This window comes from Streptomyces monashensis, from assembly GCF_001866665.1.
Lineage (GTDB): Bacteria > Actinomycetota > Actinomycetes > Streptomycetales > Streptomycetaceae > Streptomyces > Streptomyces monashensis.
Window position 1 is genome coordinate 57,672 of the sequence record NZ_MLYO01000013.1, and the last position, 57,387, is coordinate 115,058.

Annotated in this window: 48 protein-coding genes and 3 pseudogenes (2 of these 51 running past the window's edge); 30 read left to right on the plus strand and 21 right to left on the minus strand. The window is 71.7% G+C overall.

Annotated elements, in window-relative coordinates:
• Together BIV23_RS06725 and BIV23_RS06730 are read right to left on the minus strand one after the other, a co-directional pair.
• Window positions 1-1,100 carry the 5' portion of a peptide-N4-asparagine amidase gene (locus BIV23_RS06725; RefSeq protein WP_177239751.1) on the minus strand. Its footprint begins 511 nt before the window's first position, so only the first 1,100 of its 1,611 coding nucleotides appear in the window; it begins with the start codon at window positions 1,098-1,100; its stop codon lies beyond the left edge, outside the window.
• 51 nt (window positions 1,101-1,151) lie between these two features.
• Complete coding sequence (locus BIV23_RS06730; protein WP_245790400.1) at window positions 1,152-1,895, minus strand: hypothetical protein; 744 nt, start codon at window positions 1,893-1,895, stop codon at window positions 1,152-1,154.
• Window positions 1,896-2,200: 305 nt separating this feature from the next.
• Here BIV23_RS06730 and BIV23_RS06735 point away from each other — a divergent pair, with 305 nt between their 5' ends.
• The 4 genes from BIV23_RS06735 (at window position 2,201) to BIV23_RS06750 (ending at window position 7,056) form a co-directional block, all read left to right on the plus strand.
• Window positions 2,201-4,006 carry an ABC transporter ATP-binding protein gene (locus tag BIV23_RS06735; protein WP_071379817.1) on the plus strand — a complete coding sequence of 602 codons (1,806 nt, stop codon included), beginning with the start codon at window positions 2,201-2,203 and terminating at the stop codon, window positions 4,004-4,006.
• A complete protein-coding gene (locus BIV23_RS06740) occupies window positions 4,003-5,784 on the plus strand; it encodes an ABC transporter ATP-binding protein (protein ID WP_071379818.1) in 1,782 nt (593 codons plus the stop codon). Before BIV23_RS06735 ends, BIV23_RS06740 begins: the two co-directional genes overlap by 4 nt.
• A gap of 519 nt (window positions 5,785-6,303) precedes the next feature.
• Window positions 6,304-6,774: a DUF5709 domain-containing protein gene (locus BIV23_RS06745; RefSeq protein ID WP_071379819.1), complete on the plus strand. Its 471-nt coding sequence runs from the start codon at window positions 6,304-6,306 to the stop codon at window positions 6,772-6,774.
• An 18-nt stretch (window positions 6,775-6,792) separates the two neighbouring features.
• Entirely contained in the window at window positions 6,793-7,056 is a 264-nt protein-coding gene (locus BIV23_RS06750; RefSeq protein ID WP_071379820.1) for a type B 50S ribosomal protein L31, read from the plus strand.
• An 86-nt stretch (window positions 7,057-7,142) separates the two neighbouring features.
• On the opposite strand, the gene BIV23_RS06755 is transcribed toward BIV23_RS06750, so the two are convergent.
• The gene (locus BIV23_RS06755) at window positions 7,143-7,937 is read right to left on the minus strand and encodes a metal-dependent hydrolase (RefSeq protein ID WP_071379821.1); all 795 of its coding nucleotides are present in this window, start codon (window positions 7,935-7,937) and stop codon (window positions 7,143-7,145) included.
• A gap of 145 nt (window positions 7,938-8,082) precedes the next feature.
• On the opposite strand from BIV23_RS06755, the gene BIV23_RS06760 reads away from it, so the two are divergent.
• Window positions 8,083-10,596: a DEAD/DEAH box helicase gene (locus tag BIV23_RS06760; RefSeq protein WP_071379822.1), complete on the plus strand. Its 2,514-nt coding sequence runs from the start codon at window positions 8,083-8,085 to the stop codon at window positions 10,594-10,596.
• Window positions 10,597-10,636: 40 nt separating this feature from the next.
• Window positions 10,637-11,503, plus strand: coding sequence for an acyl-CoA thioesterase (locus BIV23_RS06765; protein ID WP_071379823.1), 867 nt, complete (start codon window positions 10,637-10,639; stop codon window positions 11,501-11,503).
• Between the two features lie 590 nt (window positions 11,504-12,093).
• Here BIV23_RS06765 and BIV23_RS51590 read toward each other — a convergent pair.
• From BIV23_RS51590 to BIV23_RS06800, 7 genes and pseudogenes are all read right to left on the minus strand, one after another.
• A pseudogene (locus tag BIV23_RS51590) lies at window positions 12,094-12,930 on the minus strand (DUF6397 family protein); the annotation flags it as partial.
• A gap of 126 nt (window positions 12,931-13,056) precedes the next feature.
• Window positions 13,057-13,470 carry a roadblock/LC7 domain-containing protein gene (locus tag BIV23_RS06775; RefSeq protein WP_071379824.1) on the minus strand — a complete coding sequence of 138 codons (414 nt, stop codon included), beginning with the start codon at window positions 13,468-13,470 and terminating at the stop codon, window positions 13,057-13,059.
• A 273-nt stretch (window positions 13,471-13,743) separates the two neighbouring features.
• Complete coding sequence (locus BIV23_RS06780) at window positions 13,744-14,343, minus strand: GTP-binding protein (protein WP_071379913.1); 600 nt, start codon at window positions 14,341-14,343, stop codon at window positions 13,744-13,746.
• Between the two features lie 197 nt (window positions 14,344-14,540).
• The gene (locus BIV23_RS06785; RefSeq protein ID WP_071379825.1) at window positions 14,541-14,954 is read right to left on the minus strand and encodes a DUF742 domain-containing protein; all 414 of its coding nucleotides are present in this window, start codon (window positions 14,952-14,954) and stop codon (window positions 14,541-14,543) included.
• A 17-nt stretch (window positions 14,955-14,971) separates the two neighbouring features.
• Complete coding sequence (locus tag BIV23_RS06790; protein WP_071379826.1) at window positions 14,972-15,409, minus strand: roadblock/LC7 domain-containing protein; 438 nt, start codon at window positions 15,407-15,409, stop codon at window positions 14,972-14,974.
• Complete coding sequence (locus BIV23_RS06795) at window positions 15,406-17,964, minus strand: sensor histidine kinase (protein ID WP_177239753.1); 2,559 nt, start codon at window positions 17,962-17,964, stop codon at window positions 15,406-15,408. The genes BIV23_RS06790 and BIV23_RS06795 overlap by 4 nt, the downstream gene beginning before the upstream one ends.
• A 49-nt stretch (window positions 17,965-18,013) precedes the next feature.
• A complete protein-coding gene (locus BIV23_RS06800; protein ID WP_071379827.1) occupies window positions 18,014-18,787 on the minus strand; it encodes an MHYT domain-containing protein in 774 nt (257 codons plus the stop codon).
• A gap of 150 nt (window positions 18,788-18,937) precedes the next feature.
• Here BIV23_RS06800 and BIV23_RS51595 point away from each other — a divergent pair.
• Window positions 18,938-19,075, plus strand: a pseudogene (locus BIV23_RS51595) (SAM-dependent methyltransferase); the annotation flags it as partial.
• A gap of 19 nt (window positions 19,076-19,094) precedes the next feature.
• Here BIV23_RS51595 and BIV23_RS06805 read toward each other — a convergent pair.
• On the minus strand, window positions 19,095-20,000 hold the full coding sequence (locus tag BIV23_RS06805) for an oxygenase MpaB family protein (protein WP_071379828.1): 906 nt from the start codon (window positions 19,998-20,000) through the stop codon (window positions 19,095-19,097).
• A gap of 312 nt (window positions 20,001-20,312) precedes the next feature.
• Here BIV23_RS06805 and BIV23_RS06810 point away from each other — a divergent pair, with 312 nt between their 5' ends.
• On the plus strand, window positions 20,313-21,191 hold the full coding sequence (locus BIV23_RS06810) for a hypothetical protein (RefSeq protein WP_071379829.1): 879 nt from the start codon (window positions 20,313-20,315) through the stop codon (window positions 21,189-21,191).
• Between the two features lie 186 nt (window positions 21,192-21,377).
• On the opposite strand, the gene BIV23_RS06815 is transcribed toward BIV23_RS06810, so the two are convergent.
• A complete protein-coding gene (locus BIV23_RS06815; RefSeq protein WP_071379915.1) occupies window positions 21,378-21,560 on the minus strand; it encodes a hypothetical protein in 183 nt (60 codons plus the stop codon).
• Window positions 21,561-21,972: 412 nt separating this feature from the next.
• Between BIV23_RS06815 and BIV23_RS06820 the strand changes: the two genes are divergently transcribed.
• Window positions 21,973-24,876: a DEAD/DEAH box helicase gene (locus BIV23_RS06820; protein ID WP_079172987.1), complete on the plus strand. Its 2,904-nt coding sequence runs from the start codon at window positions 21,973-21,975 to the stop codon at window positions 24,874-24,876.
• Window positions 24,873-26,204 (plus strand): SWF or SNF family helicase, encoded by a 1,332-nt coding sequence (locus BIV23_RS06825; protein ID WP_071379831.1) that lies wholly within the window; start codon window positions 24,873-24,875, stop codon window positions 26,202-26,204. Before BIV23_RS06820 ends, BIV23_RS06825 begins: the two co-directional genes overlap by 4 nt.
• 174 nt (window positions 26,205-26,378) lie before the next feature.
• On the opposite strand, the gene xylA is transcribed toward BIV23_RS06825, so the two are convergent.
• Window positions 26,379-27,545: a xylose isomerase gene (xylA, locus tag BIV23_RS06830; RefSeq protein ID WP_071379832.1), complete on the minus strand. Its 1,167-nt coding sequence runs from the start codon at window positions 27,543-27,545 to the stop codon at window positions 26,379-26,381.
• 122 nt (window positions 27,546-27,667) lie between these two features.
• Between xylA and xylB the strand changes: the two genes are divergently transcribed.
• The 8 genes from xylB to BIV23_RS50170 all read left to right on the plus strand — a co-directional run bounded on the left by xylB (window position 27,668) and on the right by BIV23_RS50170 (window position 37,821).
• Window positions 27,668-29,122 (plus strand): xylulokinase, encoded by a 1,455-nt coding sequence (xylB, locus tag BIV23_RS06835; RefSeq protein ID WP_071379833.1) that lies wholly within the window; start codon window positions 27,668-27,670, stop codon window positions 29,120-29,122.
• Between the two features lie 34 nt (window positions 29,123-29,156).
• Entirely contained in the window at window positions 29,157-30,365 is a 1,209-nt protein-coding gene (locus tag BIV23_RS06840; RefSeq protein WP_071379834.1) for an ROK family transcriptional regulator, read from the plus strand.
• Window positions 30,366-30,619: 254 nt separating this feature from the next.
• Window positions 30,620-32,104 (plus strand): APC family permease, encoded by a 1,485-nt coding sequence (locus BIV23_RS06845; protein WP_071379835.1) that lies wholly within the window; start codon window positions 30,620-30,622, stop codon window positions 32,102-32,104.
• Window positions 32,105-32,193: 89 nt separating this feature from the next.
• On the plus strand, window positions 32,194-33,207 hold the full coding sequence (locus BIV23_RS06850) for an acetamidase/formamidase family protein (RefSeq protein ID WP_071379836.1): 1,014 nt from the start codon (window positions 32,194-32,196) through the stop codon (window positions 33,205-33,207).
• 100 nt (window positions 33,208-33,307) lie between these two features.
• A complete protein-coding gene (locus tag BIV23_RS06855; RefSeq protein WP_071379916.1) occupies window positions 33,308-33,961 on the plus strand; it encodes an N-acetylmuramoyl-L-alanine amidase in 654 nt (217 codons plus the stop codon).
• A gap of 198 nt (window positions 33,962-34,159) precedes the next feature.
• Window positions 34,160-35,467 carry a GAF domain-containing protein gene (locus tag BIV23_RS06860; protein WP_071379917.1) on the plus strand — a complete coding sequence of 436 codons (1,308 nt, stop codon included), beginning with the start codon at window positions 34,160-34,162 and terminating at the stop codon, window positions 35,465-35,467.
• Between the two features lie 56 nt (window positions 35,468-35,523).
• Window positions 35,524-37,047: an aldehyde dehydrogenase gene (gene adh, locus BIV23_RS06865; RefSeq protein WP_071379837.1), complete on the plus strand. Its 1,524-nt coding sequence runs from the start codon at window positions 35,524-35,526 to the stop codon at window positions 37,045-37,047.
• Between the two features lie 630 nt (window positions 37,048-37,677).
• Window positions 37,678-37,821: a hypothetical protein gene (locus tag BIV23_RS50170; RefSeq protein ID WP_177239755.1), complete on the plus strand. Its 144-nt coding sequence runs from the start codon at window positions 37,678-37,680 to the stop codon at window positions 37,819-37,821.
• 179 nt (window positions 37,822-38,000) lie between these two features.
• Here the strand turns inward: BIV23_RS50170 and BIV23_RS06870 are convergent, their stop codons facing one another.
• The gene (locus BIV23_RS06870) at window positions 38,001-38,681 is read right to left on the minus strand and encodes a TMEM175 family protein (protein ID WP_071379838.1); all 681 of its coding nucleotides are present in this window, start codon (window positions 38,679-38,681) and stop codon (window positions 38,001-38,003) included.
• Between the two features lie 236 nt (window positions 38,682-38,917).
• On the opposite strand from BIV23_RS06870, the gene BIV23_RS06875 reads away from it, so the two are divergent.
• Complete coding sequence (locus BIV23_RS06875; protein WP_071379839.1) at window positions 38,918-39,760, plus strand: NmrA/HSCARG family protein; 843 nt, start codon at window positions 38,918-38,920, stop codon at window positions 39,758-39,760.
• Between the two features lie 376 nt (window positions 39,761-40,136).
• On the opposite strand, the gene BIV23_RS06880 is transcribed toward BIV23_RS06875, so the two are convergent.
• Window positions 40,137-40,604 carry a hypothetical protein gene (locus BIV23_RS06880; RefSeq protein ID WP_071379918.1) on the minus strand — a complete coding sequence of 156 codons (468 nt, stop codon included), beginning with the start codon at window positions 40,602-40,604 and terminating at the stop codon, window positions 40,137-40,139.
• Between the two features lie 253 nt (window positions 40,605-40,857).
• On the opposite strand from BIV23_RS06880, the gene BIV23_RS06885 reads away from it, so the two are divergent.
• Window positions 40,858-42,495: a translation initiation factor 2 gene (locus BIV23_RS06885; RefSeq protein WP_071379840.1), complete on the plus strand. Its 1,638-nt coding sequence runs from the start codon at window positions 40,858-40,860 to the stop codon at window positions 42,493-42,495.
• A 123-nt stretch (window positions 42,496-42,618) separates the two neighbouring features.
• Here BIV23_RS06885 and BIV23_RS06890 read toward each other — a convergent pair whose 3' ends face one another.
• Complete coding sequence (locus tag BIV23_RS06890; protein WP_342746349.1) at window positions 42,619-44,526, minus strand: tetratricopeptide repeat protein; 1,908 nt, start codon at window positions 44,524-44,526, stop codon at window positions 42,619-42,621.
• Between the two features lie 628 nt (window positions 44,527-45,154).
• On the opposite strand from BIV23_RS06890, the pseudogene BIV23_RS53135 reads away from it, so the two are divergent.
• The 4 genes and pseudogenes from BIV23_RS53135 to BIV23_RS06905 form a co-directional block, all read left to right on the plus strand.
• Window positions 45,155-45,271, plus strand: a pseudogene (locus BIV23_RS53135) (DegT/DnrJ/EryC1/StrS family aminotransferase); the annotation flags it as partial.
• 97 nt (window positions 45,272-45,368) lie between these two features.
• On the plus strand, window positions 45,369-45,773 hold the full coding sequence (locus tag BIV23_RS50175; protein WP_071379842.1) for a hypothetical protein: 405 nt from the start codon (window positions 45,369-45,371) through the stop codon (window positions 45,771-45,773).
• A complete protein-coding gene (locus BIV23_RS06900; protein WP_071379843.1) occupies window positions 45,766-46,584 on the plus strand; it encodes a class I SAM-dependent methyltransferase in 819 nt (272 codons plus the stop codon). The genes BIV23_RS50175 and BIV23_RS06900 overlap by 8 nt, the downstream gene beginning before the upstream one ends.
• On the plus strand, window positions 46,581-46,859 hold the full coding sequence (locus tag BIV23_RS06905; RefSeq protein WP_071379844.1) for a hypothetical protein: 279 nt from the start codon (window positions 46,581-46,583) through the stop codon (window positions 46,857-46,859). Before BIV23_RS06900 ends, BIV23_RS06905 begins: the two co-directional genes overlap by 4 nt.
• 283 nt (window positions 46,860-47,142) lie before the next feature.
• Here BIV23_RS06905 and BIV23_RS06910 read toward each other — a convergent pair whose 3' ends face one another.
• On the minus strand, window positions 47,143-48,780 hold the full coding sequence (locus tag BIV23_RS06910; RefSeq protein WP_071379845.1) for an FAD-dependent oxidoreductase: 1,638 nt from the start codon (window positions 48,778-48,780) through the stop codon (window positions 47,143-47,145).
• A 149-nt stretch (window positions 48,781-48,929) separates the two neighbouring features.
• Here BIV23_RS06910 and BIV23_RS06915 point away from each other — a divergent pair, with 149 nt between their 5' ends.
• The 4 genes from BIV23_RS06915 to BIV23_RS06930 all read left to right on the plus strand — a co-directional run bounded on the left by BIV23_RS06915 (window position 48,930) and on the right by BIV23_RS06930 (window position 53,443).
• Entirely contained in the window at window positions 48,930-49,556 is a 627-nt protein-coding gene (locus BIV23_RS06915; protein WP_342746350.1) for a TetR/AcrR family transcriptional regulator C-terminal domain-containing protein, read from the plus strand.
• A gap of 635 nt (window positions 49,557-50,191) precedes the next feature.
• Window positions 50,192-51,358, plus strand: coding sequence for a PLP-dependent cysteine synthase family protein (locus tag BIV23_RS06920; protein ID WP_071379847.1), 1,167 nt, complete (start codon window positions 50,192-50,194; stop codon window positions 51,356-51,358).
• On the plus strand, window positions 51,355-52,620 hold the full coding sequence (locus tag BIV23_RS06925; RefSeq protein WP_071379848.1) for an MFS transporter: 1,266 nt from the start codon (window positions 51,355-51,357) through the stop codon (window positions 52,618-52,620). Before BIV23_RS06920 ends, BIV23_RS06925 begins: the two co-directional genes overlap by 4 nt.
• Before the next feature lie 196 nt (window positions 52,621-52,816).
• Entirely contained in the window at window positions 52,817-53,443 is a 627-nt protein-coding gene (locus BIV23_RS06930; RefSeq protein WP_071379849.1) for a DedA family protein, read from the plus strand.
• Between the two features lie 59 nt (window positions 53,444-53,502).
• Here the strand turns inward: BIV23_RS06930 and BIV23_RS06935 are convergent, their stop codons facing one another.
• From BIV23_RS06935 to BIV23_RS06940, 3 genes are all read right to left on the minus strand, one after another.
• Window positions 53,503-54,669, minus strand: coding sequence for an amidohydrolase family protein (locus tag BIV23_RS06935; RefSeq protein WP_342746351.1), 1,167 nt, complete (start codon window positions 54,667-54,669; stop codon window positions 53,503-53,505).
• Entirely contained in the window at window positions 54,666-54,791 is a 126-nt protein-coding gene (locus BIV23_RS53140) for a hypothetical protein (RefSeq protein ID WP_281250109.1), read from the minus strand. The genes BIV23_RS06935 and BIV23_RS53140 overlap by 4 nt, the downstream gene beginning before the upstream one ends.
• Window positions 54,792-54,896: 105 nt before the next feature.
• Window positions 54,897-55,385: a hypothetical protein gene (locus BIV23_RS06940; RefSeq protein WP_071379851.1), complete on the minus strand. Its 489-nt coding sequence runs from the start codon at window positions 55,383-55,385 to the stop codon at window positions 54,897-54,899.
• 142 nt (window positions 55,386-55,527) lie between these two features.
• Between BIV23_RS06940 and BIV23_RS06945 the strand changes: the two genes are divergently transcribed.
• Window positions 55,528-55,887, plus strand: a complete 360-nt coding sequence (locus tag BIV23_RS06945) for a DUF779 domain-containing protein (protein ID WP_071379852.1) — start codon at window positions 55,528-55,530, stop codon at window positions 55,885-55,887.
• A gap of 95 nt (window positions 55,888-55,982) precedes the next feature.
• Window positions 55,983-57,221, plus strand: coding sequence for a phosphodiester glycosidase family protein (locus BIV23_RS06950; protein WP_245790404.1), 1,239 nt, complete (start codon window positions 55,983-55,985; stop codon window positions 57,219-57,221).
• A 13-nt stretch (window positions 57,222-57,234) separates the two neighbouring features.
• Here BIV23_RS06950 and BIV23_RS06955 read toward each other — a convergent pair whose 3' ends face one another.
• Window positions 57,235-57,387, minus strand: partial view of a hypothetical protein gene (locus BIV23_RS06955; RefSeq protein WP_071374410.1) — the 3' portion only. Its footprint extends 42 nt past the window's final position; the window shows 153 of its 195 coding nt (coding positions 43-195); its start codon lies beyond the right edge, outside the window; the stop codon is at window positions 57,235-57,237.

The window sequence follows — 57,387 nt, forward strand, 5'->3', positions numbered from 1 at the left end:
ACCCGGTTCTCCGAACCCGGGGTGTACGTGGAGGAGTTGACGAGGTCCGTCGCCGTGTCCGCGGTGAGCGCGCCGGTGACCTGGGCACGGTGCGCGTCCTGCCAGACCAGTACGTTCACCGGCGTGCTCCAGCCCGACTGCCCCGCGGGCACGCCGACGACGGAGACCTCGACGTGGTGCGGGCGGCCGTCGTTCAGCAGGCCCGCGAAGGGCGTGAGGTCGTACTGGATGGGCCGCACGTCGAAGGCGCCCTGCGCCGGGATGACGTACCAGAGGAAGGGGTTGGACCAGCCGCCCGTCCAGACGTTCGGGAACGGCGCGGCGATTCCGGCGAGTCGGCCGTCGACCTTGACCTGCACCTCGCGATAGGGACCGTGATCGGCCTTGCAGGAGTACGAGGCCGGGTCGGCCACGGTCAGATACCAGAACTCCTCGCAGCCGCCGCCCGAACCGGTCGCGTACACCTCGGCGACGATGCGCTCGCTGTTGCGAGGGGTGGTGAGGGTCGTGCCGTTCGGAGTGTCCGCGAGGGTGAGGACCCGGTCGGGGGTGCGCTCGGCGGGGCGGCCCGCGTAGAAGGTCAGCGTGACGTGCACGTCGATGACGCCGGTGTACGTGCCGTCCACCACGTTGCCGATCAGCATCTCGACGTCCTGCGGGCTGCGAAAGGTGTCGCTGTAGCGAGTGACGTCCTTCTCGACGTGCCACGCGATGCCGTCGGGCGAGGGCTCCGGGGTGGAGGTGCGCAGGATCTCGACCCCGCCGACATGCAGATAGCCGAGCCTGTCGTACTGGCGGCCCTTCACCTTGCCGTCGAGGCTCAGGACGACCTTGCTCCAGTGGTCGCCGCAGCCCTGGGGCGGGGCGTACGTGCCGCGATAGGGCGTGAAGTCGCGGAACCGGGCGTCGGCCAGGGTGACATGACACGACGTGGTGTGCGGCCGGTCGACAGGCGGTGCGGCGGTAACCGGGTCGTGCCAGTCGGTTCCGAACTCGGTGGGCACGTCGGCCGCTTGAGCGGTGCCGGCGCCGGTGCCGAAGAGCGCGCTTGCCAGGAGGGCCACTCCGGCGAGCATGGACATGACTATCCGTCTTCTCATGGCCGTGTTCTACGGGCAGTCGACCCCACCCCGCAATGACGCCTCGTCGCGTCAGGCGCGCAATTCCCTCTCGTCCCCCATCACCATCATCGGATGCCGGGCCGGGTCGAGCGTGCGCAGCAGGAACTTCATCGCCCCCTTGGGCAGGCTGACACAACCGGACGTACCGTCGCCGTGATCGAGGTGCAGCCAGATACCGCCACCCCTCTCCTCGCCCAGCGGACGGGTGGGGTCGTGCGGGACGGTACCCGGCAGGCGGTTGTAGTCGATCGCGATGACGTAGTCGAAGACGTGGTCGTAGGCCACGGCGTTGACCGTCGGCGCGTAGGCCACGTAGTCCTGGTCGTACGGCAGCCTGCTGCCGGGATCGTCGAGCACACCACCCGCATCGGTGAGACCGAACACACCGACAGGGCTGCGGTCGTCGCCCGAATAGTGCTCCACGGTCCAGCCCTTCCGGCCATTGTGGGCGGCCCAACGGGCCACGCGCCGCCACTCCGGACCCTCCTTCATGTAGAACACGGCTGTGGAATCGGGTGAGTTCTCGCCCTGGCCGTACACCACGAGGACCTGACCGGTGTCGGCGGGGATCCGACGCTGGAGGCGCTCACCGACGTCCGGAATGCGGGTCGGATCGGTCGCGGGCAGCGCCGCCACGCCCGGAGCACGGAGACCCTGCGCACCGCCGGCGTCGACAGGGCCGGACGGTCCGTCGCCGCCGCACCCGGAAAGGGTCGCCAGGACAGCCCCGAAGGTCACCGCGGCCGCCACGAGCCGCACGCTGTAGATCTTCACAGGGCCATCGTGTCATCACATGACGATCGATAATGTGACTAATACACTCCTTTCACCAGGTTGGCTGACAGCACAGCTCGGGTGACCTGCACAGGACCGGATCACCCTGCCGCCGAGGACGACCGGGCGGCCTGCGTGGATGTCAGCCTCGCCCCGGCCTCGAGGTCCCGATGGCCGGAAGCCGGTTGATTCGGCCGGCCCATCGGAAAAACCGTTTGAAATTCACCACTCTGCGACGCGAACCTTTCACGGCTTGTTGGCACATCCCTCCGCCTCCCCTCCCTGACACGAGCCACTGGGACGTCATGCAGATTCAAGACCTTCCGTATTCCGATCCGGGGGTACCGGACACGCGTTCGGGCCCTCGATTCCTGTGGTGGCTCTGGCGCAACCAACTCGGCGGACAGCTGAAGTCACTCACCTGGGGCCTGCTCCACTTCGTCTCCGTCTCAGCCCTGCCTTTCTGTGTCGGCCTGGCCGTGCAGGCCGTCGCCGACCGCTCCGGCACCCGGCTCGCCCTGACGGGTGGTCTGATGCTGCTGTGCGGCACGGGCGTCGCCCTCGGCGACACCTTCCTGCACCGGGCCGCCGTCACCAACTGGATCACGGCCGCCGCCCGGGTCCAGCAACTGCTGGCCCGCAAGGCCTCTCAGCTCGGCTCCGCCCTGACCCGGCGGGTCGCCGCCGGCGAAGTGGTGGCCGTGTCCACCGGCGACGTCGAGAAGATCGGCTGGTTCGTCGAGGCGATTTCCCGGTTCACCGCCGCAGCGCTCACGGTCGTCGTGGTCGGTGTCGGCCTCCTCGTCTATCAGCCCGCCCTGGGCGTGGTCGTCGCGATCGGACTGCCGATCGTCGCCGTCTCCGTGCTGCCGCTGCTGCCCCGGGCCACGCGCCGCGCCGATGTGCAGCGCGAGAAGGCGGGCCGGGCCACCGAACTGGCCTCGGACACGGTCGCCGGACTGCGCGTGCTGCGCGGCATCGGCGGCGAGGAACTGTTCCTCGACCGCTACCGCCGGGCCTCGCAGGAAGTACGGCACGCCGCCGTGCACAGCGCCCGGATGTGGTCACTGATCTCCGCCATCCAGGTACTGCTGCCCGGGCTGCTGCTCATCGCCGTCGTCTGGCACGGCATCCATCTGGCCCGTCAGGGCCGGATCACGGTCGGCGAACTCGTCACCGTCTACAGCGCGGTCATGGTGCTCAACTACCCGCTGCGGCACTTCGAGGAAATCGCCATGGCGTACTCCTTCTCCCGCCCGTCGGCCAAACGGGCGGCACGGGTGCTGTCACTCGAGCGGCCCACGGCCACCGACGGCACCCGCGCGGCCGAAGTGCCGACCGGGGATCTGTACGACCCCGAGACCAAGCTGCTCGCTCCCGCCGGCCGGCTCACCGCCGTCGTGTGCGGCGATCCCGACGCGGCCGGACGCCTGGCGGAACGTCTGGGCGGCCACCCCGCCGAGCCGGGCCGCTCGGTGCTGCTCGGCGGGGTCGCCCTGGACGAACTTCCCCTGGACAGCGCCCGGACCGCCGTCCTCGTCCAGGACAAGGACCCGGTGCTGCTCTCCGGCACCCTGCGCCAACTGCTCGACGTGCCCGCTTCCGCGGCAGTGCCGGCCGAGGAAGCCCTGGCCGCGGCGCAGTGCGCCGACGTGCTGGACGCGCTCGTCCAGGGATCGGTGGACGCTGCCGACCCGATGGACGCCCGCATCACCGAGCGTGGCCGCTCCCTCTCCGGCGGCCAGCGCCAACGGCTCGCGCTGGCCAGGTCGTTGGTGACCGATCCCGAAGTGCTGGTGCTGGACGAGCCGACCTCCGCGGTCGACTCGCACACCGAGGCCCGGATCGCGGACGGGCTCCAGCGGCTGCGCTCCGGCCGGACGACCGTGGTCTTCACGTCCTCGCCGCTGCTGCTCGACCGCGCGGACCGGGTCGCCCTGGTCCATGAGGGCGAGGTCGTGACGGTCGGCGTGCACCGCGACCTGGTCGACAGCGAGCCGCGGTACCGCGCGGTGGTGACACGGGAGACGGACGAGGAACTGGCCGCGACCGACGAAGAGGTCCTGCTGGACACCTTCCAGGAGCTGGAAGAGATCGAGGAGAGCGCATGATCGGCGTTGCGCCACCGGCGTACGACCCGGCGGCCCCGACGACCGCCACCACCCTGCCCGTCGGCGCGAGCGCGACCGTGCGCGCCTACGTCACCGAGCTGTTCCGCCGGCACCGGCGGGCCTTCCTGTTGCTCGTCGCCGTCAACACGGTCGCCGTGATCGCCTCCATGGTGGGTCCGTACCTGCTCGGCGGCCTGGTCGAGCGGGTGTCCGACCGCTCGAGGGATCTCCAACTAGGCCTGACCATCGGGCTGTTCGCGCTCGCGCTGGCCGTCCAGGCCGTGTTCGTACGCCAGGTGCGGCTGCGGGGTGCGGTACTCGGCGAGCGGATGCTGGCCGACCTGCGCGAAGACTTCCTCGTCCGCTCCGTCGGGCTGCCGCCGGGCGTACTGGAACGGGCGGGCACCGGCGACCTGCTCTCCCGTATCACGACCGACATCGACCGGCTGGCCAACGCGATGCGCGAGGCCGTGCCGCAGCTGGCGATCGGTGTCGTGTGGGCACTGCTGCTGCTCGGCGGGCTCGTCGTGACGGCCCCGCCCCTGGCGGCCGCCGTGCTGCTCGCCGTCCCGGTGCTGCTGGCCGGATGCCGCTGGTACTTCAAACGGGCGCCCTCCGGCTACCGCTCCGAGGCCGCCGGGTACGCCGCCGTCGCCGCCGCGCTCGCCGAGACCGTGGACGCGGGCCACACCATCGAGGCGCACCGCCTGGGCGCCCGCCGCGTCGCGCTGTCGGAGCGGAGGATCAAGGAGTGGACGGCTTGGGAGCGCTACACCCTGTGGTTGCGCTCCGTGCTGTTCCCGGTCATCAACGCCGTCCATATCATCGTCCTCGGTTCGGTCCTCATGGTCGGCGGGGTCTTCGTTCTGCAGGGCTGGATCGATGTGGGCCGGCTGACCACCGGTGCCCTGATCGCGCAGATGCTGGTCGACCCGGTGAACCTGATCCTGCGCTGGTACGACGAGGTGCAGGTCGCCCAGGTGTCGCTGGCCCGGCTGGTCGGTGTGCGGGACATCGAACCGGATGCCGGGGACGCCTCGCTGGATCCCGAAGGGCGGGAGGTGTCCGCCGACCGCGTGCACTTCGGCTACCGCAAGGGCGTCGACGTGCTGCGCGAGGTCTCGCTGGAGGTCGCGCCGGGCACCCGGCTGGCCCTGGTCGGTCCATCGGGGGCCGGCAAGTCCACGCTGGGCAGGCTGCTGGCCGGGATCTACGCGCCCCGGGACGGCACGATCACCCTGGGCGGCGCCGAGCTGTCCCACATGCCGGCCGAACGCGTCCGCTCGCACGTCGCCCTCGTCAACCAGGAGCACCACGTCTTCGTCGGCTCCCTGCGTGACAACCTCCTGCTGGCCCGCACCACAGCCACCGACGCCGAGCTGTGGGCGGCACTCGGGGCGGTCGACGCCAACGGCTGGGCGCGAGCCCTGGACGGCGGCCTGGACACCGAGGTCGGCTCGGGCGGCCTGACGCTCACCCCGGCACAGGCCCAGCAGATCGCGCTGGCCCGGCTGGTGCTGGCCGATCCGCACACGCTGGTCCTGGACGAGGCGACCTCGCTGCTCGACCCGCGTGCCGCCCGTCATCTGGAGCGTTCCCTGGCCCGCGTCCTGGACGGGCGCACGGTGGTCGCCATCGCCCACCGCCTGCACACCGCCCACGACGCCGACGTGATCGCTGTCGTGGAGAACGGCCGCATCAGCGAGCTGGGCAGCCATGACGAGCTGGTCACGGCCGACGGCGCGTACGCGGCCCTGTGGCGCTCCTGGCACGGATGAGGACCCGCCGGAGCGGCCGCCGACCGGTACCGCGGTGAGGCATCCACTGCCGGTACCGGTCGCCCCGATCATGGTGCTCCCGACGTCTCGGCCGCCCCGGCTGTCTGGGACCGGGATGGCTTCCGGGCCCGAGGGGGCTTCGGCTCCCGGGTTGCGGGGCGCCCGGGCCGGGGCCGACCACTCCGAGGCGCATGCCGCCACAGCCGGAGCCCGGACCGGCCGGGCCCCGGTGCACCGGCCCGCCATGGGTCCTGCCCCAGCCAAGACATGAGGGGATCGGGACGCGGCGGGACGCGTCTCGGTGGGCCCTGCCGGGCACTCGTCTTCGCGCGCAGGCCTCCGCCGGGGCCCGTGCCGTTGCGCGGTCCCGAGCCGGGGTGGAAGGCTGGAGAGCGGCACCGGTTCGGGGAGCGTCGACGAACCGTCTGGTTCGCGGCGTGTGGCACCCGTGCCGCACGTGTCGGCGGCCCGCCGCCCCGTGCGGTGGTACGCGGCCGTCCTCATCACCCGGAGGTACTCGTGGACAGCGCCGACAGCTGGGGGGACGACGTCTACCAGCCCGATCCCTCGGAGATCCGGGAGGACTCGGGGGTCCTCGACGTCGAGGACACACTTGACTTCGACGGCGTCGACGACCCGCTCGACCGTGGCTGGTCCCCTCCCGAGCGGCCGTGGGCGGTGGAACACACGGGTGTGACGGCCGCCGAGCGCCAGGCGGGCGAAACCCTGGACCAGCGGCTCGCCGAGGAGCAGCCCGACCTCGCCACTGCCGACGGGGACGGCATCGGCGACTGCGACGGCACCGACGGGGAACTCCTGGACAACGAGGTCGGCGACCGCCGCTCCGGCCGACTGGTCGCCCCCGACGAGGGTGCTCACGAGGACGACGAGGCCGCCCTGCTCGCCACCGACGTCGGCATCGACGGTGCCGCCGCCTCCGCCGAAGAGGCGGCGATGCACATCGTCGACGAGGACTCCCTGTCCGGCTGACCCGCACGAGGAGCCGCCATGCAGCAGGACAAGCACCCCGACTACCACCCCGTGGTCTTCCGCGACCGCGCTGCCGGATACGCGTTCCTGACCCGGTCCACGGCTCAGAGCGATCAGACCATCGAGTGGGACGACGGCGAGAGCTACCCCGTGATCGACGTGGAGATCTCCTCGGAGAGCCACCCCTTCTCCACGGGCAAGGCCCGCACGGTCGACACCGAGGGCCGCATCGCCCGCTTCGAGCGCCGGTACGGCGGAGCGGAGTCCGGCGAGGCAGGCTGACCGGGAGGGCCCCGGCCCCTCCGGGCCGGAGCGGCGGGACCAGCCGCAGAGCCTGCCCCGCGCCCACGCCCGGGCCGGGCCCGTCGTCAGATCACATTGAGTGCGGCGGCGCAGCCCACCCCGCCGAGCAGCATGAACACGGGCATAAGGACCTTCAGCTCCACCCAGCTGCCGGCCCGGAACCGTATCGCCTTCGGCGGCCCCACCGGGTACCAGCGCTTGCGGCCCACCGGAATGGGCCACAGGATCGGGCAGCCGGACACGGTCAGCGCGTCCCCGAGGTCGTGCACCAGCGCGCCCAGCACGATCGGCAGACCCAGCCACAGGTACCGCTGGTCCGGCGCGGTGAACAGCCAGTCGGAGCCGTTGCCCGGCTTGTCCAGGATGTCGGCGAGGATCCACGCGCTGGTCGCCGCCAGCAGCCAGACGAGGATGTCGCTGCTGGAACCCCGGGCCGCCCGCCACAGCAGGCCTTCGATCGCCAGCACCATGTGCACGAACAAAATCGCCAGCACCGCCCAGCGACCGCCCGTGATCGCCGCTGCCGAGGCGCCGGCTCCGAGCAGAGCCGCCCACACCCAGGTGTGCGTCAGCGTGCGGTGGCCGCCGTTGCGTCGCGGGTCGCCCTTCATACGCGTCGCCTTGTAGACGGCCCAGGACAGCTTGTCGACGATCTCGCAGACCCAGTGGGAGAGCGGCCCGAAGGAGCGCGAGATGGTCGCCGCCTTGTGGTCGAGGTCCGGGGCAAGCGCGGCGCCGGCGCAGATCAGCGCGCCGACGAGAAGAACGGGCCAGGGCATCGGGTGTCCGTACGCCGCGGCCGCCGCTCCGACGCCGAGCCAGGCCGCGGCCCCCGACAGTGAGTGTGCTGGTCCCATCATGGCCGCTTCCCGCCCCATTCCTCGTGTATCGCTGTCCAGTTGACCCGGTGCGCTGACGCTGCGTCGGCGACACAGCGTAGCTGCCGTGATCTTCGTCGTCGCAGCCGATTCCCCTCTCGGGGGCCAGGCCAGGCAAGATGGGGGCGTGACCCTCATCGATCAGCTGCCGCCGACCGCCGACCCCGACGCCCTGTACGAAGCCTTCGAGTCGTGGGCGCAGGAGCGCGGCCTCACCCTCTACCCGCATCAGGAGGAGGCGCTGATCGAGGTGGTGTCCGGGGCGAACGTGATCGTCTCGACGCCCACCGGATCCGGCAAGAGCATGATCGCCGCGGGCGCGCACTTCGCCGCGCTGGCCCGGGACGAGGTCACCTTCTACACCGCTCCGATCAAGGCGCTGGTGTCCGAGAAGTTCTTCGAGCTGTGCAAGATCTTCGGCACCGAGAACGTCGGCATGCTCACCGGCGACGCCTCCGTGAACGCCGATGCCCCGGTGATCTGCTGCACCGCCGAGGTGCTGGCGTCGATCGCACTGCGCGACGGCAAGGACGCGGACGTCGGCCAGGTCGTCATGGACGAGTTCCACTTCTACGCCGAGGGGGATCGCGGCTGGGCGTGGCAGATCCCGTTGCTGGAGCTCCCCCAGGCGCAGTTCATCCTGATGTCCGCCACTTTGGGCGACATGTCCTTCTTCGAGAAGGACCTCAGCCGCCGCACCGGCCGCCCCACGGCGGTGGTCCGCTCGGCGACCCGCCCGGTACCCCTCTCCTACGAGTACGAGCTCACCCCGCTCACGGAAACACTGACCGATCTGCTGGAGAGCAGGCAGGCCCCCGTCTACATCGTGCACTTCACGCAGGCGCAGGCCGTGGAGCGGGCGCAGGCCCTGATGAGCATCAACATGTGCTCGCGCGAGGAGAAGGACCAGATCGCCGAGCTGATCGGCAACTTCCGCTTCACCACCAAGTTCGGCCGCAACCTCTCCCGTTACGTCCGGCACGGCATCGGCGTCCATCACGCCGGCATGCTGCCCAAGTACCGCCGTCTGGTCGAGAAGCTCGCCCAGGCCGGCCTGCTGAAGGTCATCTGCGGCACGGACACGCTCGGCGTGGGGGTCAACGTACCCATCCGCACGGTGCTGTTCACGGCGCTGACCAAGTACGACGGCAGCCGCGTGCGCACTCTGCGGGCCCGGGAGTTCCACCAGATCGCGGGCCGGGCCGGGCGGGCCGGCTTCGACACCGCCGGACTCGTCGTGGCGCAGGCACCCGAGCACGTCATCGAGAACGAGAAGGCCCTGGCGAAGGCGGGCGACGACCCGAAGAAGCGGCGCAAGGTGGTGCGCAAGAAGGCACCGGAGGGCTTCGTCGCCTGGACGGACAACACCTTCGAGAAGCTGATCGCCTCCGAGCCCGAGCCGCTGACCTCGCGCTTCCGGGTGACGCACACGATGCTGCTGTCGGTGATCGCCCGCCCCGGCAACGCCTTCGAGGCGATGCGTCATCTGCTGGAGGACAACCACGAGCCGCGCAAGCAGCAGCTGCGGCACATCCGCCGCGCCATCGCGATCTACCGCTCGCTGCTTGACGGCGGGATCGTGGAGAAACTCGACAAGCCGGACGCCGAGGGGCGCATCGTCCGGCTCACGGTCGACCTCCAGCAGGACTTCGCGCTCAACCAGCCGCTGTCCACGTTCGCGCTCGCCGCGTTCGAACTCCTCGACCCCGAGTCGCCGTCCTACGCTCTCGACATGGTGTCCGTCGTCGAGTCCACGCTGGACGACCCGCGGCAGATTCTCGTCGCCCAGCAGAACAAGGCGCGCGGCGAGGCCGTGGCCGCGATGAAGGCGGACGGCGTCGAGTACGAGGAGCGCATGGAGCGCCTCCAGGACATCACGTACCCGAAGCCGCTGGAGGAGCTGCTCTTCCACGCGTACAACACGTACCGCAAGAGCCACCCCTGGGTCGGCGACCACCCCCTCTCGCCCAAGTCCGTCATCCGTGACATGTACGAACGGGCGCTGTCCTTCACGGAGTTGGTGTCCTTCTACGAGCTGGCCCGAACCGAGGGCATCGTGCTGCGCTACCTCGCCAGCGCCTACAAGACACTCGATCACACCATCCCGGACGACCTGAAGTCCGAGGACCTTCAGGATCTGATCGAGTGGCTCGGCGAGATGGTGCGCCAGGTCGACTCGAGCCTGCTCGACGAGTGGGAACAGCTGGCCAACCCGGAGGAGATGACCGCCGAGGAGGCGCAGGAGAAGGCCGACGAGGTGAAGCCGGTCACCGCCAACGCGCGCGCCTTCCGGGTGCTGGTCCGCAACGCCATGTTCCGCCGCGCGGAGCTGGCCGCCCTCGACCAGGTCGAGGAACTCGGCGAGATGGACGCCGACTCCGGCTGGGACGCCGACGCCTGGGGCGAGGCGATGGACAAGTACTGGGACGAGTACGAAGATCTCGGCACCGGTCCCGATGCCCGGGGCCCCAAGCTGTTGGTCATCAAGGAGGAGCCGGAGAACGGCCTCTGGCGCGTCCGCCAGATCTTCGACGACCCGAACGGCGATCACGACTGGGGCATTAGCGCGGAAGTCGATCTCGCGGCCTCGGACGCCGAGGGGCGCGCCGTCGTCCGCGTCACCGAAGTCGGCCAGCTGTGAGCCGTTCTCGACCAGGTACGAGCCAAGGAGAGACCCACCGATGACGAACCCGGCCGAGAGACTGGTCGACCTGCTCGACCTGGAGCAGATAGAGGTCAACATCTTCCGTGGCCTCAGCCCGCAGGAGTCCTTGCAGCGGGTCTTCGGCGGCCAGGTGGCGGGCCAGGCGCTGGTCGCCGCCGGCCGCACCACGGACGGCGACCGCCCGGTGCACTCGCTGCACGCGTACTTCCTGCGCCCGGGGCGCCCGGGCGTGCCGATCGTGTACCAGGTGGAGCGGGTCCGCGACGGCCGGTCGTTCACCACACGCCGGGTTACGGCCGTACAGCAGGGCCGCACGATCTTCAATCTGACCGCCTCCTTTCACAAGCCTGAGGAAGGACCGTTCGAGCACCAGCTGCCGCCGGCTCGCGAGGTGCCGGCCCCGGAGTCGCTGCCGACGGTCACCGAGGAGATCCGCAAGCACCTCGGTGCGCTGCCCGAGCAGTTGGAGCGGATGGCACGCCGCCAGCCCTTCGACATCCGGTACGTCGACCGGCTGCGCTGGAACACCGAGGAGATTCAGGGGGCCGAGCCGCGCAGCGCCGTGTGGATGCGCGCGGTCGGACCGCTCGGCGACGATCCTCTGGTCCACACGTGCGCGCTGACCTACGCCAGTGACATGACGCTCCTCGACGCGGTCCGCATCCCGGTCGAACCCCTGTGGGGTCCGCGGAACTTCGACATGGCGTCGCTGGACCACGCGATGTGGTTCCACCGGCCGTTCCGCGCGGACGAGTGGTTCCTGTACGACCAGGAGTCGCCGGTCGCCACGGGTGGGCGCGGGCTGGCCCGCGGGCGCATCTACGACCTGCAGGGGCGGCTGCTGGTCTCGGTTGTCCAGGAGGGTCTGTTCAGGTCCCTGTAGGGAACCGGCGCCCGGCTCCGCGGCCCGCTGCGAGTCACATACCGGGCTCAGCGGCGTTCAGGGCGTGGACCTCTGTGCCTCAACCAGCCGCGCAGGCCCCGGCTCGCCGGCGCCGCGGCGGCCCGCTCGGGCCGGCGGTCCCGGCGCGCGGGCGGCCCGGCCTGCCGTACCGTCGGCACGTGATGCCACGCGAAGGCCCGGCCCGCCGCCCCGTCCTCGGGCCAGGGCGCCCCGAATACCGGACCGTCGTGCCCTTCGGACTCCCCCGGAGTCGGCCTGGCGTCCGGCTCGGCAACCGCAGCCAGCTGCTCACCGCCCGGCGTGGCCGCCCTTGCCGCCGGCTTCCGCTGCTCGTCCGGTGCCGCAGGCACCGGCCCGGCGCTGGGGTCGGGTTTCCCCACCCCGGCCTCACCCTGCGGCTCGGATGTCTGCACCCCGGACGCACCGTCCACCGAGCGCGGCCCCGCCACCGGCTCACTCGCAGCCTGGGATGCCCCGACCGCCGTCTCCTCGTCCCGCCCCGGCACCCCCATGATCATCATGCCCGTCGGCGCCGCCGACTCCGCGTGCCGAGTGACCGTTCGGGCCAGGGGCGGGATCGGGCGAGCAGCCGCTCGCACGGAGGGCGCGGCGCGCCGGGTGGCCGGGCGCGGGGCGGGTGTCACATTGCGGGCCTCCACCAGCACGTGGGCCAGTTCGCCACGCAGCCACTCGATCTCGTCCGCGTCCTGCGCGGTCGTGATCCGCTCGGCGAGTTGCGCCGCGGCCGATCCCGGGAGGCCGTGGCCGGGTGGCGTGGGGCGGAAGCGGTTCACATACGAGCGTTCGTAAGGATCCTTGACGACGTCGGCGATCTCGACGGGTGCGAGGAAGGCGGCCACGGCTCCGGCGCGCGCCCACGGTCCCTCGGCCTGCCGCAGCAGGAAGCCGAGGTGCCGTCCGCGCCAGTTGCGGGCCCGCAGGTCGACTCCCGCTTCCAACTGGCCGCGCAGGGTCTCGGGGGTGCGTCCTTTGAGCAGGTGTGCGTTCTCCGGGCACAGGGTGAAGTGCCGCAGGTCGTCCGCCAGATAGAGCCAGACCACGGCGCGGTACCGGTTCACGTACCAGCGTACGGGCACGAGAAGTCCCAGTCGGGCGAGGCGGGTGAAGCGGCCAACCGGGATCTTCATGAGCGCCGCGCCCTCGGTGGTGCCCACAACCTGGACACGCTCACGGAGGGTTTCCGGGAAGTCGCTCCGCTCGCGGAGCCGGTCGAGGTCCGCGCGCTCCACCCGCCGAGCTCCTCCCCCGCCCTCGTCGGGCACGGTGCGGATGTGACCGAGATGCACAGCGAGGTCGAACTCGCTGCGCTTGAGGCCCAGTTCCCGAGCTGCACGGCTCAGGGTGTACATGGCGGGCCGGGACGTGCTGATGATGCTTGCCGACATGGTCGTCGCTCCCCCGTGAAGTGGAGGCTCACGCCTCGTGCGCGAACCGTGCACACACCGTAGCCGGTTCGGGGCAACTCGTGGCGAGCCTGTGGATAACTCCACGTGGGCAGGCAAACGTGCAGCTCAGAGGTCCTGGTTGGGGGTTCGCTCGGGTTGCCTGGCGTCGACACCGAGGTGTTCGCCGACGCGGTTGACGAGCAGGGTCATCTCGTAGGCGATCTGGCCGATGTCGGCCTCCGCACCGCTGAGCAGACACAGGCAACTGCCGGTGCCCGCCGCGGTCACGAACAGCACGGCGTCGTCGTACTCGATCATGGTCTGACGCACACTGCCGGCACCGAAGTGACGCCCCGACCCCTTGGCCAGGCTGTGCAGCCCGGATGCCACGGCAGCCAGGTGCTCGGCGTCCTCGCGGCGCAGGCCCGTACTCGCCCCCGTGACCAGTCCGTCGTTCGACAGGACCAGCGCGTGTCGCACATGGTCCACCCGCTCGGTCAGATCGTCCAGGAGCCAGCCGAGTCCCTGGTTCTGCGCCATCTCCGTCTCCCCGTGTGACGTCCCCCTGACTGGAGGAACTCCCCGCCAGCCTTCACCACGTCCGGCGTCCGGGCAAGCCGGATCGGCGCATGGCACAGAAGATGACCGACAGGCAATGTCGGACCTTCACCCCGGACGGTACAGATACGGCCAACCCGGCCGCCTTGCGCGACGACGAAAGCACTGACGCGGCGGCCGGCCGACTCCCGCCGGGCAGGGACGGGCCGCTTCCGTCGCGGACGGGAACACCTCGACGAGGCGCCATATCGCGGCTCAGCCGACCGAGTTGAGGATCCGGGCCGTGTGCATCCGGCCCGCATACTCGACGAGCCGGATCAGGACTTCCTTGCCGGAGTCCCGGTCGCGTGCGTCGCAGAGCACCACGGGGGTGCCGTGGTCGAGATCGAGGGCACGGGAGACATCGCGGGCGTCGTAGGAACGGGCTCCCGCGAAGCAGTTGACGGCCACCACGAACGGGATGCTCCGGTGCTCGAAGTAGTCGACGGCGGGGAAGCAGTCCTCCAGGCGCCTTGTGTCGGCGAGGACGACGGCACCGAGGGCGCCCTGGGACAACTCGTCCCAGAGGAACCAGAAGCGATCCTGTCCCGGCGTGCCGAAGAGGTAGAGGGACAGTCCCGAGCGGATGGTGATGCGCCCGAAATCCATGGCGACGGTGGTGGTGACCTTGCGGTCCACACCATCGGTGTCGTCAACCAACTGCCCTGCCTCGCTGAGCAGTTCCTCCGTGCGCAACGGCCGGATCTCGCTGACGGCACCGACGAGGGTCGTCTTGCCCACGCCGAACCCTCCGGCGACCAGTATCTTCAGCGCCAGCGCGGTGTCGCCGGTGACGTCGGAGTGCTCGGAAGCCATGATCACTTCTCTCGGGAGGGCCAGTCGCGGTCGACATCCGCGCGCGCCGGGCACGGCATCGACATCGTGACAAACAGGGCAGCCATGCGGGCAGTTTGACTGAAATACACCTGAGATGAGCGACTCGCGCCCGGTCGGAGGCACAACGCGCCCGGATGGGGATGGGGCGAGGCGTGTGAAGCGCTCCGCGCGGTCATCTACAGCGCCCGCAATCCGGCGATGACCTCGCGCAGAATCCGCTCGTCGGGCAGGTGTGCCGGGGGCACAGGGCGGCTGATGACCACACGGCCGAGTTCCAGGAGGTCCCCGAGGAGCACCCTGACCACGCCGACGGGAAGGTCGGCGTCCGCGGCGAGTTCGGCAACGGACTGCGTCTCCGTGCAGCACAGCCGGATCAGGGTCCGGTGTTCGGGGCCGAGCGCCGTCTCGTCATCGAGAGCCGGGGCCGCGGGGTCGAGAGTGACGAGGGCGATCAGGTCGAAACGCACCCCGGAGGGCCCGGCCTGGGTGCGTCCGCCCGTCAAGGCGTACGGGCGGACCAGGGGCCCGGCCTCGCCGTCGTACCACTGGCTTCCCGGCTCCCGCGGGCCGTCCATCGGGTTCTCGGTCATCGGTGGCGCCTTTCGGCTCATCCTGCGACGGGCGGCTGTGCTGCGACGCGCAGTGGCGTGTGGAGGTGCTCGCCGACCCGCTTGACCAGGCGCGCCATCTCGTAGGCGACCAGCCCGATGTCCGCGGTGACCGTGGTGAGCACGGCGAGGCAGGAACCTTCCCCCGCCGCGGCCACGAACAGGAACGCGTCGTCCATCTCGACCATGGTCTGGCGCACCCCGCCCGCTCCGAAGTGCCGACCCGCGCCCTTGGCGAGGCTGTTGAAGCCGGAGGCGACGGCGGCGAGATGCTCGGCGTCCTCGCGTGTGAGGCCGGTGGAGGCCCCGACGGCCAGCCCGTCGTTGGAGAGCACGACGGCGTGCCGTACCTCCCTCACGCGCATCACCAGGTCGTCGAGCAGCCAGTCCAGCTCGCCGGATCGTCGGCCGGCGCTCATGTGGGGGTCCTGGATCATGCCGGGTCTCCTTCGCTGCTGTCGTCACTGGCCGTTACGGGGCCCGGGGCGGCTCCGCGTCCGGGCTGTCTGCCGCCGCCGCGCGCCCAGCCGTCGCGGTAGGCCGCCATGCGGTCCCGCACCACTTCGGGGGTGCGCCGGTCGTCCCAGCGCCGATCGGGCGCCGCTTCTTCGGGGCGTTGCTGCCGGAGTTGGGGAGCGAGGCTCGCCTGACGCACACGACGTGGTAGGTCGTCGGAAGGCCCGGAGTCGTGCGGCGGGTGGTGCGGGCGCAGGGCGGTGACCCCAGGGAGCGGGGTTTCGACGGTCATGCCATGTCCGCCCTGCACCTCGTCCCTGTCGTGGTGCCCGGGCTCGCCTGCCGTGGTGTGCGGACCGAGCGCGGTGGCCGCGAGGGCGGGGCGGTCCGGCCGTGCGGTGACGGCCTCGTGGACTCCGCTCGTGCCGGGCACGCGCGCGTACGCGCGTTCCTGCTCGTGGCGGGCCTGTTCGGGGTGCGGAGCGGGGGGTTCCTTCGAAGCGCCGTGGAGCAGGGCCGTGGGCAGCAGGACGACGGCGGTCGTGCCGCCGTACGGTGAGGTCCGCAGGTGCACCCCCACCTCGTGCCGCGAGGCGAGTCGGCTGACGACGAAGAGTCCGAGGCGGTCGCTGTCGAACAGGTCGAGGGCCTCGGACTGTTCGATGCGCCGGTTGGCCTCCGCGAGGGTCTCGGCACCCATGCCCAGTCCTCGGTCCTCGATCTCCAGTGCGTAACCGTTTCCGACGGGTTCGCCGGTGACACGCACGCGCGTGTGCGGCGGGGAGAACTGGGCTGCGTTCTCCACGAGTTCGGCGAGCAGGTGGGTGAGGTCGGCGACGGCGGCACCGATGACGTGCGTCTCGGGGAACTGACGGACCTCCACGCGCGCGTAGTCCTCGACTTCCGATACGGCGGCTCGTACGACGTTCGTGAGGGTCACGGGCATGCGCCAGGCACGGCCGGGTGCCGCACCCGAGAGGATGATCAGGCTTTCGGCGTGGCGCCTCATCCGGGTGGTGAGGTGGTCCAGGCGGAACAGGTCGCTCAGTTCGTCGGGATCGTCGGAACGGCGTTCCATGCTGTCGAGGAGGCTGAGCTGACGGTGGACCAACACCTGGCTGCGACGCGCGAGGTTGACGAAGACCCCTGAGATGCCACTGGCGAGCTCGGCGCGCTCCAGGGCGGCGTGCAGGGCAGCACGGTGGACGGTGGTCAGGGCTTCCGACACCTGGCCCGCCTCGTCCTCGGCCGGTGGTCCTGCCGGGGCCTCCGCCTCGATGTCGAGTTCTTCGCCCGCACGTAGTCTGCGCATCGCTTCCGGGAGTTTGCGGCGGGCGATGTCCAGGGCGTCGTTGCGCAGGCTCACGAGTTCGACCACGAGTCCGCGTCCGATGCGCACGGAGATGACGAGTGAGGCGGCGACAGCGGCCAGGCCGAGGACTACGGCAGCACCGGCGGGGCTGAGCAGTCCGCGGGTCACCGGGTCGGCGCGGCCCGCGACGTTCCGGCCCGTGCCCGTCGCAATGCTCCGCATGCCGTCCTGCACGCGCGCGTGGGCGGCACTCCAGGCGGCCTGCGATGCCGCCCCGGTCGGCCTGCCACCGGGCCCAGCGGTGAGGATCTTATCCTCGGCCGCCCCGAGGGCCGTGTAGGAGGCGCTGCGGGACAGATCCCGCCAGGCGGTGCGCTGGGCGGTCGGAAGATCGGCAACGGCCGTGTCGGTGAAGGTGCGGCGCGCGGCGACGGCGGCGCCGAACAGCCGCAGCCGCTCGCCCTGAAGGCCGTCCGTGCTGCCGCCGAGCAGCGCGTCCTCCTGAGCCAGCGCCTCGGCGGCCAGGGAGAATTCGAGCAGTACGCGCGCATCGGAGCCGACGTCGGCCTGCTGGATGCCGGTCAGAGCACCGTCCACGGCGAAGGCCGCGCCGATGGTCTTCGTGTACTGCGCGTACACCGCGCCCCATCCGGTTCTGTGGTCGTGTACAGCCGTCCGTAGCGCACGCAGGTGCTCGGCGCCTGTGACGAAGACGGCGAGGCGCCCGGAGACGTCAGCGGGCAGTTCCTCGCTGGCAGCAACGGTGTTGTCGCCACCGAGGCGCAGCTCGGCCACGGCCCGGTCGGTGCGGTCGGCCAGGCCTTGGAGATCGCTGCCGTCGGCCGCGCCGGGTGAGAGGACGTGGCGCACGGCTGCGGCGCGCTCGGCCTGGAGCACGGCGACTGCCGCGGCCACCGGCGTCCGCAGGTCGGCGTCGACCTGCTGGGACTGGCGCAGCCGGGCGACGTCCTGGGCGGTGCTGACGGTGGCGTAGGCCCACAGGGACAGCAGGGAGACGACGGGCACCATCAGCAGGCTGACGACCTTGGCGCGCACGGTACGGGGCCGCAGGTACCGGCGGCTCCCACGCGCGCGTGCCTGTGCCGGAGACGCGCCGACAAGCAGGTCGGCGACCTCGTCGGCAGGCGGTCCGGCGTGCGCACGGCGGCCGCGCGGGGCATGTGCCGAGGCATCGGCTTTCGGGGCGGTACGGGGCGGGCGCATGGCCTCCTCGATCGGGACGTGGGTCGGGGGTGCTCCGGCCTGGCTCCCCCTAGCGGGCAACGGTCTCGACAGGCCGCTGCGCGGAGGCGGAGGCCTCACGCTCGTCGGCCGTGGGCGAGAGGGCGACGAACGCCGAGGTGATGAAGAGATAGGACCCGAGGCCGACGGCGAGGGGGAAGATGAACTGCATCGCCGTGGCCCCGGGCAGGGCCTCGCCGGAGGGGTTCACACGCACGCTCACCGCGAACATCCCGGTGTAGTGCATGCTGCTGACGGCCGCCCCCATGACGAGGGAGGCGACGGTGACCGCACGGGGCGACGTGATGTTGAGGCCGGCCCACAGGGCCACGGTCGCCGCCACGACGGCGATCAGCACGGACAGTCCGACGAGGACGGGGTCGTACCGGACGTCGCCGTGCAGCCGCACCGCCGCCATGCCCAGATAGTGCATGCTGGCGACGCCCAGCCCGGTGGTGAGTCCGCCGAGCAGCAGCGCCCGGTTGCGATCGCGGCTGTAGCCGACGGCGAAGACACCGGCGCAGACCACGACCATCGCGACGAGGAGGCTGAGGATGGTCAGGGGTATGTCGTAGCGAATGCCGGTGCCGCTGACGCGGAAGCCGAGCATAGCCACGAAGTGCATGGTCCAGATGCCCGTCCCGATCGCGGATGCTGCGGTGACGAGCCAGTTGCGGCGCGAGCGGCCGGTGGTGGCGAGCGCGCGGACGGTGCAGCGCAGTCCGAGTGCCGCGCCCGTACAGGCCATCAGGTACGACAGCACGGGGGTCAGCCAGCCGAAGGCGGCGTGGTCCAAGTGTCCCATGGCCAAGGGACGCTAGGGGGCACGGGCGCATACAGGGGGCGCATTTCGAAAGGTGCTGGAATATGACAGGCGGATGCGACGGAACGATCGCGTCCGGCCCGAACATGTGCGCCTATGTATCCCCCGTGACGGTGAGGGATTATGCGGAGCATGAGCGAAGACCACACACACGTGCAAGAGTTCTTCGGTGTCCGGGCGGCCGACTGGGACAGCAGGTTCCCCGACGACGGCCCCGCCTACACGGCCGCCGTGACCGATCTCGGGCTGCGGAAGGGGGACCGGGTGCTGACGGTGCGGCGCGCTCGCGTCAATCGGTGGTGTCGACTGCTGAGACGTCCCGGTGCCGCACCGGGCAGCCACGCAGTCCGGGAGTCGGACGGGTCCCCAGGCCGCCGACGCGGTAGCCGGTCGGATAGCCCTTGATCTCGCGGTTCTGGCGCGCGAAGTGGGGAGCGCTGCGTGGCGGCAGCAGCCGGACGAGCCTGCCACGCGTGCGTACCGCGCGGCGCACCAACGCGGTCGTGGCAGCGCCGGGTGGCGCGTAACGGAACGTACGCAGCAGCGGCTCGTCGAGCAGCGCCAGCGTCGCCGTGCGCAGCACCGGCGCCAACGGGCGCGGATACCAGGACGCCATCAGGTCGAGGGTGGCGTCGGATACCTGCCGGGCCCGCTCGTCCCAGCCGAAGTGATCGCGCTCGTAGGAGTCGAGGAGCGCCTCGAACTCCTCATAGGTCGCGGGGATGGCGGGGATGCCCATGTGCCGGCCGAGAGTGCGGTAGTACTCGGTCGCGGCGACGATCTCGTGCCGGGACAGCCGCCGCCATCCGTAGGCGTCGATCCAGCGCCTGGGCACCACGACGAAGGTGCTCAGGACATAGCGCATGTCGTCGTCGCTGATGTCGTAGCTGCCGTGCATCTGGTTGATGCGCCGGATCGCCGTTCGGCCCTCCTCGGCGGCGAAGCCGTGCTCGACGATGGTGTCGAGGAGCAGCACGGTGTCGTCGTACCGCTTCTGCGTACGCTCGGTCAGCTCCCCCGTCTCGGCGAGCAGCCGGCCGATGCTCGGCACGGCATAGGTGCGGTACAGGGCCAGTTCAAGGGCGCGCGTGTAGTCCCAGGGGAACTCGAACGCCGCACTCAGCCGGTAGATCTCCACCGCGTCCGCCACCGGATCCAGCCGACGGATCCGATCGAGCCGCTCGAACCGCTTCACCACATCGTCCCTCTTCTTCCGACTCTTCCGACGAAAGTCCAACTCTACGGTGGGTGACCACGGATGAGCTCTTGGCGACGGCCGGGTGGAGCGCGGCGGCTGTGCACACACAACATGTTCGAGACAGCGGCGACGGTGGCCCGCGATCCGCCCGGCCCGCTCCGAACCATGGCGACGCCTCCGGTCCGACGTGGCCGTTTCGCCCCTGTCCAGGTGGAAACCAGCAGCTCCGAGTGGTGTGGGCTGTCGTGACAAGGGGCTTGCGCTCGCACTAGGGTGCGCGCCGTTGGACGAACCACTGGGGAGGCTGGGATGGCCGGAACGGACGATGCGGCCGTCGCCGCCGCGGACGAGGCGCTGTACGTACTGACGGCGGTGCTGCTGACGCCGGCGCAGTTTCCGAGCGTGCTGGGCGACGACTATCCGGAGGCATGCATGGCGCTGGGGCTGGCGCCCCGTGCCGACGGGTACGGCCTGGTGCTGGGCCAGGACGGTGACGGCGCGCGCTGGACGGTCGTCATCGACGACGTCTCGCTGGTCGCCGTGGCGATCGCGTCCTGGGACTGCGGCATGGAGTACGAACTGTCGCCGGACGAGCGCGCGGTCGTGGCCGCGCTGCCGGGCTGGCCCCTGGCAGTCGCCGTGTCGGCCCCTGGGGTCCCCGCACCGCACGACCCCGCTCCCGAGGTGACGGAGGGGCCCCCGCTGAGCCCGCCGGACACCAGCACCTGGGGACCGGCCCAGCGCCGCCTGGGCGCCGACGAGATCGCCTTGCAGTGGGCGGCCTGGCGGGACCAGATCAACGACGAGAAGTTCTCCACGCCGGACGAGCCGGCGCAGGCCGCCGAGCTCTCGACGCAGGGCACGGAAGCCGGCGCGTCCGCCGAACCCGCGCCGGACGGCGGAAAGGTGCCACGCAGCGGCCACCGCGGTGTGAAGCGGGTACTCGCGGAGGCACGTGCCTACGTCGACTCACCGCCGCCGCTCGGCAGGGTGCGCTCGTCGTTCGCCCCGGGAGACGCACGTACGCTGCGCGCCGACGGGCCCGGCTGGTCGATGGTGGCCCGCACCGACGACATCGCGTTCGTCCTGCTGGACGAGGAACCCGGCGAGGTCCTGCCGGTGGGCCGGGGCCCCGAGCTGCCGGGTCTGCTGGAGGCGCTCGACAGGATGGCCGTACGGCCCATCTGAGAGCAGGCGGCCCTCGACCGGGGCCGCCGTCACCCGCTGCCTGGACCAGACGCCCGTAACCGACCCCGGGAACCGCACTTCCGGCGACGGCGGGCCTCGGAACCGCCCGGACCTCCGCGGGTGCCTGTTCGAGCGTCTACGCCCGCGCGGGGCCGGGCGGAGCGTCTCCGGCTGTCCGCCGCCGCCTCAGCGACCGAGTTCCTTACGAGTCACCCTGCGGAGCCTGCGCCGCTGCGAGGGGTCCAGCGCCAGATACGCGGCCACGGGGACCCCGATCACGATCAGGAATGACACCCACCAGGGCAGCCATATGAGCAGGATCAGCCCGACCGCCACGCCTCCTGCGGCGATCTTCGCGTTCTTGGACATGAGCGTCGCCTCCTTCGCGGCCACTGCCGCTCTCTGCTCAGAAAACGGCCCCGCGCTCCCCGCGGTTCCGGACCCCGACCCTGAGACATCCCCGAGGCCCGCCCCCTAATGGTCCTGCCGGGGCCGCGCGCAATCCGCCCCTTCTCCCAGCCCGGGCTCTGCTCGCAGTATCGCTCGCCCACACGCCCGGTGTCGGCCCCGGTACGAGCAATTTCGATTCTCTCTCACCCGCTTTCCGGCCCGGCCACAGCGACCGCCGGACGCAGTGACGCCATGGCCCACGCCCCGCCCGTGCTCCGTGAACGGTCCCGCTGCGCCCCCGCGGATCGAACAGATTGTGAAGTGACCTTGATCATGAAGCCGGTATGCCGGGTGACACCCGCGGTGTGCTGTACCCTCGGCGACTCCAACCATGGTAGTCAAATTTGAGGAGTGCGGCAGAGCTGTGCAGACCATCCCCACGGCACCCCCCTCGGAATTCTCCGAACTGGCCCGCTGCTGCGTCGTGTTCCTGCCGTCCGACCCGGCGCGCACAGGTAGTTTCGCCTTCTGGCGCTGGGATTGTGCGACCCCGCCCACCGTCCCTGGTGGCTCCGCGACAGAGCTGGACGTCGTACTGCCCGCCGAGGACGGCGGTGTCGAACAGGTCCGTATCCCCGCGGTCCTGCTTCCCGTGCACGATGCCCTGCCGCTGCTCACGCGCACGCGTGCATTCCCGGAGGGCCACCGCTCGGTCGGCTTCTGGGCAGCTGCCTGCGGATTGGCCCTCCATTTCCTCGCGCGCGGACTGCTTCTACCGGGTCTGTCCGCGGGCGATCACGACGCCTGGCGGGTGGGCCCACTGTCCGCACAGGACGCGGAGCTGGTGCGCGAACTCGCCGCCGCCATGCCCCCGGAGGCCCACGCGGTGCCGCTCACGGCCGGTGAGCCGGCCCGGCTGCCCGACCCGGAACGACTGCTCCGGGCGTACCTGGACGCGGTCGCCGACATGCTCCCGCGCTCTCCCGCGGCCTCCTGGGTGACTGGTGGTCCCGCGTACGCGACGCCCGAGCCGCAGCGCCTGCCCGAGCTGCGGGCCTGGGCGGACGACGTCGCCGCCGCCCATGACGCCGGCATACGGCTGTCGCTGCGCGTGGAGGTCTCCGGGCTCGACCCTGCCGCGGAGCAGGACGACGGACGGGTACGGTTCCGCGCGGTGCTGCAAGTACACGGGCCGAGCGGGGCGCCGGACGTCATGGACGCCGCCGGTCTGTGGAGCGACACCGGACAGGGACACGAGTCGTTCGGCACGCGCGCGCGTACGGACGCGCTGCTGGCACTGCGCCGCGCGGCCCGTGCCTGGCCGCCGTTGACTCCCCTGCTCACCGCCGCCGTGCCGGACGCCGTGGGCCTCGCCGACGACGAGATCGCCGAACTGCTGGGAGAGGGCAGCGGCGCACTGGCCGCGGCGGGCGTCGACGTGCACTGGCCGAAGGAGCTGTCGCGCGACCTGACCGTGTACGCGACCGTCGGTTCGCCGGACGACGGCAGGTCCGCCCCAGGGGATGCCCCGGCTCCCTCGGCATTCCATTCGGCAGGCACCTCCGTCGATTTCTCCTGGGGTTTCACTCTGGGCGGGCGGGAGCTGACCCGGGCGGAGCTTGGCCGGCTCGCAGAGGTCAAACGGCCCCTGGTGCGGTTGCACGACGGATGGGCCCTGGTCGACCCGCAACAGGCGGACCACGCCCGAAACCTGCACGACCGACGGGTGGCTCCCGTCGAGGCGCTGGCCGCCGCGCTGACGGGGTCGACCGAGGTCGACGGCCAACTGGTCGACGTGCGCTCGACAGGGTGGCTGGAACGGCTCCGGGAGCGGCTCACGGACCCCGAGCCGGTGCGCGCGGTCGGCCCCCCACCGGGCCTGTCCGCCACTTTGCGGGACTACCAGTTGGATGGCCTCGGCTGGCTGGCCAGCATGACCTCCCTCGGCCTGGGTTGCTGCCTCGCCGACGACATGGGCCTCGGCAAGACCGTCACACTGATCGCACTGCATCTGTACCGGCAGACGGACGCCTCGTCCGCCGGCCCGACGCTCGTCGTCTGCCCGGCCTCCCTGATCGGCAACTGGCAGCGCGAGATCGAGCGGTTCGCTCCCGGTGTGCCGGTGCGCAGGTTCCACGGGCCCGGGCGTGATCTCGGTTCCGTCGCGTCCGGGGAGTTCATACTCACCACATACGGCACCATGCGCCTCGACGCGGAGCGGCTCGCCGAGGTGCCCTGGGGTCTGGTCGCGGCCGACGAGGCTCAGCACGTGAAGAACCCCTACGCGGCGACCTCGCGGGCCCTGCGCTCGATCGGCTCACGCACGCGTGTGGCGCTCACCGGCACCCCCGTGGAGAACAACCTCACGGAACTGTGGGCGATCCTCGACTGGACGACGCCCGGTCTGCTCGGCCGGCTCGGTGCCTTCCGCGCGCGGTATGCGCAGCCGGTTGAGGGAGGCCTCGACCCGGCTGCTGCGGGCCGGCTCTCGAAGCTCGTGCGGCCGTTCCTGCTGCGGCGGCGGAAGTCGGACCCCGGCATCGCGCCCGAGCTGCCGCCGAAGACCGAGAGCGACCGCCACGTGGCCCTCACACCCGAACAGGCTGAACTGTACGAGGCGTTGGCCCGCGAGACACTGGACCGGATCGCGGCCACCGACGCCATGGCCCGCCGGGGCCTGATCGTGCAGTTGCTGACCGGCCTGAAGCAGATCTGCAACCACCCGGCGCAGTTCCTCAAGGAGGACGAGCCGCGGCTCACGGGGCGCTCCGGGAAGCTGGAGCTGCTGGACGAACTGCTCGGCACGATCCTCTCGGAGGGTTCGGGCGTGCTCGTCTTCACGCAGTACGTGCGCATGGCCCGCCTGCTCGAGCGGCATCTGACGGACCGTGGCGTGCCCTCGCTGCTGCTGCACGGCGGGACACCGGTCACCGCCCGCGAGGCGATGGTTCGGCGCTTCCAGGAGGGTGAAGTGCCCGTGTTCCTGCTGTCCTTGAAGGCCGCCGGGACGGGCCTCAACCTCACGCGGGCCGCGCATGTCGTGCACTACGACCGCTGGTGGAATCCTGCGGTCGAGGCGCAGGCCACCGACCGCGCGTACCGCATCGGGCAGACCCGTCCGGTGCAGGTGCACCGGCTGATCGCCGAGGGCACTCTCGAGGACCGGATCGCGGAGATGCTCGCCCGCAAGCGCGAGTTGGCGGACGCTGTGCTCGCCACCGGCGAGGCCGCACTGACGGAGTTGACCGACACGGAACTGGCCGCGCTGGTGGAACTGCGCGGGGAGGCGCGATGAACCATTACGACGAGAAGCACACGCGCGTGGCCGGGCGCGCGTTCGCCGCGCAACCTCCCGCGCGCGGGCAGGCGTTCGCGCGGACCTGGTGGGGCCGCGCCTGGCTGCGAGCACTGGAGGACGGGGCGTTGGACAACGCGGCGGTCACGGCGGGGCGCCGGCTCGCGCGCGCGGGCGGCGTGGGCGCGATGACCGTACGGCCGGGCCGCGTCACAGCCGTCGTACGCGAGCCCGGCGGCGCGGCCCACCGGGCCGACGTGCTGCTGCCGGAGCTGTCCGAGGAGGAGTGGGCCCGGTTCCTTGACGTGGCCAGGGAGCAGGCCGGGCACATGGCGGCGCTGCTCGACCGGGAGCTGCCTCCGCATCTGATCGAGGACGCCGCGGTGAGCGGGATCGATCTGCTACCGGGCCTCGGCGATCTGGAGCCGGAGTGCGACTGCGGAACGTGGGACCACTGCGGGCACACCGCCGCGCTGTGCCACCAGGTGGCCCGCCTACTGGACGAAGATCCGTTTCTGCTCCTGCTGTTGCGCGGCCGGGAGCGAGAGTTCTTCCTCGCGGAGCTGCAGGCGCGTGGGAGCGCGTCCGCGTCCCCGACGGAAACCGACGCGCGCGTGGCCGAAGGTGTGGACGCGACGGAGGCATGGGCGACCGGTGACATCCTGCCTCCGCTCCCCGGGCTGCCCGGACTCCCCCCGGTGCCCGGTACACCACCACGTCTCGACACCGGTGCTGCCGCGGCGCCCGGGATCGATCCTGTGGCATTGGAGCACCTGGCGGACCGCACCGCCGTGGAGGCGTACCGGCTGCTGGCAAACGTTCTTCGTGGGGACGTGCGAGGCGGCGCGGCCCTGACAGCGGCACAGGACGCCGTACGCCTCGCCTGCGCAGCGCCCGCCGGCTCGGTCACCGACCGGCTCGCCGAAGCGTCCGGCCGCGGCCTTGAGGGCTTGACGACCGCCGTCCGGGCCTGGCGCGCCGGGGGCCCGGCGGCCTTGGCCGTGCTGGACGAGGAACGGCCGGTACGGGGTGCGGCGCTCGCACGCGCGCGTGCGGCGCTGGAAACGGCCTGGGAGGCGGACGAGCTGCCGTCGTTCGACCGGCACGGCAACCAATGGACCGTGCCCGGCGAAGGAGTTCAGTTGCGTCCGGACCCGGACGGACGCTGGTGGCCGTACCGGGACGAGGGCGGTCGCTGGATCCCGGCGGGCGGGCCCGACCGCGATCCGGCTGCCGCCCTGGCCGTGGCTCGCCTCGAAACGGAGACGGAGGACGCACAGCGCGTGGAGCCCGTCAGGATGAAGTCCGCGGACGGCAAAGAAGTGTGAGGTGACGCCACCACAGCATCGGCACGATCCGGGGAGTACCCCGGCTCCGGCGTCGACCTCGTGACCGGTCGGGCTCGGTGGCGATCAACGAGGGCCGGGGAGAGCGGCGTGTGATGCGGCTGCGCTCCCCAGCCCCGTCTCGTGCCCGGCAAGGGCACGCGTGCGTGCGGTCGGTCAGCCGCGTGCTCCGAGCAGGTGGTCCATCGCCAGCTGGTCGAGGCGCTCGAAGGCCATCCCGCGGGCGGCCGCCGCCTCCACGTCGAAGTCCTCGAAGGCCGTACGGTCGGTGAGCAGGGCCTGAAGGCCGTCGGCCGCGGTCGGCTGGGCCAGCTGGTCCAGGCGCGAAGCGCGCAGTGCCTCCTGGACCTCCGGGTCGGCCCGGAAGGCGGCCGAACGCTCCTTCAGGATCAGGTAGTTGCGCATGCAGCCCGCGGCCGACGCCCACACGCCGTCCAGGTCCTCGGTCCGCGGCGGCTTGAAGTCGAAGTGGCGCGGCCCCTCGTAACCGGCACTCTCCAGCAGGTCGACCAGCCAGAACGCCGCCCGCAGGTCACCGGCGCCGAACCGCAGGTCCTGGTCGTACTTGATGCCGGACTGGCCGTTGAGGTCGATGTGGAACAGCTTGCCCGCCCACAGAGCCTGCGCGATGCCGTGCGGGAAGTTCAGGCCGGCCATCTGCTCGTGCCCGACCTCGGGGTTGACACCGTACAGCTCGGGGCGCTCCAGCCGCTCGATGAAGGCCAGGGCGTGGCCGACGGTGGGCAGCAGGATGTCGCCGCGTGGCTCGTTCGGCTTGGGCTCGATGGCGAAGCGGAGGTCGTAGCCCTGGGCGGTGACGTACTCGCCGAGGAGGTCGAAGGCCTCCTTCATGCGGTCGAGGGCGGCGCGTACGTCCTTGGCGGCACCGGACTCGGCGCCCTCGCGGCCGCCCCAGGCGACATAGGTCTTCGCGCCCAGTTCAACCGCGAGGTCGATGTTGCGGATGGTCTTGCGCAGTGCGTAGCGGCGCACGTCGCGGTCGTTGGCGGTGAACGCGCCGTCCTTGAACACGGGATGCGTGAAGAGGTTGGTGGTGGCCATCGGGACGGTCATACCGGTGGCGTCCAGAGCCTGGCGGAACCGCTTGACGTGCGATTCGCGCTCGGTGTCCGAGGCGCCGAAGGGGATCAGGTCGTCGTCGTGGAACGTCACCCCGTGGGCGCCCAGCTCGGCCAGTCGCCGGACCGTCTCGACCGGGTCGAGGGCACGACGGGTGGCGTCGCCGAAGGGGTCCCTTCCCTGCCAGCCGACGGTCCACAGGCCGAAGGTGAACCTGTCCTCGGGGGTGGGCTGGTAGCTCATGCCGCGGCTCCCTTGCTGCGTCAACTATTTCGTCATGGCCGTTTACAAATTAGTATGCGCACGCACCTCTGGGAAGAGACAAGATGCAGATACCGCAGAGCCGCGGAAGAGAGGAGAGCCCGATGTCAGCAGCCGAGGGTCCGCTCGTCGTCGGCGTGGACACATCCACCCAGTCCACGAAGGCACTGGTCGTCGACGCGTCGACCGGGCAGGTGGTGGCGAGCGGCCAGGCGCCGCACACCGTGTCCTCCGTGGCGGGCCGCGAGAGTGATCCGCGTCAGTGGTGGGACGCGCTGTGCGAGGCGTTGCGCCAGTGCGGTGACGCGGCGCACGAGGCGGCGGCGATGTCGATCGGCGGCCAGCAGCACGGACTGGTCACCCTGGACGAACGTGGCGAGCCGGTGCGTCCCGCGCTGCTGTGGAACGACGTCCGCTCGGCTCCGCAGGCCCGCCGACTGGTGGAGGAGCTGGGCGGGCCGAAGGCCTGGGCGGAGCGCACCGGCAGCGTGCCCGGCGCGTCGTTCACGGTCACCAAATGGGCGTGGCTGGCCGAGCACGAGCCGCAGGCGGTGCGCGCCACGCGCGCGGTGCGGCTTCCCCACGACTACCTCACCGAGCGCCTGACGGGACAGGGCACGACGGACCGCGGCGACGCCTCCGGAACCGGCTGGTGGGCGTCCGGGACAGAAGGCTACGACGAGGAGACCCTGGTGCACGTCGGGCTGGACCCGGCGCTGCTGCCCCGCGTGGTGCGGCCGGGCGAGGTGGCCGGCACCGTGCGCGACAGCCACGATCTGCCGTTCTCCAAGGGCACACTGGTCGCCGCGGGGACCGGCGACAACGCGGCCGCGGCGCTGGGACTCGGCCTGCGGCCGGGCACCCCTGTGCTCAGCCTCGGCACCTCCGGCACGGTGTACGCCGTCTCCCGGCGCCGCCCGGCCGACCCGACCGGCACGGTGGCGGGCTTCGCGGACGCGCACGGGGACTGGCTGCCGCTGGCGTGCACCCTGAACTGCACGCTCGCCGTCGACCGCGTCGCGGCACTGCTGGGCCTGGAACGGGACGCCGTCGAGCCCGGCGGGCAGGCGACGCTGCTGCCGTATCTGGACGGCGAGCGCACCCCGAGCCTGCCGCACGCCTCCGGACTGCTGCACGGACTGCGCCACGACACGACCGGAGGACAGCTGCTCCAGGCCGCGTACGACGGCGCCGTGCACGCGCTGCTCGGCGCCCTCGACCTGGTCCTGGACCCGGACGCGGACCGCAGCACCCCGCTGCTGCTGATCGGTGGCGGGGCCCGCGGGACGGCCTGGCAGCAGACGGTACTGCGACTGTCGGGGCGGCCGGTGCAGGTACCCGAGGCACGGGAACTGGTCGCCCTCGGGGCCGCCGCGCAGGCCGCGGGGCTGCTCACCGGCGAGGACCCGGCCGCGGTGGCACGCCGCTGGAACACGGCCGCCGGTCCGGTGCTGGAGGCGGTGGAGCGGGACGAGGCGACGCTGGAACGGATCACCGGGGTACTCTCCGACGCGGCCCTGCTGCTGGAGCGGGGGACGGACACCGGGCCGCAGGCGTGACGCCGGGCGGCGGACAGCGAGGATCGACGCAGGCATGACCGCACCGCTGCACGAGGCCCGCCCGTCGGGCTCCGGGCGCGCCCTGCCGGACACCCAGCAGGGCATGCGCCGGCGCAATCTGGCCCGCGTGATGCACGCCGTCAGCGCCGAGGGATCGCTGTCGCGGGCCGCGGTCGCCTCGCGCATCGGGCTGACGCGGGCTGCCGTGTCGACGCTGGTGGACGAGCTGATCCGCTGGGGGCTGCTGGAGGAGCTGGGGCCGGAACGGCCGGGCCGGGTGGGCCGGCCCGGGTCGGCACTCGCGGTGAGCGGCCGCGGTCCGGCGGGGATCGGCGCAGAGATCGGCGTCGACCATCTCGCGGTGTGCGCGGTCGACCTGCGCGGCACGGTCCGCGCCCGGGCCGTGCGACGCGGGGGGAACCGTGACCGGGCCCCCGAGGCCGTGGCGGCGGAGCTGGGGCAGCTGGCGCGCCGGGTCGTCGCGGAGGCGCAGCGCGAGGAACTCTGGCCTGCCGGGCTCGCCGTCGCCGTCCCCGGACTCGTGGCCAGGGACGGCCGTACGGTCGTGCGCGCCCCGAACCTCGACTGGCACGACACCGACATCGGCGCCCTGCTGCCCGGCGAATGGCCGCTCACCGTGGACAACGAGGCCAACTACGGTGCCCTCGCGGAGCTGTGGCTCGGCGAGGACACCCCGCATGACTTCCTGCATGTGTCCGCCGAGATCGGCATCGGTGCAGCGGTCGTCGTGGACGGCGGACTGCTGCGCGGCACCCGGGGCTTCGCGGGCGAGCTGGGCCACATACCCGTGCGACCGGACGGACCGCCCTGCCCGTGCGGTGGCCGTGGCTGCCTGGAGCAGTACGCCGGCGAAGAGGCCGTGCTGCGCGCGGCCGGACTGGAGCCGCGCGAGGACCGGGTGGGGCTGCTCGCAGGGCGCGCCGAGGACGGCGACGAACGTGTACGGGCGGCTCTGCGGGACGCAGGAGCGGCGCTCGGCATCGCGCTGACCGGAGCGGTGAACCTGCTCGACCCGGAGACGGTGGTCCTGGGCGGTGCCCTGGCCAGCCTCTCCCCCTGGTTGCTGCCATCCCTGGAAGCCGAACTGACGGGCCGTACGGCGGGCCCGGCCTGCCCGGTGGCCGTCTCCCGGCTGGGGCCGGAGGGCCCCTTGCTGGGTGCGGCGCACTCGGTCGTCCGCTCCGTGCTGGACGATCCGGCCGTGGTGACCGAGCGGTCCTGACCGTCTCGGCACCGTGTGAGCGCCGCCGTGGCGGTCCCCCCACCAGGATTCACCCGATCGAGTGACGGAGTTTTCCACAGGCGGCAGGCTGTCCACGGATCCGCTGCGAGCCCTTCTGCCCGACCCGTCCGCGCCGTACCGTGATTCACGCGAGGCGCTGTCGGCGTTCCGCCACGAACCGCGGCGCGCACGCGAGATGACGGCATTTCACACAGGTCGGGTGGCAGCGGGCTGACACGTATCGGGGGACACGCATGCACGGGGAGAGGACCGAGACGCTGCGGCGCGACGCCATCGGGTTGCGCGAGGTGCTGTTCCAGAGCGTCACGGCGATGGCGCCGGCCGCCGCGGTGGCCGCGTCGATTCCGTCCGGCGCCGCCTTCGCGGGTGGCAGTCTGCCGCTGGCGGTACTGATCGCGCTCGTGGCCTGCCTGTTCACGGCATCGTGCGTGGCCGAGCTGGCCCGGGAGTTACCGGCGGCGGGCTCGGTGACCACCTATGCGGCGCGGGGACTGCACCCGGCCGTCGGCTTCCTCGTCGGCTGGGGCTACGTCTTCGTGGAGGCGCTGGTCCCGCCCCTGCTGCTGTTGCAACTGGGCTTCACGGCGGCCGGCACACTGCACGAGGAGTGGCCCTCGTGCCCGGCCGACCTCTGGTGGCCGTGGTCACTGGCCGGTGCGGCCGTGATCGCCGTCGCCGGATACCTCGGCGTCCGGGCCTCGGCCCGCTTCGGGACGGCCCTCGGTGTCTTCGAGATACTCGTCTTCCTCGTGTTCTCGTTTCTGCTCATCGGCAAGGCGGGCAGCGCCAACACCCTGTCGGTGTTCGGGACTTCGCACACCGCCGAAGGGTACGCCGGTTTCAGCGGCGTGTTCGCCGGGTCCGTCTACACGGTGCTGGCCTTCGCCGGGTTCGAGGCGGCGGCGCCGCTCGCCGAGGAGACGCGTGACCCCCGGCGGACGATGCACCGCGCGGTACTCGGAGCGGCTCTGGGCATCGGTCTGTTCTACGTGATCACGACCTACGCGATGACGGTCTATTACGGCCCGGACCGCTTCACGAAGTTCGGCGCCTCAGGCGAAGCCTCCTGGGACGGCGTCGCCCGTGCCTCCTTCGGCCTCTTCTGGGTGCTGGTGTTCCTCGCGGTGATCAACTCCACGATCGCCAACGCCAACGCGTGCGCCAACGTCTCGACCCGCACGGCCTTCGCCCTGGCCCGTATCCGGGTCCTGCCCGGACTGCTCGCCACGCTCCATCCCCGGCACCGCTCCCCCGTGGCCGGTATCGCGGTGCAGACCGTCGTGGCCGTCGGGGCCGTTCTGGGGCTCGGCTTCGCCTACGATCCGGTGACCGCGTTCCTGCTCCTCGCCACCGTGATCGTCACGGTCGTCGTCGGCGTCTACATCGTCGTGAACCTAGCCTGCGCAGGCTACTTCCTGCGGTCCGGCCGGGCCGTGCTCAAACCGGTGCGGCATCTGCTCTTCCCGGTGCTGGGCATCGTGGCGTTCGTCCCGGCCCTGCTGACGGCCGCCGGCCTCCCGGTGTTCGACTTCGTGACCGCGCTCAAGGCCCCGGTGTCCTACGCCGGCCCGGTCGTCGGCGTCTGGATGGCGGCGGGCGTCGTGGTGCTGATCCTGCTGATACGGCGGCACCCGGAGCGGATGGCCGAGACCGCGCGGGTGCACCTCGACCAGTACGCCCCGGCAGGCCACCGGCAGGACGGGACCGTGTCCGGCTGACCCCCGCCGGCCCGCCCGCAGCCGCGCGGACCGACACCCCCGAAGGCCTCCGTTCCCCGACCGCCCCTGCCAGAAGGGACCACCTCACGATGACCGACCCCCGGATCCTCACCGTGCGTCCGGAACCGGATCAGTACGCCTGGACGTTCGGCGGCGCGGCACCCGTCGCGCGGATCGCGCCCGGCACCGTGCTCGACCTGTTCACCGAGGACTGCTTCGCCGGCCGGGTCCGCTCCGAGAAGGACCTCGTCTCCGAGGTCTGCGAGTTCCCCTATCTCAATCCACAGACCGGCCCCTTCCACCTCGAGGGCGCCGAGCCCGGCGACACCGTGGCCGTGCACTTCGTGTCGATCGAGCCGGCCCGCGACTGGGCCGCCTCGACGACGGTCCCGCTGTTCGGCGCCCTCACCTCCACGCACACCACGGCCACGCTTCAGCCCCCGCTGGAGGAGCGGGTCTGGATCTGGCAGCTGGACCGCACGCGGCGCACCGCCCTGTTCCAGGCGCGCGACAGCGACATCCAAGTGGAACTGCCCATGGACCCGATGCACGGCACGGTGGGCGTGGCCCCCGCCAGTCTGGAAGTGCGCTCGGCCCTGGTCCCGGACGCGCACGGCGGCAACATGGACACGCCCGAGATGCGGGCGGGCGTCACCTGCTACCTGGGGGTCAACGTCGAGGGCGCTCTGCTCAGTCTCGGCGACGGACATGCGCGGCAGGGTGAGGGCGAGACCTGTGGGGTGGCGGTCGAGTGCGCGATGAACACAGTGGTGATCGTGGATCTCCTCAAGGACGTCGCCACGCCGTGGCCCCGGCTGGAGTCGGACACTCACATCATCTCAACGGGCTCGGCCCGCCCGCTGGAGGACGCGTTCCGGATATCGCAGCTCGACCTGGTGCAGTGGCTGGCGCGCGACTACGGGTTCAGTGAGCCGGACGCGTATCAATTCGCAACCCAGGCGGTCGAATCACCGTTGGCCAACGTATGCGACACGAACTACACGTGCGTGGCCAAGCTCCGTAAGGGGTGGCTGCCCGCGCGCGAGACGTACCGGGGTGTGCACGCACGGCTGCGCGAGACCGCGCGGACACTGCGCGGCTGACACCGGCGCCGCCCCTCCCGGCGCCGGCCCCGTCTCCCGAGCCCCTCCCCCGTCCCTCTCCCCACCCTCCACGACGCTTGAAAGGCACCCGCCCATGGACATGGACCCGCCCGGTTCGGTACACCCGGAAGAACCAGCCGGATCGGCACCCTCAGCGCAGCCGGCCCCCTCACACCTCACGAGGCGGAGGCTTCTGAAGGGCGCGGCGCTGGCCGCCGTGCCCTACGCGCTGCTCCCGGACCCGCGGGCGGGTGCAGAGACCGAGGCCGTCGACTATCCGCCCGCCGAGTGGCAGCCGGCGAGCAGCTCCAACTACACGGCGTCCGACCGCCCGGCCAGCTACGTGATCGACCGTGTGATCATCCATGTCACGCAGGAGACGTACACCAACACACTGGGGATCTTCGCCAACCCGCAGAAGAAGGTGTCCGCGCACTATCTGGTCCGCTCGGCGGACGGGCACATCGCGCAGTGCGTGCACGAGGCCGACATCGCCTGGCACGCGGGCAACTGGGACTACAACACCCGCAGCATCGGCATCGAGCACGAAGGATGGGTGGACCAGCCCGCCTATTTCACCGACGCACTCTACGAGGCGTCGGCCAAGCTCACCGCGGCGATCTGTGACGAGCACGGCATCCTCAAGGACCGGGACCACATCATCGGCCACTACGAGGTGCCGGGCACCGATCACACCGATCCCGGGCCCTACTGGGACTGGGTCCGCTACATCCGTCTCGTCAATTTCGCCTAGCGGCCCACCGGGCCGAAGCGGAACGGCGAGCGCCACAGCCCACCGTGGAACGGAGCCGCAGGGCAGACACGGTCACCACCGATGCCAAGCCGAACCGAGGTCGAACAGGTTGTCCGCACGAACACTGCGAGTGACGATGGCTCCAGCCGCATCCGCGCCCTTTCGCCGTCCGGGGAGGCCGAGTTGGGGGAGGCCGAGTTGACCGATCCGTGGGTGGCCCTGGAGCCGGGGGCGGACCCCGCCGAGCGGGTCCGTGTGCTGCGCCGGGCGCACGAGACGTTCACCACGGCGGGTACGGTGCCCCGCCCGGTGCGGTCGGTGGTCGCCGAGTCGTGGCGGCGCAGCGCCCGGGCCGGGGTCGGGCCGGACGGCACCGCCAGCGTGGAGCTGAGCGACGGGGACCTCGGCGCCTATCGCGCGGAGCACCCGCTGGCGCGGGTGATGCCGCTGTTCCGGGAGCTGATGGGCACCTTCGCCGCGGACGGCGAGCATCTGCTGGCGGTGTGTGACGCGCACGGCAGGCTGCTGTGGGTGGAGGGGCACCGGGCGACCAGGCGCCGGGCGGACGGGATGAACTTCGTGCCGGGGGCGCGCTGGTCGGAGACGGCGGTCGGCACCAACGCGCCGGGAACCGCGGTCGCCGTGGACCGTCCGGTGCAGGTGTTCGCAGCGGAGCACTTCATACGCCGGGTGCAGCCGTGGACCTGCGCGGCCGCCCCGGTGCACGATCCGCGCACCGGCCGGGTACTGGGCGCCGTGGACATCACCGGCGGTGACGGGCTCGCTCATCCGCACAGCCTCGGGTTCGTGCAGGCGGTGGCGCGCGCGGCGGAGGCTCAGCTCGCGCTCCTCACGCCACCGTTGAGCACCGCGGACATCCCCATGCTCGGCGCTCTGGGCCGGGACGAGGCCGAACTCGTCCTGGACGGCCGACGGACGCGGCTCAGCCGTCGGCACAGCGAGATAGCCGTGCTGCTGGCCCGGCATCCGGAGGGGCTGAGCGGTGACGAGCTGCTGTGCGCGCTGTACGCGGACGAGTCGGTGACCCCGGTGACGCTGCGGGCCGAACTGGCCCGGCTGCGCAGGCTGTTGGGGCCGGAGCTGCTCGCCTCACGGCCGTACCGCTTCACGACGGCGGTCGAGTCGGACGTCACCGTGGTGGAGCGGCGGCTGGAGGCGGGGGCGGTCACGGCGGCGGCGGAGGCGTACTGCGGCCCGCTGCTGCCCGGTTCACAGGCGCCGGCGATCGTGCGGCTGCGGGAGCGGATGTCCGACGGGCTGCGCAGGGCACTGATCGCGCACCGCGACCCGGACCTGCTGGCGGACTGGGCGCATGCGCCCTGGGGCGAGGAGGACCTGGTGGTGTGGCGGGCGCTCGCCGGGGTGCGGCCCACGGCCACGGTGCGGGCCCGGCTCGCCGCACTGGAGGCCGAGCTGACGGCTTCGGCCGGTGCGGCACCAGGGCGGACCGGCGGCGCAACGTACTTGCAACGTCCGCCCACCTAGCCTCGCGCCGACAGCTGCCCAACGGCGGGCAGCGCTGCACCAGGAGGCAGACCAGCATGACTCGTTACGCGGCACCGGGCACCGAGGGCGCGATCGTCTCCTACCAGGCGCGCTACGACCACTTCATCGGCGGGGAGTACGTCCCACCGGTGCGCGGGCAGTACTTCGAGAATCCGTCGCCGGTCAACGGGCAGCCGTTCACCGAGGTCGCGCGCGGTACCGCGGAGGACGTGGAGCGGGCGCTGGACGCGGCGCACGCGGCCGCGCCCGCGTGGGGCCGTACGTCAGCGGCGGAGCGCAGCGACATCCTGCTGAAGATCGCCGACCGTATGGCGGCGCATCTGGAGCCGCTGGCGGTGGCGGAGAGCTGGGAGAACGGCAAGCCGGTGCGGGAGACGTTGGCGGCGGACATTCCGCTGGCGATCGATCACTTCCGGTACTTCGCGGGGGCGATCCGGGCGCAGGAGGGGTCGCTCAGCGAGATCGACGACGACACGGTGGCGTACCACTTCCACGAACCGCTCGGCGTCGTCGCGCAGATCATCCCGTGGAACTTCCCGATCCTGATGGCGACCTGGAAGCTGGCGCCGGCACTCGCCGCGGGCAACGCGGTCGTCCTCAAGCCGGCCGAGCAGACCCCGGCGTCCATCCACTACTGGGTCAGCCTGATCGCGGACCTGCTGCCGCCGGGCGTGCTGAACATCGTCAACGGCTTCGGCGTCGAGGCGGGCAAGCCGCTGGCGTCCAGCCCGCGGGTGGCGAAGGTGGCGTTCACCGGGGAGACCACGACGGGGCGGCTGATCATGCAGTACGCCTCCGAGAACATCAAGCCGGTCACACTCGAACTGGGCGGCAAGTCGCCGAACATCTTCTTCGACGACGTGTGGACGCACGACGACGACTTCCGTGACAAGGCGCTCGAAGGCTTCACCATGTTCGCGCTCAATCAGGGCGAGGTGTGTACCTGCCCGTCCCGTGCGCTGGTCCAGCGCGGCCACTACGCCGACTTCCTCCAGGCGGCGGTCGAACGCACGAAGCAGATCAAGCACGGTCACCCGCTCGACACCGACACGATGATCGGCGCCCAGGCCTCCAACGACCAGTTGGAGAAGATCCTCTCCTACCTCGACATCGGCCGGCAGGAAGGCGCCAAGGTCCTGACGGGCGGTGAGCGCATCGAGTACGACGGCGAGCTGAAGGGCGGATACTACGTCCAACCGACCATCTTCGAGGGCGACAACCGCATGCGGATCTTCCAGGAGGAGATCTTCGGCCCGGTCGTCTCGGTGGCCTCGTTCGACGACTTCGACGACGCGATCAAGATCGCGAACGACACGCTGTACGGGCTGGGTGCGGGCGTGTGGACCCGGGACACCAACACCGCGTACCGAGCGGGCCGCGCGATCCAGGCGGGCAGGGTGTGGACCAACTGCTACCACGCCTACCCGGCGCACGCCGCGTTCGGCGGCTACAAGCAGTCGGGGATCGGCCGCGAGACGCACAAGATGATGCTGGAGCACTACCAGCAGACGAAGAACCTGTTGGTGTCGTACTCGCCGAAGAAGCTCGGCTTCTTCTAGGGCGCTTGAAGTGGGGCGCTGAGCTGGGATTTCCCCACCGGAGGCCATTCTCTTCCATCGCATCACACGCAGGCAATTCACCCCATTAGCCCGAATCATGACGCTGCCGCCGACTCCCTGGGCCGCCCTTCCGGACCAGTCACGGACCAAACAGCGGGCCAACCCCGCGGGTGGCAACGCAGTCGCCCACAGGCAGGAAGAAGAGAACGCTCGGCTCCACCCCGGGCACCCGTCTCCGGCCGCGACGCCGGAGGGGGTTCCTCTGATCCCGCCGGAGATGGCCAGGCCGGAAGGACCGACCCGCTACGGCGCCACGACGGTCTTCGCTCCGTCCCACGGACGCGTAAGTGCAGGGGTGTCACCAGGTGACGCCCCTGCACAAGAGCGCGCCTCCCGATGCCCTCGGGCCGGCGGGTCACAGCAGACGACTCACACGCTCAGCCCCTCTGCCCGGCTGAAGCCATCGGCTTCCGGTTCATCGACGTCAACGTCGGCAACAGCAGCTGAGCCTGCCGGTGGCTGAGCCTTCGATCGCACGCCGCCGGGCCGCCCTCCGCCGGGCGTGCCTGGTGCGATCCGCCCATCTGTCTGCGCCGCCGCTGCCCTGCCGTCGTCCTCGGGGCAACGCCGATGGGGCTGATCGCCTGGTCCGAGCCGTGGATACGGCTGGTGGTCGACGTGGCTGCGGGCATCACCGCGGGCTTGGTCTTCAACCTGCTCAACCCTTTCGACAAGGGCGACACCGACTCCACCTCACACACTGCGCCGGAGTGAGGAGGACGTCAGCTGAAGGCTTCTGTGCCCGCCGCGTGACCGGCACCAGCGAACGCGCCCGGCCCCCAGAGCGGGCGAAAGGGCGGACACGACCTGCCCTTCGGCCGGGTTCCGCAAAGCCTGCGGAACCCGGCCCTCGGTTTGGGATGGTGGCTCCTTCAACCCCGGGAGGCAGGCGCTTATCCGGTCACGGCCCGGTGTCCGGCGTCAGGCGGAACCGTCCTACGGGGCAGACCTTCGCTGGTGACGAAGTAGAAGACAGGGAGGAGAACGAACACGGCGATCGCCAGCAGCGGTGCGACGAGCACCCCGAGAAGCCCGGCCGCGGTGTAGGCGAGGGCTCCGGCCCAGGAACGGAGCCGCCCGTGGCGCACGTACGTGTCCTCCACGTCGGGGTCCAGCAACTCGGGCCGGTGGGAGATCTGTCGGTAGAAGGCCACCCAGCTCAGGCACATCGCCGCGGCGATGCCGGCGTACAGAGCGACGGCCACCCGCGCGTCCGCTCCCCGGGGGTCCGCCTGCAGCGCGTCCGCCACCACCGCGGTCGGAAAGGACAGCAACCCCGTGGTGAGCAGCAGAAACAGGTTGGCGGCATGCAGCCCGCGATCCATGGTCCTGATACGGACGAAGGCCTGGTGATGGTTGAGCCAGATCACCGCGACGTAGCCGAAGGACGCCACATAGCCGAGGTAGGCAGGCCACTGGGCCAACAAAGCCCGGCCAAGGCCACCCGGTCTGTGCGGAGGGTCGGCAAGATTGAGGACGAGAAGCGTGACGGCGATGGCGAACACACCGTCACTGAAGGCCTCGGCCCGTGTGGTCTCGGAACGTGAGAACTTGCGGGGGTGGGTGCGGGACAAGCCGTCTCCTGACGTACTGGCTCATGTCGTTCACAAGTATCCGTGTGGTCTCCTTCACCACGTCCGCAGTGTGGCGGTGCGAACAGAGTCGTGCGCCGACAGTCAATGTGCCGAGCGATCAGGTGCTTACGATCGAGCAGCCGCGCGGCTGCGTCTGCCGTCCACGACCGGTGGTTACGGTGGAGCCGGTGCGTTGATCCACTGCCATGCCTGTTCGCAAGGAGGGACGTTCTGCGATGGTCGATGGACCGATCCTGGTACTGGGGGCAACCGGCGGGCAGGGCGGTGCCGTGGCCGACGCGTTGCTCGGCCAGGATGCGCGGCTCCGGGCGCTGGTACGTGACCCCCTTGGAGGAGCCGCACGGGGATTGGCCCGCCGAGGCGTCGAAGTGGTGACGGGATCCCTGAGCGATCGCGCGTCGCTCGCCGCGGCGATGAGCGGGGTGGCGGGCGTCTTCGCGTTGACCACTCCCTTCGAGGCCGGTGTGGAGGCGGAAGTGGCTCAGGGGCGGGCGATCCTCGCCGCCGCCGACGAGTCGGGCGTACCCCATCTCGTGTTCAGCTCGGTAGCCGGCGCCGACCAAAGTAGCGGCGTACCCCATTTCGACAGCAAGGCTCGGATCGAAGCCGAGCTGGTCTCCGGGGACGTGCCCTATACCATCCTCGGGCCGACGTATTTCTTCGACAACGCCCTGGGCGGTGCGGATCGCATCCTGAACGGCGTTCTCGATCTGCCGCTCCCGTCCGACCGGCCGTTGCAGCAGCTGGCCCGCCCCGACCTCGGTGCGTTCGCGGCGGAAGTCCTGCTCAACCCCTCCCCCTATGTGGGGCGGCGTATCGAGCTGGCCGGTGACGCGCCCACTCCTGCGCAGATGGCCGCCGCGCTCGGCGCGGTGCTGGGACGGGAGGTCCGTCACGAGTACGTACCGCTGACAGAGATCAGCAATCCTGATATGCATGCGATGTGGATGTTCCTGAACGGACCCGGCTATCGCGTGGACATTCCCGCGCTGCGCGGCGCTCACCCGGAGATTCCGTGGACCCGATTCCCGGACTGGGCGCGCCGCACATTCGCTTAGGGGCCCGTAGCGATGGCGCCACGAAACGATCCTTGCGGATCAGCGGATCATTCGAGCGGAGGTCTTCGTGAAATCCCGGACGAAGCCCCTTCGGGAAATTTCGCCGAAGCCTCTCGACAGGCCTGCCGCGTCTGGGGCGGTCGCACGGAGTCGGAGCGGCAGGAGAAGGCCCAGAACGTCCGTCGTCACTGACGTGTCCAGCAGCCCCGCCGGGCGAACGCCAGGGTTCGTCTGTCAGTGCGCGTGGCCGGGACCGCGAGCGGCCGGGACGGGATGCCGAGCCGACGACCGCGGTGGTCTACGCCCTCGACGGTGCCCCGGTGCCCCCGTGCCCGGTGCACGATCTGGACCGCAGTGCTGCAGCGCGGTCCGACCCTCAACAGGTCCTCGTGGCATCGTTCACAGCCCTCTGGGCCTCCTCCACGAAGGCCTGCTTCGCCCGGTGCAGATCGTCCGGTGCCTCATGGCGCCGGAGGCAGTCGACGAGACGGCCGGCCGCGGCGGCGGCCGCGGCCGGTCCTTCCAGAACGACTCCGCCGAGAGCCCGTTGAAGCAGGACCTCGTCATCGGCCTGCCCCCGTCCCGTGCGCTCAGCCAGAATCCTGGCCTCGGCGGCCCCGAGGAACTCCGCGTACACCTGGCGCCGGAGCGCGACCGCACGCTGCGCGGCCTCGCCCTGGAGGGTCATCCGGACCGATTCGAGCAGCGCGTCAGCCTGTCGGTCGCCCGCGTGACGGGCCGCCGCAGCCTGCTGAATGCCGGCATTGCGGGTGTACCAGCCCGTGACGATGCTGCCCGCGATCGCCGACCCCGCGGCGATCAGGGCGATACCCCACTCACTCATGCCGCCACTCTCCCGATTCCGCACGGCACCCGACATGGCGTCTGCCGCATATGCCTCGTCCATCACCTCAGGCACCGGTACGACGACCGGTTACTATCGGGTCATGTCGCCGGACGACACCAACGAACCTGCCCCGACCAGCGAAGACGCCGTACCGTCCCCCAAGTCACGCACTACAATAGACAGTCGGACGGGCGACGGGCGACGGGCGACGGGCGACGGGCGACGGGCGACGGGCGACGGGCGACGGGCCGTGCTGTTCGCTGCTCGGTCGGCGGTGGCTCTGTACCGGCTGCTCGATGTCATCCCTGTCTTCTCCGGCGATGACCGGATCACTCGTCTCTTCACTCTGGTTCCGGGATCCGACTTCGGAGTCGACGCCCTGTCCGCCGTCGATGCCGTCGGCGGCCGGACCCTGCCCTGGGACGAGGCCTGCGCCCGCACGTACGACCTTGTGATCGCGTCGAGCCCGAAGGGCGATCTACCCCTTCTCCATGGCAGACACGTGTTGCTGCCGCACGGTGCCGGCTACAACAAGTCAATCCCCGGGGAAGGTTCGGACTCGGCGTCCGGACTCGACCCGGCCATGCTTCTCCGTGACGGCGGAGCCCCGATAGCGCTGCACGCGGTCGCCCACCCGGACCAGGTGGCCCGGCTCGCGTTCGGTGACGTACGGGCTGCCCGCCGGGCGAAGGTGATCGGGGACCCCACTCTGGAACGTGCGCTCGCCTCCCGCCCGCTGCGCGAGAGCTACCGGGCCGCACTCAGGACCGGCCCTCGCACGCTCCTCACGCTCGTCTCGACGTGGGGGCCGGAGTCCCTCCTGCGGCGGCGTCCCGACTTGCCCGCCCGGCTCGCAGCGCATCTCCCGCATGACGAGTACCAGTTGGCCCTGGTGGTGCATCCCAACGAGCGCAGCCGGCTGAGCACGTACGAGCTGAAGGAGCAACTGGCACCGGCCCTCGAAGCGGGAATGATCCTCGCGGGTCCGCACGAGGAGTGGGCCTCCGTGCTGATCGCCGCGGACGCGCTGATCACCGACCACGGGTCCGCCGCTCTGTATTACTGCGCCGTCGCGGACCGGCCTGTGGTGAGTGCCCACCACGGCGGTACCGAGCTCATCGCGGACAGTCCGATGCACACACTCCTGCGCCGGATACCGCAGCTGGGACCCGCCGAGGCGGTGCAGGAAGCCTTGCTGGCGTACCGGCCGGGGCCCGGGCGCGCGGCGGCCGAGGCGGCGTTCGCGTATCAGGGCGAGGCCCTGAACCGGCTGCGCACCGAGCTGTACGCCGTCCTGGGCCTCACCCCCCGGGAATTCGGCAGCCCACTCAGGCTTCTGCCCTCTCCCCGCCCCGCCGACCGCTCGCCCACGGCCTTCGACGTTCACGCCGAGATCACCACGGACGGTGTACGCATCGCACGGCGCCCCGTCGGCGCCGCACCGGCGGGACACCATCTCGCCGTGGAGTACGGCGCCACGGGGGAGAGCCTGACCCGCTCCGCCGGCCTGCTGTACCGCCGTCCCCTCCCCACCTCGGCCACCCGGGCGGATCTGGCCTGGAGCTCGGACGGATGGGCCCAGCACGCCTTGTCCGCGTACCCCGGTTGCCGCTCGGCCGCGGCGATCCTTCCCTCGGGGCTGTGCCTGCTCAGAATCCGCGGCCACGCCGATCCGTACGTCGTCCAGACCGAAGCGCACGACGAGGCCGACGGACGAGTCGCCCATGCCGACCCGGCCGCCACCGCTTCGGCCGTCCATGCCTGGCTGCTCGCCGGTGGCGCGCCGCCTCCTTCCCTGCCTGTGCGCCTGGCCTGTCACATCGGTGACCGCTGCTTCCGCGTCCTGCTCCGCCCGGCCGCCGGAGACGAGGCCATGCAGATGGTCTGAACGCATCGCGGCCATCGGGCGGTTCCCATGTCCTCGCGGCCACTGTCCGACCCACCGGATCGAGCCGGCCGCCCGCCGCCGGGCCGGGATGCCCGCGAATCCCCACGGTCCGGTCGCCGGGACCTACTCGTCGTCAAGCCCGTTGCGCTGCCGGATGGCACGGGATGCCGCACGATGCCCCTCGGCTTCGGTGAACTGCCCGTCCGCGTCGGCCAGTTCGGCCATCGCGTCGTGGATGCGTGCCTGATCGAAGCCGGAACCCCGTCGGCGGGCGGCCTGCAGCGACTGCTCATACAGCGGCCGTGCCTCATCCGTACGGCCGAGGTCACGCAGCACTCCGGCGAGCGCGAACCCGGTGCGCCGCGTCATCCTTTCGCGGCCCAGTTCCACGGCTGTGGCATGCGCTTCGGACAGCAGGCGGTATGCCGCCTCCAACTCGCGCAGAGCAGCCGTGGCCTCCCCCAGCCGGTAGGTCTGGAGCATGACTCCGTAAGGGTTGGGAATGGCCAGGTTCATGTCGCGTGACCGGGCGAACTCGAGGGCGGCACCCTGCCAGTCACCGCGCACACCGTTGAGCATCCCCCGGAACTCGATCAGCGACGCGCCGAGTTTGCGGTCCCGCGCGCTGTCCCCCAGAAAGCCGAGAACGGCTTCGGCGCTGTCGAGTTCGCCGACGGCGTCGTTGAAGCGCCCCGCCTCCCACAACGGGCGTGCGAGCTGACATCGTGTCCGCACCAGCCATGCGGCGTTTCCGCCATGGCGGACGGCGGAGGACACGGCGAGCCGGAAGGCCCCGATCACGTCCGACTGGTGAGGATGGTCGAGCGCGTACGTCCACAGCGGCTCGGACAAGGCCACCACCTCGGCGTCCAGCTCACGCTCGTGGGCCAGCCGTACGGCGGCGAGCAGCGTGTGGCGTTCCTCGTACAGCCAGCGAGAGGCAGCTTCGGCCCGCTCGGTCCTGGCCGCGTCGTCGGCCGCCTCTTGAGGATCTTCCAGCGACACGTCCGGTGCGCCGGGCACCGTGGGGTACTCCTCCGAGACGATCAGCCGTCGGCCGGCGACAAACCGGTCCGCACGCTGCGCCTGCCGGACGATCCAGCGCAGTAGACGCGTCTGGGCCTGGCCCACCTCTCCTTCCTGGGTGTCCCGATGTGACCGGCGCAGCGCGTGCCCGTGCAACGGACCCGGCAGTCGCATCCGCCCGTCTCCCGTGCCGGTCAGGGAGCGCAGGTCGAGTAATCCGGCGCCGTGCAGTTCCTCGAGTGCGTCCTGGCAGGGCTCCTGGCCGAGCCCCAGCAGGGCGGTGGCGGAGGTCACGGTGAAGGTCGCTCCGGGATGGTGTGGCAGCAGGCGGTAGAGCAGACGCGCAGGGTGGGACAGGCCGTCGTACACGGTGTCCCAGACCCGCTCCACGTCCGGCAGGCCCTTCTCCTCCAACTCACTTCGTAGATCCGGGATCAGTCGGGAGAGCGGGCGCAGCCGATGTACGCGCACCCACCGTCCAGCGGCGTGCAGGGCCGCCGGCAGACCGTCGCACAACCGCACCAGCGTCCGCACGGCCTCGGGGTCGGCGGCGAGCCGTGGATCCTGGACGATCAGTCCCAGCAGTTCGGTGGCCGCCCACTCCTCCAGCGGCGGCAGCGTCATGCCGACGGCGGCGCCGTCCTCCAGGTCGTGGAGCGGGCCGTGGCTGGTGACGATCACCAGGCTCTCCCCGGACGCGGGAAGAAGAGGGACGATCTCCGAGGCGTAGCGCGCGTTGTCGAGGACCAGGATCAGCTTCGCACCGGACGTCTTGTTCCAGTACTGCCGGCACCGCGCCTTGAACTGTGCCGCGACAAGCTGCGGCTCCACGTCCAGGGATTCCAGCAACTGCGCCAGCACGTCGCCCGGATCCAGCACACCGCCCAGCCGGAAGTCGTCCAGATCGACCGTCAGGACGCCATCGGGGAATCGCTCCCGCTCCACGCGGGCGATCAGATGCGCCAACTCGGTCTTGCCCATCCCGCCCGGCCCGCTGAGCGTCATCACCAATGGCCTGGATCGGCCCCGCCACTCCCGCACCGCTCGAAACGCCCGCTCCCGCTGCTCGTCACGATCGACGAAATACGTGGGCTCCGGCGGCAGTTCCACCCTCATGCGACCCCTCTCGGACTTCTCACCCTCGCTCGATTCTCCACGGTGTCCACGCAGTGCCTGGCCCTCAAGCAGACGTGCCCACAACCAAGCACTCTAGAAGCCCGGTTCAGGCGTGGAGTCCACAACCACGTACCGCGTCGTCGCCGGGCAGCCCGGCCGTGCCTTCGGTGTGCAATTCCCCGCATATGCCGAGGCGTTCGGAGATCGGTCCGGTGTCGTGCGGCCAGTCCGAGGGCCGCAGGCCCCGGTCAGCGCGTGGAGGCGGCTGGCGGTGAAGGTGCCGGGCAGGACCGCACGGGCGGCGGCCCCGTGCCGGACGGTCCGCTCTCCCCCAACTCGTCGTGGGTCCTGTCCTCGACGAGTCCCCCAAGCCCGAACCGTCCCTCCATGGCGGGTCGTCAATTCATGGGAAGATAATCCTACCCACACCCTGTCAATCTCCTCCCTATGAGGGAATTTGACGGCCATGTGACCACGCTATTCTCGATGCGTGAGTCAGGCAGCGGCGTTCGACAGAATGCGGCAGGGCATTCGGCGACACGTGGCCGAGGTTCTGGACAGCGGTAGATACTCGCATGGCGCGAAAGTCGCCGAATTCGAAGCGGCTCTCGCCGACTGGACCGGTGCCCGGTACGCGGTCAGGGTGTTGGTGTCCGAGCACAGGCCGAAGAGCATGGGGGCGCGACGCATACGGACACGCCCGTGCCGGGCGGCGTACGGTCGCCGCGCTGGTGACGCCCGTCGGCAACGCGGCCTTCGTCGTCCGCGTCCATCTCGCCCAGGCCGCCCTGATCGCGCTCGCTCCCGTCCTCTTCGCCACGCCCTGGTGGTTCCCGCTCGCGCTGCTGCGCGTACCGGCCGTACGCCCGCTCGAGCTCACCCTCACCCTGCGCGCCCCGGACCTGCTCCGCGCCCGCAGACCGGCCATCCGCAACCACCGGCTGGCCGTGCTGCTCCTCCTCCCACCTGGAGCCTGGTCGAACGGCTGCGCCTGCGGGCGCCCACGGGCTGGCGGGCGCACGCCCGAGCAGCGAAGGAGCGTTGCGCTCCGCTTTCTCCTCGCGCCGAGGCTGCTCGCCCATGTCTCACACACCGCCGCATCGCATCCCGGGCCCGAGGAGGCCACGCATGAGTGACCGGACCGCCGTTGCGCCGCTGCGCGGCCGCCACGTCTTCGACACGAGCATTCCCGATGAGGACGAACGACTGCGGCTCGGCGAGGCGTTGTGGGATCCGGGCACCCGCACCCGGCTGGCCCGGACCGGCCTGACCGCGGGCTGGCACTGCCTCGAAGTGGGCGCCGGACACGGCTCGGTGGCGGCCTGGCTGGCCGAGCGGGTGGGAGCGGCCGGCATCGTGGAAGCCGTCGATACGCGCACCGACCGCCTGGAGTGGCTGACCGAGCACGACGTGCGGGTTCGGCGGCATGACGTGACCACCGACGAACTCCCGCGTGCCACCTACGACCTGATCCACGCCCGGATGGTCGTGCAGCACGTCCTGGACCGGCCGGCGGTGGTACGCCGGTTGTGCCGTGCGCTCAAGCCCGGCGGCCACCTGGTCCTGGAGGACACGGACACCGCCTCCCTCTTCAGCCACCCCACCCGCCCGGACTTCCTCCAGGACGTCAAACACGCCGCGTACCAGGTGATGTCCGACGCCGGTCACCACCTCCGTTGCGGTCTGCTCGACGCCTCGCTGGCCACGGCCGCGGGCCTGGTGGACGTCCGCGGCGAAGGCCGCTCCTCGGTGGTGTACGGCGGCAGTGGCGCGGCGCGCTGGTACTCGCTCTGGCTCGCCCGTCTGCGTCCGGCCATGCTCGCGTACACCGGCATGACCGCGCACCGACTCGACCAGGCGGCCGCCGAGTTGAACGACCCCGCCAACAGCTGGCTGACCCAGGTGATGGTCACGGTTACCGGTCGCGCGCCGTATGAGGAGCGATGAAACCACCGAATCTCGACACGCTCTTCGACACGCCGGCCGAGCGGCGCGGCGACGCAGTGGTCCATCTCGGCAGGCCGTCGGAGATCTCCTCGCAGCCCGAGGTGCGCTACGGCATCGGGCAGCTCGCCCGGCTCGCCGAGGCCAGTGCCCGGCCTGGCCCGGCCCGGCTACACGGTCGCCGTGCGCTGCACACACTGCTCACCCGCCTGAACGCCGCCGTGCTCGTCACCGACGCCCGCACCCGAAGGCCGCTCGGCGTGCGGGGAGCGATCTGACGGCGCTCGTCGGCCGCACGGTCGGCCGCACGGGGACGGTGCCCGGCGCCACACCGCTCGACGGGTTGTACGGCGGCGCGGCACCCGCGCCGCGCCGGTCAGTGGCCGGCCGCCGGCGACCACGAAGCGGATGTGCGGGATCCGACCGGCGGCGAGGATATTTCCGGCATCCGCATCGCCGACCATGCGCCCGGCGGGTCCGGGTCCATGGACGTCGGGACGTCATGCTCGACACGTCCCTGTGCCGAGCCTGGAGACAACCCACGGCGTCGCAGTCGTCCCTTCACCGCGGCGCCACCCCAGCGCCAGGCGCCGCGCCACCTGCCCACTCGCGCAGGGCGGCTTCGAGGCCGGTGACAACAGCGATACCGGGGTCGGTGGGGTCGGTGATGTCGCAGGCCCAGGCGACCACCCCGTCCGGGCGTACCAGCAGCCCGGTCGGCGTCGTCGCGGCGTCGTCGGTCACGATGCTCACGCGGCCGGTCCAGGCCGCGGCGAGGCGGGCGAACGCGCCGTTCGCGGTGCGGTCGAGCAGCAGGAAGCCGCCACCGTGACCGTGGTCGACCAGCCGGGAGCCGTCCCTCAGCCACAGGTCGGGGACGTACCGGCCGACCAGCGGATGATCGCCGGGCAGGTCGACGCGCTGTGTGACACCGGAGATCTTCTTGACCGCATGGGTCGCGCCGGCCGGTGTGCCCAGCAGGTCGGAGACGACCTCCCGGAGCGCGGCCGACTTCGCGTCCCCGCGCATCACCCCGGTCTGGGCCCGCGTCCAGTCCAGCACCCAGGCACCGAGGGGACGCCGCTCGGCGTCGTAGGTGTCGAGCAGCCCTTCGGGGGCCCACCCGGCGACCACGGCACCGAGCTTCCAGCCGAGGTTCATCGCGTCGCCGACCCCGAGATTGAGTCCCTGCCCGCCGAACGGCGAGTGCACGTGCGCGGCGTCACCGGCCAGCAGCACCCGCCCCGACCTATAGGCCGCCGCCTGGCGGGCGTTGTCGCTCCAGCGGGTCGCGGCGCCGCGCAGCGCGGTCAGCGTGACGTCGGTGCCCGAGACCCGGCGCAGACTGGCCTGCACCTCTTCGAGGGTGACCGGCACCGATCCGGGGGCGGATGCGCCGTCGAACTCCACGGTGACGACCCGACCGGGCTGTGGCCCGCAGCGGTACGCACCCCGGGTCGACCACGCCCATCCGGGTGCGAGCTTCTCCGGATCGGCGATGTCGACGACCGCCAGGTGACCGGTGAGTTCGGGGTCGGTGCCGGGGAAGTCGATGCCCGCGAGGCGGCGTACGGTGCTGCGTCCGCCGTCGCACCCGACCAGCCACCCGGTGCGCACCGAGCCGGCGGTGGTACCGACGAGTACATCGCCACCGGTGTCCTCCAGCGCGGTCACCTCCACCCCACGACGCACCGGTACGCCGAGCCGCGTGACGTGGCCGGTCAGCAAGTCCTCCAGCTCACGCTGCGGCACCATCCGGGCGCCGGCGACCGCGGCGTGCGCGGCGAGGTCGGCGTCGGACCAGTCCACGAGGTCGGCATCGAGGACGATCCCGGCGAAATGCCCGGTGAAGCGCGGCTCGTCGGCCTGCGGGCGGTCACCGGACGGCCGGCCGCCGGACGGCCGACCCTCGGCCGCGGGAGCGAACGAGCCCACCCGTTCCAGCACCGCTCGCTGCACGCGTTCGGCGGCGGGCAGCAGGCCGCGGCGGTCGAGTGCCGCGGCCGTCGGCACGTTGACGGCCCCGGCCTTCATCGCCCGGTCCGGCTCGGTCCGTCGTTCGAGCACCTGCACCCTCGCCCCGGAGAGTGCCAGTTCGGCGGCGAGCACGAGCCCCACCGGCCCGGCACCGACCACGGTCACGTCCACATCCACGCTCAGGCTCGCGTCCACGCCCAAGTCCTGGTTCACATCGCTCATCACGAACGATGTTCTATAAACGAACAGCGTTCGTGTCAAGTTATGATGGCCGGGTGAACCCGAGAGAGCGACGCGCGGCGCGTCACCAGCCGCCGAACCCCGAGGCCGCAACCGACGCCAGACCACGGCGCCGAAAGGCCCCCATCACCGTGGAACAGGTCGTCGACACCGCGCTGGGCATCGTCGCCACAGAGGGGTACGAGGCACTGACCATGCGCCGACTGGCCGGCGCGCTCGACACCGGACCCGCCTCGCTCTACGCCCACGTGGTCAACAAGGCCGACCTCGACGAGCTGCTCATCGGGCGGCTGTGCGCCGAGCTCGTACTGCCCGCGCCCGACCCCGCCGCCTGGCGGGAGCAGATCCGCGGCGTCTGCGCCCAGATGCGCGACCAGTACCTGAAGTACCCCGGCATCTCCCGCGCCGCGCTCGCCATGGCCCCCACCGACCTCCAGGCCATGCGCGTCACCGAAGGCCTGCTGGCGATCCTGCTCGCCGGCGGCGTCGCTCCGCAGGCCGCCGCCTGGGCGATCGACGCCCTCCTGCTGTACGTGGCCGCCTACTGCCTCGAAGTGTCCATCGCACGCCGCCGGGCGGCGGACGACGACACCGCCTGGGTCCTGGACCGCGACGAACTCCTGCGCCGGTTCACCGCCCTGCCCGCCGGGACCTTCCCCCACACCACCCGCCACGCCGCCGAGCTCACCGCCGGCGAGGGCCACGACCGGTTCGACTTCACCCTCGGCATGCTGATGGGCGGCCTCGTACCCCGCTGAACCGAGGGCGTGGCCGACCCTCACTTCACGCACTCGTGCACTTACTCTGTGCATCCATGAGGGTCGGCCCGGAATCCCGCGACCGCTGCTCCGTGCCGCGCACGGCGGCGGCGGTTCTGGTGCTGCTGGCCGCCCTGTTGCACCTCCTGGCCTGCGCACACGACCCGGCAGCATCGCCCGACGGGGCCGATGCGCGTCCGATCGCCGGACCCGTTGTCGTATCGGATGGACCATCGGAAGCTCTGCCGGATGCGCTGTCGGATGCGCACGGCGATTCCGGGCCGGGGCCGGAGCGGCACTGCTGCCATGCGGACGAGCCGTCGATCCAGGCTCCGCGCGACACCGGCCTGGTCCAACACCCGGGACGAGGGACGGGGCAGGGGGGCGTACCCGGCGTCGAAGATCCCGTTCCCGCCGGATCCGTGGTCCGTTCGGGCCGTCCCCCGCGCGTCCCGGACCGCTCCGGCTCCCCGGTCGGGCGGTCCCTGGCCCGCTTGGGCGTGTGGCGGACCTGATCGGCCGTGGGCCGTGCCCCTGCGGTTCGTACGCGCAGCGGAGCACGGCGGCAGTGGACCGACTCCCCCTCGTGTCACGGCCGTCGGCCGTTCGCCGACCAGCCGCAGGAGAAGCACGCCATGAACCACACCGCGCACACGCACACGCCTCTCACGCCGTCCGGGCACCCCCGGCGCCCGATGCGCACACCGGCCGGACTGGTCGGCGACACCCCCGTCCTGTGGATCGCGGAGCCCTTCACCACCGCCGGACGCGGATTCTGGGCCAAGCTCGAAGGACTCAACCCCGGCGGCCTGAAGGACCGCGCCGCCCTGCACATGGTCGCCGCGGCCCGCGCCCGCGGGCGGTTGCGGCCCGGCGCCCGGATCGTGGAGTCCAGCTCCGGGACGCTCGGCCTCGGGCTCGCGCTGGCCGGGTCCGCGTTCGGGCATCCCGTCACCGTGGTCACCGATCCCGGCCTGGAACCCCTGATGAGCGGGCTGCTCACCGCGTACGGCGCCGGAATCGAGGTCGTCGCCGAGCCGCACCCGGCCGGCGGCTGGCAGCAGGCACGCCTGCGCCGCGTCGAGGAGATCCTGGCCGAGGAGCCGGGCGCCTGGCACCTGAACCAGTACGACAACCCGGACAACGTCGCCGCGTACGCCCCGCTCGCCCGGGAACTGGCCGCCCAACTCGACCGCGTCGACACGCTCGTCGTCTCCGTCGGCACCGGCGGCCACTCCGCGGGCATCGCCTCCGTGCTGCGCCGACCGTTCCCGCGGCTGCGTGTCGTCGGCGTGGACGCGACCGGTTCGACGATCTTCGGTCAGCCCGCCGCGCCCCGCCTGATGCGCGGCCTGGGCAGCAGTGTCCACCCCCGCAACGTCGCCCACCACCTCTTCGACGAGGTGCACTGGGTCGCCGCCGGCGAGGCGGTCTGGGCCGCCCGGCGGCTGGCCCGGGACCACTACGCGACCGGCGGCTGGAGCGTCGGCGCCGTCGCCCTCGTCGCCCGCTGGCTCGCCCGTACCCTGCCCGCCGGGAACCGTATCGTCGCCGTCTTCCCGGACGGGCCGCAGCGCTACGTCGGCACTGTCTACGACGACGCCTACTGCCGGACGCACGCGCTGCTGGAGCGCACGCCCGCCGACGACCCGGACGAGATCGCCCACCCCGGAGAGCGGACCGTCACCCGCTGGACCCGCTGTACCCGAGTCCACGACCCGCTCGCCCCGCACGCCACGGACGGCTTGCGCGGCACGGCAGAGGAGAACGGGGCGACGAGGCCGAACGGAGCTGCCCGATGAGGCACGTGTGGCAACAGACCCGCTCCTTCCCGCCCCCGGCACGGGTGTTGATGGTCAATCAGTTCGCCATCAACCTGGCCTTCTACATGCTCATGCCCTACCTCGCCGCCCACCTCGCACACGGACTCGGCCTCGCCGCCTGGGCGGTGGGGCTCGTGCTCGGCGTGCGCAACTTCTCGCAGCAGGGGATGTTCCTCATCGGCGGCACCCTCGCCGACCGCCTCGGCTACAAGGCCCCGATCATGGCGGGCTGTCTGCTGCGCACCGTGGGTTTCGGGCTGCTCGGCTGGGTCGACAACCTGCCCGCCCTGATCGCCGCCTCCGCCGCGACCGGCTTCGCGGGCGCCCTGTTCAACCCCGCCGTCCGCGCCTACCTCGCCGCCGAGGCCGGCGAGCGACGCGTCGACGCGTTCGCCGTGTTCAACGTCCACTACCAGGCCGGCATGCTCCTCGGCCCGCTCGTCGGGCTCGCCCTGCTGGCGGCCGACTTCCGCCTGGTCTGCACGACCGCGGCGGCCGTCTTCGCCGGACTCACCCTGCTCCAGTGGCGCACCCTGCCCGCACGCCACACCCGAGGGGCGGGCGCCGCGGGAAGCAGTGTGGCGGCGCAGTGGCGCACGGTCGTGGCGAACCGGCCCTTCCTTCTCTTCGCCACGGCGCTGATCGGCTCCTACGTCCTGACCTTCCAGGTCTACCTCGCGCTGCCCCTGGCCGCGACCGACGCCCTCGGATCCGGCGGTACGGCCGTCACCAGCGGCCTGTTCGTGGTCTCGGCCGGGGTCGCCGTGGCCGGGCAACTGCGGCTGACGGGCTGGGCGAAGCGACGGTGGCGACCCGAACAGGCACTCGTGCGGGGGCTGCTCGCGATGGGGCTGGCGTTCCTGCCGCTCGTGTTCGCCCCGCGCGCCTCGTCCCCGGCCGTGCTCGGCTCGCTGGTGGCGGCGGTCGTCCTCCTCGCGGCGGGTTCGGCGGTGGTCTACCCGTTCGAGATGGACACCGTCGTCGCCCTGTCCGGGGACCGGCTCGTCGCCACGCACTACGGCCTCTACAACACCGTCTCCGGCCTCGGCATCACCCTGGGCAACCTGGTCGTCGGCGCGATGTGGGACCACGCGCTGCGCCACGGCGCCCTCTGGCTGACCTGGGCGGCACTGACGGCGACGGGGACGGCCTGCGCCGCCGCGGTGGCCGCGCTCGCGCGAAGCGGGCGGCTGACGGCACGGCGGCCGGAGGCGGTCGCGGCCTGGAGAGGGACCCCGTGAGGGCCGCCTCTGCAGGTGGTGCCGTGCCTGCCGCGCAGCCCGCCTCCCGTACAGGTGGCGGGGTTGCGTCCGGCACTGCCACCGTCACGAGGACGGCACGCTCGACGCGGGCGGATTCACGGCGGGCGGGCGATCCTGGTGAGCGAGCGGTGCTGCGCGGAGGCGGCGCTGCGCGAAGGCCAGGAGGCGCGCCCCGGTGATCGCCGTCAACCCGTTGAACAGTGCCTCGGTGCTGGCCGCCTTCGGCGCGCTGGGCGTCCTGGTGGTGCTCTTCGCGGAGTCCGGGCTGCTGGTCGTCGGCTTCGTCCTGCCCGGTGACACGTTGCTGTTCCCGGCCGGGGTGCTGTGCGCCGGCGGCGCGCACCAGCCGCCGCGGCTGGCCCTGTGGCAGGTGCTGGTGTGCGCCGCCGTCGGGGCGGTGGCCGGCGGGCAGGCCGGCTATCTGATCGGCCGCCGCGGCGGACAGGCGCTCCTGGCCCGCACCTCCAGCCGCCGGGTGAAGGCGACGGCCGCCCGCGCCGAGGAGCTGCTCGCCCGGTACGGCTATGGGAAGGCGCTGGTCATCGGCCGGTTCGTGCCGTTGCTGCGAACGGTTGTGCACCCCGTGGCCGGTGCGCTCGGGGTGCCTGTCCGCACCTTCACGCTGTGGCAGACCGTGGGCGGGGTGCTGTGGTCGCAGACGCTGGTCCTCGCCGGTTACAGCCTGGGGGCGTCGGTCCCGCGCATCGACGACTATCTGCTGCCGCTGGTCGCGGTGGTCGTCGTCGTGTCGATGGTGCCGTTGCTGATCGAGACGTACCGCCGGCGGCGTGAGAACCGATAGGGCCGGGCCGCACGGCGCAGCCGTGGATCGCCGACGACCCCGCGCCCCTTCAGGGCGCTTCAGACGTCCGTACCCCGATACGTGGCCCGGCCCCCGACCGCCGCCAGCAGGACCGGCGGATCCGCCAGATCCGTGTCGGCCGCCGCCGGCGGATCGTCGGCCAGGACCGTGAGGTCGGCGCGGTGCCCCGCGGAGATCTCCCCCGCCCGTGCCTCCTCCCCCGCCGCCCAGGCCGCGTTGACCGTCATGCCCTGGAGCGCCTGCAGCGGGGAGTGAGGGCCTGGGCCGGGCCGCGCGGGGGCAGCGGGAGATCGGCGGGGCGGCGGTGGCGGGCGCCGGCCACGACCTCCGGCGGCGGGTACGGCGCGATGGGCCGGTCGGAGCCGAGCACGATCCGCGCCCCGGCCTCCCGCAGGTCCCTGGAGCCCGCGGTGGCAGTGGGGCGTCTCCAGCCAGGCGGTGCCGTTGTCGATCGTGCCGTCCATGAAGAGCTTCACCCCGGCCACCCGCCACAGGGCGCCGCCGGTGCCCTGGAGCCGGACGAGGCCGGCGACGGCGTCGCCGTCCGCCTCCGGCCGGCACCAGGGCGCGACGCGCAGCCGCAGCGGCAGTGCGGCCTCGGACTCCAGTGCCGCGTAGACGGCGAGGCTGTCCCCGTTCGCGTCCATCGCGTGGCCGCGGCTGAGGCCGGACGCCGCCATGGCGTGCAGCACCTCCGCAGTCCGGGCGCGCACCTCGGCCTCGGTGAGCCGGGGCGCGACGGCCTCGACGAGTGCGCAGGCCGCGTCCTCCAGCAGCAGTCCGGTGGGGCGGCCGTCGGCGTCGCAGACGATCTCGGAGCCCAGTCCGAACGGGCGCGGGCTGATCCGCCCGTCCCGCGCGGCGAGCACGGCGAACGCGGCGAGCGCGGTGTTGGCGTGGGCGCCCAGGCCGTCGAGGACGACGAGGACCTGCTCGCGCAGGACCGGCCGGTGGCGGCTGAGGTGGCGGGCGTTGATCCACAGTCGGCTGATCGCGTCGTAGGCTGCGCCGGAGGTGCGGGCGAGAAAGCGGGCGAGGTGGCTCGGTGGGGCCGCCCTCGGGGCGTTCGGCCGGCAGGAGCCGGTCGAGTTCACCGGCCGCGGCCCCGTGGCCGCCGCCCTCGGCGGCATCGACCTGGCCCTGCCGGCCGGCCCGGCGGTGTCCGCGGCGGCGTACGCGCCGCTGATGCGCACACTTCGCGTCACCGGCTGAGGTCCCCGCCACGGCCCTCCGGGAGAGCCGGGACCACCCGCGCCCGGCCGCCGAGCACACCGCGGCCGACGACCAGCACGCGGACCGGATACCGGATACCGGACAGCATCGACACGCGCGGGAAATCCGCCAGCCCACTCAGAGCCACACACCCCGCGCGGGGCCGGCGCCCCGGACACCGAGCAGGCGCCAGGCGGGCCGCTGCCGTTCGCCGGGCGGTTCAGTGCGGGGTGCCGCCCTTGCGGCGCTTGCGGTTCGGGCGGTGGGGGCGGTGGACGGTGGCCAGCTCCCCGATGGCGGCGCGGACATGGGCCGGGTCGCCCCTGCGGGAACCTCCCGCGCACCACCAGGACGGCCGCCCGTCGACGTCCCTCGGGTGCATGCCCAGGTCGTGGACGGTGCAGACCGGCCACGCCCGCCACAGCAGCTCGCTCACCGTCTCCTGGGCGGCGTCGGCGACGGCCGTCAGGGCCTCGGCGGCCGTCTCGTTCGGCAGCAGAGGGTTGCCGTGCGCCTCGCCGTCGGAGAGAGCCACGTAAACCTGCTCGTCCAGGTCCGCCCTCTCCGGGTGGACCGTCAGCCGCAGCGGGCGCTGCTCGGGGACCGTCGCCGCCAGATCCCGGTTGACGGCCGCCAGCGCCTCGTCCCACAGCGGGTATCGGCCGACGGGCACCTGGCGCGGCTCGGGCGGCCGGAGGGAAGGGCACATACGTGCATCCTCCCAGACCGCTGTCCCGGCCGAATCGAACCCGTTCGAGGAAGCGAACGCCGCCTTCTGGACGCCCCTGTGACGAGCCGTGAGACTGGGCCGGGAACGGCGCCCCGGCGCCCCGCTCTTCAGGACGGTGACCATGGAAGAGGAAGTCCCCCGCGTCGAACTCACCCAGCGGGCCGCAGAGCTGGTGCGCCAACTGCGCGCCATGCACGGACCGCTGATGTTCCATCAGTCAGGCGGCTGCTGCGACGGAAGCGCGCCCATGTGCTACCCGGACGGCGAGTTCCGCACCGGCGACTCGGACGTGCTGCTGGCGGAGCTGTCGGTGGACGGCGTGGCGGAGCCCGTCACCTTCTGGATGTCCCGCAGCCAGTACCAGGCGTGGAGCCACACCCGGCTGATCGTCGACGTCGTGCCCGGACGGGGTAGCGGCTTCTCGCTGGAGGCACCCGAGGGGGTGCGTTTTCTCACCCGTTCTCGCGTAGTCGAGGCCTAGTCGGCCCGCCGTCCCCCCGCTTCTGCTCAACTGCCCCTGAATCCCTTGGAACACGGGGACCCACAAGGCCAGTTGACGAGGCATCAGGGGGCACGGTGGCAGGACGAGACAGGCGTACGACAACGGCGAGAGCGGTTCTCACGGTGGTCACCGCGTTCGGTGTGCTGGCCGGTGCGGCCCTGACGGGGGCGGCACCGGCCGCTGCCGTACCGGCGGGCACACGGATCGCGCCCGGGGTCACCTACCGGCAGTTCGACGTCCGGGCGGCCGCGGGTCCGACGCACGTCCATCTGCTCACGGTCGACCTGGGCGATCCGCGCGTCCGCGTGGACCTGCTGTATCCGGGCGCGGTGGCGGCGCGGGCCACCGTCTCCGGGATGGCGGACGCGGCCGGGGCGGTCGCGGGGGTCAACGGTGACTTCTTCAACATCACCGAGACCCAGCACCCGGGCGTGCCCGCCACCGGCGCGAGTGTCGGACCGGCGATCGCCCACGGGCTCGTACTCAAGGCGGCGGTGCCGGACGGCCAGCGGTTCGGGCCCGCGCTGCCGCCGGGCACGAACACCCGGGACGTCTTCGGTGTCGGTGTCGACCGGCGGGCCCGGATGGACCGCCTCTCCCTCACCGGCTCCGTCCGCACCCCGGCGGGCCGGTTCCCGCTGAAGGGCCTGAACCAGTACGCCCTCCCCGAGAACTCCGTCGGCGCCTTCACCTCGCGCTGGGGCAGCGCCTCGCGCGAGCGCGCGGTCTGCGGATCGGACACCGAGCGCTCGGCGCCGTGCAGCACCGACACCCACGAGGTGCGGATCCGCTCCGGCCGGGTCGTCTCCGCCTCCGACACCCCGGGCAGCGGCGCGATCCCGGCCGACACCACGGTCCTGGTCGGCCGCGAGGAGGGCGCGCGGCAGCTGCGCAAGCTCTCCGTCGGCGAGCGGGTGACCGTGACGCACGCCCTGGCGGCGGCCTCGTCCGGAGTGCCGTACGCGTTCGCCATCGGCGGGTTCCCGGTGCTGCGGGACGGCCGGGAGCTGTCCGGGCTGAACGACGTCGCCTCGGCGGTGCGCACGGTCGTCGGCCTCACCGACGGCGGACGGCGGATGCTGATCCTGGCGCTGGACGGCGCCGCCGCCTACCGGTCCGGGATGACGGTCGCCGAGGAGGCGGCCACCATGCGTTCGCTGGGCGCCTCCGACGCGTTCAACCTCGACGGCGGCGGCTCGGCGGAGATGGTCACCCGGGACGCCGGCGCCCGTACGGTGACGGTCCGCAACCATCCGAGCGGTGGCGCCGAGCGGCCCGTCGCGAACGGCATCGGCGTCTTCGCCGCCCCCTGATCCGCCCCGCGCCTCAGGGGTGCAGGCTGCTGACCAGCTCGGCGGTCGCCGTGAGCCCGGTGTTGATGGTGGGACCCATGCTGGAGCCGGCCATGAAGAACCCGAGCACCATGCAGACCAGGGCGTGCGAGACCTTCAGCCCGCCGTTGCGCATGAAGATCACGGC

Coding starts and splice junctions, on each gene's coding strand:
- BIV23_RS06795 (WP_177239753.1), bottom strand. CDS start 17,964: ATGCGCCCGCCCCGTACCGCCCCGAAAGCCGATGCCTCGGCACATGCC.
- BIV23_RS06845 (WP_071379835.1), top strand. CDS start 30,620: ATGCACGGGGAGAGGACCGAGACGCTGCGGCGCGACGCCATCGGGTTG.
- BIV23_RS06740 (WP_071379818.1), top strand. CDS start 4,003: ATGATCGGCGTTGCGCCACCGGCGTACGACCCGGCGGCCCCGACGACC.
- BIV23_RS06785 (WP_071379825.1), bottom strand. CDS start 14,954: ATGACCGAGAACCCGATGGACGGCCCGCGGGAGCCGGGAAGCCAGTGG.
- BIV23_RS50170 (WP_177239755.1), top strand. CDS start 37,678: ATGGGGCTGATCGCCTGGTCCGAGCCGTGGATACGGCTGGTGGTCGAC.
- BIV23_RS06800 (WP_071379827.1), bottom strand. CDS start 18,787: ATGGGACACTTGGACCACGCCGCCTTCGGCTGGCTGACCCCCGTGCTG.
- BIV23_RS06940 (WP_071379851.1), bottom strand. CDS start 55,385: ATGTGCCCTTCCCTCCGGCCGCCCGAGCCGCGCCAGGTGCCCGTCGGC.
- BIV23_RS06750 (WP_071379820.1), top strand. CDS start 6,793: ATGCAGCAGGACAAGCACCCCGACTACCACCCCGTGGTCTTCCGCGAC.
- BIV23_RS06890 (WP_342746349.1), bottom strand. CDS start 44,526: ATGACGCTCAGCGGGCCGGGCGGGATGGGCAAGACCGAGTTGGCGCAT.
- xylB (WP_071379833.1), top strand. CDS start 27,668: ATGTCAGCAGCCGAGGGTCCGCTCGTCGTCGGCGTGGACACATCCACC.
- xylA (WP_071379832.1), bottom strand. CDS start 27,545: ATGAGCTACCAGCCCACCCCCGAGGACAGGTTCACCTTCGGCCTGTGG.
- adh (WP_071379837.1), top strand. CDS start 35,524: ATGACTCGTTACGCGGCACCGGGCACCGAGGGCGCGATCGTCTCCTAC.
- BIV23_RS06790 (WP_071379826.1), bottom strand. CDS start 15,409: ATGATCCAGGACCCCCACATGAGCGCCGGCCGACGATCCGGCGAGCTG.
- BIV23_RS06945 (WP_071379852.1), top strand. CDS start 55,528: ATGGAAGAGGAAGTCCCCCGCGTCGAACTCACCCAGCGGGCCGCAGAG.
- BIV23_RS06825 (WP_071379831.1), top strand. CDS start 24,873: ATGAACCATTACGACGAGAAGCACACGCGCGTGGCCGGGCGCGCGTTC.
- BIV23_RS06880 (WP_071379918.1), bottom strand. CDS start 40,604: ATGAGTGAGTGGGGTATCGCCCTGATCGCCGCGGGGTCGGCGATCGCG.
- BIV23_RS06840 (WP_071379834.1), top strand. CDS start 29,157: ATGACCGCACCGCTGCACGAGGCCCGCCCGTCGGGCTCCGGGCGCGCC.
- BIV23_RS06905 (WP_071379844.1), top strand. CDS start 46,581: ATGAAACCACCGAATCTCGACACGCTCTTCGACACGCCGGCCGAGCGG.
- BIV23_RS06850 (WP_071379836.1), top strand. CDS start 32,194: ATGACCGACCCCCGGATCCTCACCGTGCGTCCGGAACCGGATCAGTAC.
- BIV23_RS06920 (WP_071379847.1), top strand. CDS start 50,192: ATGAACCACACCGCGCACACGCACACGCCTCTCACGCCGTCCGGGCAC.
- BIV23_RS06820 (WP_079172987.1), top strand. CDS start 21,973: ATGGTAGTCAAATTTGAGGAGTGCGGCAGAGCTGTGCAGACCATCCCC.
- BIV23_RS06780 (WP_071379913.1), bottom strand. CDS start 14,343: ATGGCTTCCGAGCACTCCGACGTCACCGGCGACACCGCGCTGGCGCTG.
- BIV23_RS06815 (WP_071379915.1), bottom strand. CDS start 21,560: ATGTCCAAGAACGCGAAGATCGCCGCAGGAGGCGTGGCGGTCGGGCTG.
- BIV23_RS06875 (WP_071379839.1), top strand. CDS start 38,918: ATGGTCGATGGACCGATCCTGGTACTGGGGGCAACCGGCGGGCAGGGC.
- BIV23_RS06855 (WP_071379916.1), top strand. CDS start 33,308: ATGGACCCGCCCGGTTCGGTACACCCGGAAGAACCAGCCGGATCGGCA.
- BIV23_RS06735 (WP_071379817.1), top strand. CDS start 2,201: ATGCAGATTCAAGACCTTCCGTATTCCGATCCGGGGGTACCGGACACG.
- BIV23_RS06925 (WP_071379848.1), top strand. CDS start 51,355: ATGAGGCACGTGTGGCAACAGACCCGCTCCTTCCCGCCCCCGGCACGG.
- BIV23_RS06755 (WP_071379821.1), bottom strand. CDS start 7,937: ATGATGGGACCAGCACACTCACTGTCGGGGGCCGCGGCCTGGCTCGGC.
- BIV23_RS06900 (WP_071379843.1), top strand. CDS start 45,766: ATGAGTGACCGGACCGCCGTTGCGCCGCTGCGCGGCCGCCACGTCTTC.
- BIV23_RS06910 (WP_071379845.1), bottom strand. CDS start 48,780: ATGAGCGATGTGAACCAGGACTTGGGCGTGGACGCGAGCCTGAGCGTG.
- BIV23_RS06810 (WP_071379829.1), top strand. CDS start 20,313: ATGGCCGGAACGGACGATGCGGCCGTCGCCGCCGCGGACGAGGCGCTG.
- BIV23_RS06775 (WP_071379824.1), bottom strand. CDS start 13,470: ATGGCGCAGAACCAGGGACTCGGCTGGCTCCTGGACGATCTGACCGAG.
- BIV23_RS06765 (WP_071379823.1), top strand. CDS start 10,637: ATGACGAACCCGGCCGAGAGACTGGTCGACCTGCTCGACCTGGAGCAG.